General features: G+C 64.3%; 50 protein-coding genes (1 of these 50 cut by a window edge). 14 read left to right on the top strand and 36 right to left on the bottom strand.

The genetic code is table 11. The features are described from left to right. Positions 1-160 precede the first annotated feature (160 nt). Positions 161-1,414 (bottom strand): alpha-hydroxyketone-type quorum-sensing autoinducer synthase, encoded by a 1,254-nt coding sequence (gene cqsA / locus AC1D1Y_RS01680; protein ID WP_477680827.1) that lies wholly within the window; start codon positions 1,412-1,414, stop codon positions 161-163. Positions 1,415-1,639: 225 nt separating this feature from the next. Beyond that, positions 1,640-2,083, bottom strand: a complete 444-nt coding sequence (locus AC1D1Y_RS01675; RefSeq protein WP_477677921.1) for a rhodanese-like domain-containing protein — start codon at positions 2,081-2,083, stop codon at positions 1,640-1,642. A 221-nt stretch (positions 2,084-2,304) separates the two neighbouring features. On the opposite strand from AC1D1Y_RS01675, the gene AC1D1Y_RS01670 reads away from it, so the two are divergent. From AC1D1Y_RS01670 to icmF, 5 genes are all read left to right on the top strand, one after another. Beyond that, positions 2,305-3,225 (top strand): PPK2 family polyphosphate kinase, encoded by a 921-nt coding sequence (locus tag AC1D1Y_RS01670; protein WP_477680826.1) that lies wholly within the window; start codon positions 2,305-2,307, stop codon positions 3,223-3,225. A gap of 379 nt (positions 3,226-3,604) precedes the next feature. Beyond that, positions 3,605-4,714, top strand: coding sequence for a TRAP transporter substrate-binding protein (locus AC1D1Y_RS01665; protein WP_477680825.1), 1,110 nt, complete (start codon positions 3,605-3,607; stop codon positions 4,712-4,714). Between the two features lie 79 nt (positions 4,715-4,793). Further along, on the top strand, positions 4,794-5,420 hold the full coding sequence (locus AC1D1Y_RS01660; protein WP_477680824.1) for a TRAP transporter small permease subunit: 627 nt from the start codon (positions 4,794-4,796) through the stop codon (positions 5,418-5,420). A gap of 64 nt (positions 5,421-5,484) precedes the next feature. After that, on the top strand, positions 5,485-7,470 hold the full coding sequence (locus AC1D1Y_RS01655; RefSeq protein WP_477680823.1) for a TRAP transporter large permease: 1,986 nt from the start codon (positions 5,485-5,487) through the stop codon (positions 7,468-7,470). A gap of 173 nt (positions 7,471-7,643) precedes the next feature. Further along, entirely contained in the window at positions 7,644-10,967 is a 3,324-nt protein-coding gene (gene icmF / locus AC1D1Y_RS01650; protein ID WP_477680822.1) for a fused isobutyryl-CoA mutase/GTPase IcmF, read from the top strand. 47 nt (positions 10,968-11,014) lie between these two features. On the opposite strand, the gene AC1D1Y_RS01645 is transcribed toward icmF, so the two are convergent. From AC1D1Y_RS01645 to AC1D1Y_RS01635, 3 genes are all read right to left on the bottom strand, one after another. Further along, positions 11,015-12,121 carry an ABC transporter substrate-binding protein gene (locus tag AC1D1Y_RS01645; protein ID WP_477680821.1) on the bottom strand — a complete coding sequence of 369 codons (1,107 nt, stop codon included), beginning with the start codon at positions 12,119-12,121 and terminating at the stop codon, positions 11,015-11,017. 131 nt (positions 12,122-12,252) lie between these two features. Further along, on the bottom strand, positions 12,253-13,677 hold the full coding sequence (locus AC1D1Y_RS01640; protein ID WP_477680820.1) for an MmgE/PrpD family protein: 1,425 nt from the start codon (positions 13,675-13,677) through the stop codon (positions 12,253-12,255). A 110-nt stretch (positions 13,678-13,787) separates the two neighbouring features. Continuing rightward, the gene (locus AC1D1Y_RS01635; protein WP_477680819.1) at positions 13,788-14,762 is read right to left on the bottom strand and encodes a Bug family tripartite tricarboxylate transporter substrate binding protein; all 975 of its coding nucleotides are present in this window, start codon (positions 14,760-14,762) and stop codon (positions 13,788-13,790) included. A 177-nt stretch (positions 14,763-14,939) separates the two neighbouring features. Between AC1D1Y_RS01635 and AC1D1Y_RS01630 the strand changes: the two genes are divergently transcribed. Then, positions 14,940-15,845 (top strand): LysR substrate-binding domain-containing protein, encoded by a 906-nt coding sequence (locus AC1D1Y_RS01630; RefSeq protein ID WP_477680818.1) that lies wholly within the window; start codon positions 14,940-14,942, stop codon positions 15,843-15,845. Between the two features lie 198 nt (positions 15,846-16,043). Beyond that, the gene (locus tag AC1D1Y_RS01625) at positions 16,044-16,244 is read left to right on the top strand and encodes an acyl-CoA dehydrogenase family protein (protein WP_477680817.1); all 201 of its coding nucleotides are present in this window, start codon (positions 16,044-16,046) and stop codon (positions 16,242-16,244) included. A gap of 125 nt (positions 16,245-16,369) precedes the next feature. Here AC1D1Y_RS01625 and AC1D1Y_RS01620 read toward each other — a convergent pair whose 3' ends face one another. The 20 genes from AC1D1Y_RS01620 to AC1D1Y_RS01525 form a co-directional block, all read right to left on the bottom strand. Continuing rightward, positions 16,370-16,756: a hypothetical protein gene (locus AC1D1Y_RS01620; protein WP_477680816.1), complete on the bottom strand. Its 387-nt coding sequence runs from the start codon at positions 16,754-16,756 to the stop codon at positions 16,370-16,372. Positions 16,757-17,011: 255 nt separating this feature from the next. After that, positions 17,012-17,719, bottom strand: coding sequence for a DUF1266 domain-containing protein (locus tag AC1D1Y_RS01615; protein WP_477680815.1), 708 nt, complete (start codon positions 17,717-17,719; stop codon positions 17,012-17,014). A 264-nt stretch (positions 17,720-17,983) separates the two neighbouring features. Continuing rightward, complete coding sequence (locus AC1D1Y_RS01610) at positions 17,984-18,361, bottom strand: hypothetical protein (RefSeq protein ID WP_477680814.1); 378 nt, start codon at positions 18,359-18,361, stop codon at positions 17,984-17,986. A gap of 92 nt (positions 18,362-18,453) precedes the next feature. Next, on the bottom strand, positions 18,454-19,017 hold the full coding sequence (locus AC1D1Y_RS01605; RefSeq protein ID WP_477680813.1) for a hypothetical protein: 564 nt from the start codon (positions 19,015-19,017) through the stop codon (positions 18,454-18,456). Between the two features lie 600 nt (positions 19,018-19,617). Continuing rightward, on the bottom strand, positions 19,618-19,974 hold the full coding sequence (locus AC1D1Y_RS01600) for a hypothetical protein (RefSeq protein ID WP_477680812.1): 357 nt from the start codon (positions 19,972-19,974) through the stop codon (positions 19,618-19,620). A 114-nt stretch (positions 19,975-20,088) separates the two neighbouring features. Next, positions 20,089-21,573 (bottom strand): xylulokinase, encoded by a 1,485-nt coding sequence (xylB, locus tag AC1D1Y_RS01595; protein ID WP_477680811.1) that lies wholly within the window; start codon positions 21,571-21,573, stop codon positions 20,089-20,091. A 3-nt stretch (positions 21,574-21,576) separates the two neighbouring features. Continuing rightward, the gene (locus AC1D1Y_RS01590; protein WP_477680810.1) at positions 21,577-22,728 is read right to left on the bottom strand and encodes a Gfo/Idh/MocA family protein; all 1,152 of its coding nucleotides are present in this window, start codon (positions 22,726-22,728) and stop codon (positions 21,577-21,579) included. Further along, complete coding sequence (locus tag AC1D1Y_RS01585) at positions 22,725-23,750, bottom strand: sugar phosphate isomerase/epimerase family protein (RefSeq protein WP_477680809.1); 1,026 nt, start codon at positions 23,748-23,750, stop codon at positions 22,725-22,727. The genes AC1D1Y_RS01590 and AC1D1Y_RS01585 overlap by 4 nt, the downstream gene beginning before the upstream one ends. Before the next feature lie 7 nt (positions 23,751-23,757). Further along, positions 23,758-24,720 carry an ABC transporter substrate-binding protein gene (locus AC1D1Y_RS01580; RefSeq protein ID WP_477680808.1) on the bottom strand — a complete coding sequence of 321 codons (963 nt, stop codon included), beginning with the start codon at positions 24,718-24,720 and terminating at the stop codon, positions 23,758-23,760. Positions 24,721-24,775: 55 nt separating this feature from the next. Beyond that, entirely contained in the window at positions 24,776-25,789 is a 1,014-nt protein-coding gene (locus AC1D1Y_RS01575) for an ABC transporter permease (protein ID WP_477680807.1), read from the bottom strand. Then, positions 25,770-27,254 carry a sugar ABC transporter ATP-binding protein gene (locus AC1D1Y_RS01570; protein ID WP_477680806.1) on the bottom strand — a complete coding sequence of 495 codons (1,485 nt, stop codon included), beginning with the start codon at positions 27,252-27,254 and terminating at the stop codon, positions 25,770-25,772. Before AC1D1Y_RS01570 ends, AC1D1Y_RS01575 begins: the two co-directional genes overlap by 20 nt. 9 nt (positions 27,255-27,263) lie before the next feature. Then, positions 27,264-28,589 carry a xylose isomerase gene (gene xylA / locus AC1D1Y_RS01565; protein WP_477680805.1) on the bottom strand — a complete coding sequence of 442 codons (1,326 nt, stop codon included), beginning with the start codon at positions 28,587-28,589 and terminating at the stop codon, positions 27,264-27,266. 117 nt (positions 28,590-28,706) lie between these two features. Further along, positions 28,707-29,663 (bottom strand): SMP-30/gluconolactonase/LRE family protein, encoded by a 957-nt coding sequence (locus AC1D1Y_RS01560; RefSeq protein ID WP_477680804.1) that lies wholly within the window; start codon positions 29,661-29,663, stop codon positions 28,707-28,709. A gap of 21 nt (positions 29,664-29,684) precedes the next feature. Continuing rightward, on the bottom strand, positions 29,685-30,692 hold the full coding sequence (locus AC1D1Y_RS01555; RefSeq protein WP_477680803.1) for an ABC transporter permease: 1,008 nt from the start codon (positions 30,690-30,692) through the stop codon (positions 29,685-29,687). Further along, positions 30,692-31,678, bottom strand: coding sequence for an ABC transporter permease (locus AC1D1Y_RS01550; protein ID WP_477680802.1), 987 nt, complete (start codon positions 31,676-31,678; stop codon positions 30,692-30,694). Before AC1D1Y_RS01550 ends, AC1D1Y_RS01555 begins: the two co-directional genes overlap by 1 nt. Next, positions 31,675-33,225 (bottom strand): sugar ABC transporter ATP-binding protein, encoded by a 1,551-nt coding sequence (locus AC1D1Y_RS01545; RefSeq protein WP_477680801.1) that lies wholly within the window; start codon positions 33,223-33,225, stop codon positions 31,675-31,677. The genes AC1D1Y_RS01550 and AC1D1Y_RS01545 overlap by 4 nt, the downstream gene beginning before the upstream one ends. 11 nt (positions 33,226-33,236) lie before the next feature. Then, positions 33,237-34,340 carry a sugar ABC transporter substrate-binding protein gene (locus tag AC1D1Y_RS01540; protein WP_477680800.1) on the bottom strand — a complete coding sequence of 368 codons (1,104 nt, stop codon included), beginning with the start codon at positions 34,338-34,340 and terminating at the stop codon, positions 33,237-33,239. Between the two features lie 168 nt (positions 34,341-34,508). After that, positions 34,509-35,486 (bottom strand): ABC transporter substrate-binding protein, encoded by a 978-nt coding sequence (locus AC1D1Y_RS01535; protein ID WP_477680799.1) that lies wholly within the window; start codon positions 35,484-35,486, stop codon positions 34,509-34,511. A gap of 99 nt (positions 35,487-35,585) precedes the next feature. Beyond that, positions 35,586-36,587, bottom strand: coding sequence for an NAD-dependent epimerase/dehydratase family protein (locus tag AC1D1Y_RS01530; RefSeq protein WP_477680798.1), 1,002 nt, complete (start codon positions 36,585-36,587; stop codon positions 35,586-35,588). Next, positions 36,584-37,351, bottom strand: coding sequence for an SDR family NAD(P)-dependent oxidoreductase (locus AC1D1Y_RS01525; RefSeq protein ID WP_477680797.1), 768 nt, complete (start codon positions 37,349-37,351; stop codon positions 36,584-36,586). Before AC1D1Y_RS01525 ends, AC1D1Y_RS01530 begins: the two co-directional genes overlap by 4 nt. 214 nt (positions 37,352-37,565) lie before the next feature. Between AC1D1Y_RS01525 and AC1D1Y_RS01520 the strand changes: the two genes are divergently transcribed. Continuing rightward, complete coding sequence (locus tag AC1D1Y_RS01520; protein ID WP_477680796.1) at positions 37,566-38,786, top strand: XylR family transcriptional regulator; 1,221 nt, start codon at positions 37,566-37,568, stop codon at positions 38,784-38,786. Positions 38,787-38,866: 80 nt separating this feature from the next. Here the strand turns inward: AC1D1Y_RS01520 and AC1D1Y_RS01515 are convergent, their stop codons facing one another. From AC1D1Y_RS01515 to AC1D1Y_RS01495, 5 genes are read right to left on the bottom strand one after another with little or no spacing between them, the layout of a single operon-like run. Continuing rightward, positions 38,867-39,571: a hypothetical protein gene (locus AC1D1Y_RS01515; RefSeq protein WP_477680795.1), complete on the bottom strand. Its 705-nt coding sequence runs from the start codon at positions 39,569-39,571 to the stop codon at positions 38,867-38,869. Positions 39,572-39,579: 8 nt separating this feature from the next. Further along, complete coding sequence (locus AC1D1Y_RS01510) at positions 39,580-40,857, bottom strand: TRAP transporter large permease subunit (protein WP_477680794.1); 1,278 nt, start codon at positions 40,855-40,857, stop codon at positions 39,580-39,582. Beyond that, positions 40,854-41,426 (bottom strand): TRAP transporter small permease, encoded by a 573-nt coding sequence (locus AC1D1Y_RS01505; RefSeq protein WP_477680793.1) that lies wholly within the window; start codon positions 41,424-41,426, stop codon positions 40,854-40,856. Before AC1D1Y_RS01505 ends, AC1D1Y_RS01510 begins: the two co-directional genes overlap by 4 nt. A gap of 1 nt (position 41,427) precedes the next feature. Then, complete coding sequence (locus AC1D1Y_RS01500; protein ID WP_477680792.1) at positions 41,428-41,886, bottom strand: type II 3-dehydroquinate dehydratase; 459 nt, start codon at positions 41,884-41,886, stop codon at positions 41,428-41,430. A 5-nt stretch (positions 41,887-41,891) separates the two neighbouring features. Continuing rightward, the gene (locus AC1D1Y_RS01495; protein ID WP_477680791.1) at positions 41,892-42,923 is read right to left on the bottom strand and encodes a TRAP transporter substrate-binding protein; all 1,032 of its coding nucleotides are present in this window, start codon (positions 42,921-42,923) and stop codon (positions 41,892-41,894) included. Positions 42,924-43,129: 206 nt separating this feature from the next. Here AC1D1Y_RS01495 and AC1D1Y_RS01490 point away from each other — a divergent pair, with 206 nt between their 5' ends. The 4 genes from AC1D1Y_RS01490 to AC1D1Y_RS01475 are packed head-to-tail and all read left to right on the top strand — an operon-like array spanning position 43,130 to position 45,589. After that, positions 43,130-43,909: an IclR family transcriptional regulator gene (locus AC1D1Y_RS01490; protein ID WP_477680790.1), complete on the top strand. Its 780-nt coding sequence runs from the start codon at positions 43,130-43,132 to the stop codon at positions 43,907-43,909. A 27-nt stretch (positions 43,910-43,936) separates the two neighbouring features. Further along, on the top strand, positions 43,937-44,290 hold the full coding sequence (locus AC1D1Y_RS01485) for a hypothetical protein (protein ID WP_477680789.1): 354 nt from the start codon (positions 43,937-43,939) through the stop codon (positions 44,288-44,290). Positions 44,291-44,346: 56 nt separating this feature from the next. After that, complete coding sequence (locus AC1D1Y_RS01480; RefSeq protein WP_477680788.1) at positions 44,347-44,883, top strand: hypothetical protein; 537 nt, start codon at positions 44,347-44,349, stop codon at positions 44,881-44,883. Continuing rightward, entirely contained in the window at positions 44,870-45,589 is a 720-nt protein-coding gene (locus AC1D1Y_RS01475) for a nucleotidyl transferase AbiEii/AbiGii toxin family protein (protein ID WP_477680787.1), read from the top strand. The genes AC1D1Y_RS01480 and AC1D1Y_RS01475 overlap by 14 nt, the downstream gene beginning before the upstream one ends. Here AC1D1Y_RS01475 and AC1D1Y_RS01470 read toward each other — a convergent pair. The 5 genes from AC1D1Y_RS01470 to AC1D1Y_RS01450 form a co-directional block, all read right to left on the bottom strand. Then, the gene (locus AC1D1Y_RS01470; RefSeq protein WP_477680786.1) at positions 45,586-48,006 is read right to left on the bottom strand and encodes a glycoside hydrolase family 31 protein; all 2,421 of its coding nucleotides are present in this window, start codon (positions 48,004-48,006) and stop codon (positions 45,586-45,588) included. The genes AC1D1Y_RS01475 and AC1D1Y_RS01470 overlap by 4 nt on opposite strands. 43 nt (positions 48,007-48,049) lie before the next feature. Next, the gene (locus tag AC1D1Y_RS01465; protein WP_477680785.1) at positions 48,050-49,051 is read right to left on the bottom strand and encodes an ABC transporter ATP-binding protein; all 1,002 of its coding nucleotides are present in this window, start codon (positions 49,049-49,051) and stop codon (positions 48,050-48,052) included. Between the two features lie 15 nt (positions 49,052-49,066). After that, positions 49,067-50,122, bottom strand: coding sequence for a carbohydrate ABC transporter permease (locus tag AC1D1Y_RS01460; RefSeq protein ID WP_477680784.1), 1,056 nt, complete (start codon positions 50,120-50,122; stop codon positions 49,067-49,069). 10 nt (positions 50,123-50,132) lie between these two features. After that, the gene (locus tag AC1D1Y_RS01455) at positions 50,133-51,122 is read right to left on the bottom strand and encodes a carbohydrate ABC transporter permease (RefSeq protein ID WP_477680783.1); all 990 of its coding nucleotides are present in this window, start codon (positions 51,120-51,122) and stop codon (positions 50,133-50,135) included. Between the two features lie 141 nt (positions 51,123-51,263). Continuing rightward, entirely contained in the window at positions 51,264-52,553 is a 1,290-nt protein-coding gene (locus tag AC1D1Y_RS01450; RefSeq protein WP_477680782.1) for an ABC transporter substrate-binding protein, read from the bottom strand. A gap of 323 nt (positions 52,554-52,876) precedes the next feature. Between AC1D1Y_RS01450 and AC1D1Y_RS01445 the strand changes: the two genes are divergently transcribed. Both AC1D1Y_RS01445 and fusA read left to right on the top strand, forming a co-directional pair. Further along, positions 52,877-54,115: a LacI family DNA-binding transcriptional regulator gene (locus AC1D1Y_RS01445; RefSeq protein ID WP_477680781.1), complete on the top strand. Its 1,239-nt coding sequence runs from the start codon at positions 52,877-52,879 to the stop codon at positions 54,113-54,115. Positions 54,116-54,628: 513 nt separating this feature from the next. Beyond that, positions 54,629-56,659 carry an elongation factor G gene (fusA, locus tag AC1D1Y_RS01440; protein ID WP_477680780.1) on the top strand — a complete coding sequence of 677 codons (2,031 nt, stop codon included), beginning with the start codon at positions 54,629-54,631 and terminating at the stop codon, positions 56,657-56,659. Positions 56,660-56,727: 68 nt separating this feature from the next. On the opposite strand, the gene AC1D1Y_RS01435 is transcribed toward fusA, so the two are convergent. Then, on the bottom strand, positions 56,728-57,193 hold the end of the coding sequence (locus tag AC1D1Y_RS01435) for a LysR family transcriptional regulator (protein WP_477680779.1). The gene runs 815 nt beyond the window's last position; the window shows 466 of its 1,281 coding nt (coding positions 816-1,281); the start codon falls outside the window, past its right edge; its stop codon occupies positions 56,728-56,730.

The raw sequence follows: 57,193 nt of genomic DNA, 5'->3' as shown, positions 1-57,193 counted from the left end.
GATCAAAAAGGCCTTGCGCGGCGTTGCAAAGCCTTGACGGGGTTCACCCCGCCTGCGTTTTGCGCCTTGCTCAAGGCCTTTTTGACTCGCAACGCATCTTGCATAAATAGCGTTAACAGGCCCTAGCGCGGGGCGTGCCGGGCCTGCGCGGCCCATGGCGTCATGCCTCGGCCTGCCCGGCCCGGGCGCGCCGCGCGATCGGCCAATCCCAGGGCTTCACGATGGGCGCGATCTCGCGGGCCACCGCTTCCACGTGGTCCAGCTCAGAAGCCGTCAAGCCGGCGTTCAGCGTCATGCGCATCATGGCGCGCTTGGCGCTGGTCGCCGGCGCGCAGAACATCGACGAATACACGTTGCGTTCCTCCAGCCGGTCGCGCAGCACCATGGTGTCGCTTTCCGACCCGACTTCCAGCGCGATGATCTGCTGGGTGCCCTGGTGGATGGGGTAGCCCAGCTCGCTCAGCGAGCCGCGCAGCCGGCGGGTGTTCGCATGCAGGCGCACGCGCGCGTCGTCGCTCTTGCGGATCACGTCCAGCGTGGCCGCCAGGCCGGCGATCTCGTGCGGCAACAGGCTGGAGCTGAAGATGTTGGGGAAGCTCGAACACAGGATGTAGTAGCGCATATGCGCCGGCGCGGTGAAAAAACCGGCGCGGCCCGCGAAGGCCTTGGCCAGGCTGGCAGTGATGAAGTGCACCCGGTCGGTCAGGCCCAGTTCGGCGCACAGGCCCGCGCCCTGCGGCCCGTGCGTGCCCAGCGAGTGGGACTCGTCGACCAGGATCATGCAGCCGTTCTGCTCCGCCACGTCCACGATCTCCGCCAGCGGGGAAACGGCGCCGGTGGTGCTGTAGACCGAGTCCACCACCACGATGCCGGGGCCGTTGCGGGCGATCATGCGCGCCAGGTGGGCCGGGTCGTTGTGGCGGAAGGCGAAAGCCGGCGCGCGCGCCGCGTGGGCGCCTTCCCAGAGCGAGGCATGGGCCAGGGTGTCCAGGTAGACCGGCGTCTGCGCGTCGGCAATCGCCTGTAGCAGGCCGACGTTGGCCGCGTAGCCCGACTGGCAAATAAAACCGTCGTCCTTGCCGACCCAGCCGGCCAGCGCCATCTCCAGCGTGTGCGTCGGGTGCTGGTTCAGGTGGAAGACGCCGGACTGGACGACAAACTCCTGTTCCTTGCGCAAGGCCTCGACCTGGGCATGCACGATCTGCGGATGCCCCGTCACGCTCAGGTAATCGTTGCCGTCCAGGCGTATGGCATTGGAGTCGGGTGTCCGCCCGTGGAGCATGAATTTCCCGCCCCATTGCTGGTCCCAGCGCGGTTTGAAATCGCGCGCGATGCGTTCGCTCAGGCGGGAGCCGAGGGCGGGGTTGTTAGGCGCCTTGACGGCGGGTGACAGTTCGCGTTCGAGTACTTGCATGGGGGAGCTCCGTTGGAAAGAAGAACCCCATTGAAAGCGCTCAAACAAATTGATACGTGTTACCCCCTGTCAGAACTGACAGGGGGTACCTCCATACAACAAATCTCAGATGTCGTGGTGTGAACTATTCACTTCATTTTTATGAGCCCCGTACGCCATCCCCTTACAGGTTGAAGTTACGAAAGGTACAAATTTCCCCCGGTTTAGCGGGGTTTTTCTGGTGCTTCAGCCCTGCTTCCACGGCAGGCCCTGAAAACGCCAGCCGCCCTTGCGGCCGCGCTGCCCCTGTTCGTCGGCGTCGCCTTCAAAGCCTTCCAGGATGTTGTAGGCCTCAAGCCCCAGTTCCGCCGCGCGTTTGGCCGCCGCCACCGAACGCACGCCGCTGCGGCACAGCAGCACGGCTTTCTTGCCGGCAGGCACGGCCGCTTTCAGCCCCTCATCAAAACCCGCATTCACCGCCATGCCCGGCCACTGCTTCCATGCCAGGGGCACGGCGCCCGGCACATAACCCACCCATTCGCGTTCAGCGTCCGTGCGCACGTCCACCAGCACCGCCTCGCCTGACTGCATCCACTGCAGCGCCAGGCGTGCTGGTATGTCTCCGGCATAACCGGCGGCCGGCCGGACTTGAAGCGGGGAGGAAGTGTCCGCGGATGTGGGGCTTGTCATGGCGTTGCCTGTCCTGTCAATGTGAAGCGATGAAGTGGTGAAGTGAGCCGGCGGCGGATGAAACCGCCAAGCCAAGTTTATTCCCGGGCCGTCGCCCCCGGCAACAGCAGGGAGAAAAGCCAGGCGTCAGAGCCATCACTCCGCAAAAGCCAAGCGCCATGCACAATCACAACGGACGGCGACGAGCCGTCCCAGCCACTCAGCCGGACACAGGAGACCCCATGCCCTCTACCCGCACAGACATTCCCCTTTTTCCCGACGCCTCGGCCGGCAAGGCGGACCTGAAAGCCCTGGCCAGGCTGCTGGCCCGATGGCAGCCGCCGCAGACCGGTGCCGACGGCCTGCCGCCGTCCGGCAAAAAAGCGAAGGCCTGGGCGCTGGCCGGCCTGGACCCGGCCGCCAAGCCTTTTTCCAGCGGTGACAAGCAGCAGGACAAAACCTTGGTCGACACGCTGGCGGCCGAACTCGACGAACTGCAGAACCTGTTTTATGCCGACAAGCGCTTCAAGTTGCTGGTCATCCTTCAGGGCACCGACACCGCCGGCAAGGACGGCACGCTGCGCGGCGTGTTCGGCCGCATCAGCCCGCTGGGCGTGCACACTGTGAGCTGGCGGGCGCCCAACGAAGCGGAACGCGCGCACGACTACCTGTGGCGCATCCACCAGCAGGTGCCCGCGGCCGGCGAGATCACCCTCTTCAACCGCAGCCACTATGAGGACGTGCTGGTGCCGCCCGTCAAGGGCTGGATCACGCCGGCGCAGACAGCCGAGCGCTACCGGCACATCAATGACTTCGAACGCTTGCTCGCGCAGACCGGCACCGTGGTTCTCAAGTTCATGCTGCACATCAGCCGCGATGAGCAGCGCGAACGCCTGCAGGCGCGGCTCGAGGACCCGGCCAAGCAATGGAAATTCAATGTGGACGACCTGGAAGCGCGCAAGCAGTGGAAGCAGTACCAGCAGGCCTACGAAGACCTGCTGCGCGCCACCAGCACACCCTGGGCGCCATGGACAGTGGTGCCCGCCGACTCCAAAACCCACCGCAACCTGATGATCGCCACCGTGGTGCGCGCCACGCTGGTGCAGCTGGGCCTGCGCTTTCCGCCCGGCGACCCCGCGCTCAAAGGACTAAGAGTTGAATAACCCCCGCCGTTCTCACTTCGCTTCGCTGCGTGTAGTGCCTACCCCCCTTGCAGGGAGGATGCCGCACACCCCCGTCGTCCTCACTTCGCTGCGCTACGTGTAGTTCCTTCCCCCCTTGCAGGGGGCGACGCAAGGCGCCCGGCAAAGCCGGTTCGCCCGCGTCCGCTGGCCTGAGGGATTGCAGAGAGCCACGGCTGCGCGTCGGCACTCTGCTAGCGATTCCCGCCCGTGAGGCCAAAACAGTTTCACCCGGATCAGGGGTAATCGAAACGCCAATCCGCCGCCTGCGTTGGTGGAAACCCTCTTTGTAAGGGATGGGCAAGACGGAATGATGAGTGTTCTTAGCGTTCTTACTTTCCCAAACAACAGGAGACAAGTCATGACCGAGAGCAAAAGCCCCCGCAGGCGCGGCCTGCTGAAAGGCGCCGCGATTGCCGCGGGCGCCCTGTCCGCCCCCATGGTCGCCATGGCGCAGACAACATCCTTTCGCTTCCAGAGCACCTGGCCGGCCAAGGACATCTTCCATGAGTACGCCAATGACTTCGCGAAGAAAGTCAACGACATGGCCGGCGGCCGCCTGAAGATCGAGGTGCTGCCTTCGGGCGCGGTCGTGCCGGCCTTCCAGTTGCTGGAAGCCGTCAACAAGGGCACGCTGGACGGCGGCCACGGCGTGGTGGCCTACCACTACGGCAAGAACAATGCCCTGGCCCTCTGGGGTTCGGGCCCGGCCTTCGGCATGGACCCCAACATGGTCCTGTCCTGGCACAACTACGGCGGCGGCAAAGCCCTGCTGGAAGAAATCTACAAGGCCATCAACATGGACGTGGTGTCCTACCTGTACGGCCCCATGCCCACACAGCCGCTGGGCTGGTTCAAGAAGCCGATCGCCAAGGTGGCCGACATGAAGGGCCTGAAGTTCCGCACCGTCGGCCTGTCGGTCGACATTTTCACCGCCATGGGCACCTCGGTGAACCCGCTGCCCGGCGGCGAGATCGTGCCGGCGCTGGACCGCGGCCTGATAGACGCGGCCGAGTTCAACAACGCCAGTTCCGACCGCGTGCTGGGCTTTCCCGACGTGGTGAAGAACTGCATGCTGCAGAGCTTCCACCAGAGCGGCGAGCAGTTCGAGATCCTGTTCAACAAGGCCAAGTACAACGCCTTGCCGGCCGAGCTCAAGGCGATCATCGACTATGGCGTGCAGGCCGCCAGCGCCGACATGAGCTGGAAGGCCATAGACCGCAATTCCACCGACTACGCCGAGATGAAGAAGCAGGGCATCAAGTTCTACAAGACGCCCGACGCCGTGCTCAAGGCGCAGCTCGAGGCCTGGGACAAGATCATCGAGGACAAGGCCAAGGCCAACCCCTTGTTCAAGAAGGTGATCGACTCGCAAAAGGCCTACGCCGCGCGCACCATCCCCTGGCAAAACGACTACATGGTCGACTTCAAGATGGCCTACAACCATTCCTTCGGCAAGAAGAAGGCCTGACCCCGCCAGCCCCGGGGCCGAGCCGGCCAGCCGTCCACCCCTGGATGGCTGGCCTTTTTGATGGGCACACCGCTTCAAAATGAATACACAAAAAATCCTGCACACGGCCGACCACATCAGCACCTGGGTCGGCAAGGCGGCCGCCTGGCTCATCGTGGTCCTGATGCTGGTGGTCTGCGCGGAAGTTTTCAAGCGCTACGCGCTCAACGCGCCCACCGCCTGGATCTTCGACGTCAACAACATGCTGTACGGCACGCTGTTCATGCTCGGAGGCGCCTACACGCTGGCGCATGACGGCCATGTGCGCGGCGACTTCTTCTACGGCTCCATGAAACCCCGCACCCAGGCCTGGCTGGACCTGGTGCTGTACATCGTCTTCTTCCTGCCCGGCATCCTGGCGCTGACCTGGGCCGGATGGACTTACTTCAACGAATCTTTGGCCATGCGCGAACAGACCTTCAACGCCACCCCCATCCCGATCTACCCCTTCAAATTCGTGATCCCGGTCGCCGGCGCCATCGTGCTGATGCAGGGGCTATCCGAAATCCTGCGCTGCATCGTGTGCATACGCACCGGTATCTGGACACCGCGGCTCAAGGACGCCCAGGAATCCGATGTGGTCGCGCAGCAGCTGGCCGGCAGCGAGTTCGTCGATGAAGAAGCCAAGCGCCTGGCCATCGAAAAATCCGCCGGCTTGAAAGGTTGAACATGAATCGCCCGGCCGTTCCGAAGATTCATGGCACCGCAGCCCACAGGGCGGAGGTCTCCAAATGAGCAACGCTGTACTCGGCATGACGATGCTCGGCCTCATCGTGATCGTGATCATGATGGGCTTCCCGACGGCCTTCACGCTGATGGGCCTGGGCATGGTGTTCGGCTTCGTCGCCTTCTACGACCCTGCCGTCCATTTCTGGGACAACCGGATTTTCGACCTGATGGTCCAGCGGGCCTTCGGCGCGATGACCAACGAAACCCTGTTATCCATCCCGCTGTTTGTCCTGATGGGCTACGTGATGGAGCGCGGCGCGCTGGTGGACAAGATGTTCCACAGCGTGCAACTGGCCTTTCGCAGCGTGCCCGGCTCGCTGGCCGTCACCACGCTGATCATCTGCACCTTCTGGGGCATCGCCAGCGGCCTGGTGGGCGCGGTGGTGGTGTTGATGGGCGTGATCGCCATGCGGCCCATGCTCAACGCCGGCTACGACACGCGGCTGGCCGCAGGGGTCATCACCGCCGGAGGCACCCTGGGCATCCTGATCCCGCCCTCGGTGATGATCATTGTGTATGCGGCCGTCGCCGGCCAGTCCGTGGTCAAGCTCTACGCGGCGGCCATGTTCCCCGGCTTCTTCCTGGCCCTGCTCTACCTTATCTACATCATCGCCTGGGTCATGCTCAACCCGAAGATCGCGCCCAAGCTGCCGCCGGAGCAGAACCGCGCGCCCGTGCCGCCGTGGCTGCAGCAGGTGACCACCGTCTATTCGCGCAGGGCGCTGCCGGCGCTCGCGATGGCCGTCGCGGCTCCGGGCAAGGCGCTGCAGGCGGGCGCCCAGGTCAGCCGCGGCTTCCTGCTGCGCAGCCTGGGCACAGCCCTGGTGCCGGTGCTGTTCGCGCTGGTGACCCTGGGCGGCACCTGGTGGTATGTGGTCATTCATTCGCAGGCCGACAACATCGCCCAGGTGGCGGCGGCGCGCGCCGCCAAGGCCGCGGCGCCGGCGGGCGGGGGTCTACAGGCGCCTGCCGCAACCGGCGGGGTCCAGGAACCGGTGAATACCGGCGTGAAGGAGCCGCCTGCTGCGGAAGGGAGTCTCAAGGAACCGCCTGCGGAAGAAGGGCTGAAAGAACCACCCAGCGACGCGGCAACCACGGAACCGGCTGAAAGCGGTGGATTGCAGGCCCCGCCAGGGTCGGAAGATACGAAGCCGGCAGCAGCCGCCGCCGACGCACCGCTACAGGAGATCGGCGAACCCTCGGGCTCGGGGCCGCAGACCGCACCCGTGCCCGAATCGTTCTACACCGGCTTTGCCATCGCCTGCGTGCTGATGGCAGGGCTGCTGCTCTGGTACTACCGGCGCTTCGACGCCGAGCAGTTCGAAATCCTGCGGATGCTGGTGAGCTCGGTCATGCCGCTGGCCGTGCTGACCATCGTCGTGCTGGGCGTCATCCTGTTCGGCATCACCACGGCCACCGAATCCGCGGCCGTCGGCGCGGCCGGCGCCTTCCTGATGGCCTGGCATGCCGGCACGCTGGACTTCCAGAAGATCAAAGAGGCGGTGTTCCTGACCTGCAAGACCACCTCCATGGTCTGCTGGCTGTTCGTCGGCTCGGCCTTGTTCTCCGCGGTGTTCGCCCTGCTGGGCGGCCAGCGCGTGGTCGAGGAGTGGGTGCTCTCGATGAACCTCTCGCCGCTGCAGTTCCTGCTGCTGTCGCAGGCCATCATCTTCGTGCTGGGCTGGCCGCTCGAGTGGACCGAGATCATCGTGATCTTCGTGCCCATCTTCCTGCCGCTGCTGCAGCACTTCCAGATCGACCCCATCCTCTGGGGCGTGCTGGTTTTCGTCAACCTGCAGGCGGCTTTCCTGTCGCCGCCGGTCGCGATGTCGGCCTTCTACCTCAAGGGAGTGTCTCCGCCGCACGTGACCATCAACCAGATCTTCGCCGGCATGATGCCCTACATGCTGATCGTGATCCTGTGCATGGTCTTCATGTACGTCTGGCCGGGCTTGACGCTCTGGCTGCCGAAATACCTGTACGGGTAAACAGCCCCGGCTTGCACAAAAGGGCGCCCCAGGGCGCCCTTTTTACTGGGCACCGCCGCTCCCCAAGGCGCACACTTGATCGGCCCCCGCTTACCGGCTAAGATTGACGTTTACGTAAACGTCAATTCAACAGATCACAGATCAGCGGGCCCAGCCGCCCGCCGGAGACACGCATGACCGACATGTCCGCTGAATACAAAGCGCTCGCCAGCTACCGCCCCACCCACAAGGTGCGTTTCATCACTGCCGCCAGCCTGTTCGACGGCCATGACGCGGCCATCAACATCATGCGGCGCATCCTGCAGAGCATGGGCGCCGAGGTCATCCACTTGGGCCACAACCGCAGCGTCGACGAGGTCGTGACGGCCGCGCTGCAGGAAGACGCGCAGGGCATCGCCATCAGCTCCTACCAGGGCGGGCACGTCGAGTACTTCAAGTACATGGTCGACCTGCTCAAAAGCCGCGGCGGCGAGCACATCCAGGTGTTCGGCGGCGGCGGCGGCGTGATCGTGCCGCCCGAAATCCGCGAGCTGCATGCCTACGGCGTCACCCGCATCTACAGCCCCGAAGACGGCCAGAAGATGGGCCTGGCCGGGATGATCGGCGAGATGGTCATGCGCTGCGACAAGGACCTGACCGGCTTCGCGCCCAAAAACGTCAAGGCCATTGAAGGCCACGGCGAGATGAACTGGCGGGCCCTCGCCCAGTTGATCACGGCCCTCGAGAATGGCAAGGCCGATGCGGCGCTGGTCGACAAGGTGCGCGCCCAGGCCGCTACCCGCAAGATTCCCGTGCTCGGCATCACCGGCACCGGCGGCGCGGGCAAGTCTTCGCTCACCGACGAACTGATACGCCGCCTGCGCCTGGACCAGAACGACAAGCTGCGCGTGGCAATCATCAGCATCGACCCATCTCGCCGCAAGAGTGGTGGCGCGCTGCTGGGCGACCGCATCCGGATGAATGCTATTTCGCCTTGGACAGTTCCCGTTGCCGGCCAGAAGAACACCGACAGCGGCCAACGTGTGTTCATGCGCAGCCTGGCCACACGCGACTTCGGCTCCGAAATCAGCCAGGCCCTGCCCGACGTGATTGCCGCCTGCAAATGCGCGGGCTTTGACCTCATCGTCGTCGAGACCTCGGGCATAGGCCAGGGCGACGCCGCCATCGTGCCGCATGTCGACGTGCCCATGTATGTGATGACGCCCGAGTTCGGCGCGGCCAGCCAGCTCGAAAAAATTGACATGCTGGACTTCGCCGAGTTCATCGCCATCAACAAGTTCGACCGCAAGGGCKCGMTCGAYGCRCTGCGCGAYGTCTCCAAGCARGTGCAGCGCAACAAGGAAGCCTGGAGCACGCCSGCCGACMAAATGCCSGTSTTCGGCACCATGGCCGCGCGCTTCAACGACGACGGCGTCACCGCGCTCTACCAGGCGCTCAAGCCGCGCCTGGCCGCGCTGGGCCTGGCGCTCGAGGGCGGCGTGCTGCCCGCCGCCGATGTGCGCCACAGCASCAACCAGACSCCSGTGGTGCCSGCCGCRCGCACGCGCTAYCTGGCCGAGATCAGCGACACSGTGCGMGGCTACAAAAARCGSGCSCGCGMGCAGGCCMAGCTGGCGCGCGAARTSCAGCAGCTCAAGGCGGCAGCCGCCATGCTCAAGATCGACAAGCCCGACCGCGCACCCGCCGCCGAAGCCGCGCTGGACCTGGCCGGCCACCGCAAGGCCCGCATGGACGCCGACGCCCGCGCCCTGCTCGCCCAGTGGCCCGACATGCAGGCCGCCTATGCCGGCGACGAGTACGTGGTCAAAATCCGCGACAAGGAAATCCGCACCGCGCTGACCACCAAGTCCCTCTCCGGCACCACGATACGCAAAGTGGCCTTGCCGCAGTACGAAGACCACGGCGAAATCCTCAAATGGCTGATGCTGGACAACGTGCCCGGCAGCTACCCCTACACCGCCGGCACCTTCGCCTTCAAGCGCGAGGGCGARGACCCSACSCGCATGTTCGCMGGCGARGGCGATSCCTTCCGCACCAACACCCGCTTCAAGCTGCTMAGCRRSGGCATGGCCGCCAAGCGGCTGTCCACTGCCTTCGACTCGGTCACGCTCTATGGCAACGACCCGGCGCTGCGGCCCGACATCTACGGCAAGGTCGGCAACTCGGGCGTGTCCATCGCCACGCTGGACGACATGAAGGTGCTGTACGACGGCTTCGATCTGTGCAACCCGTCGACCTCGGTTTCCATGACCATCAATGGCCCGGCACCGACCATCCTCGCGATGTTCATGAATACGGCGATCGACCAGAACATCGCCAAATTCAAACAAGACAACGGCCGCGACCCGACAGCGACCGAGGCCGCCAAGATTCGCGAGTGGGTGCAGGAGAACGTGCGCGGCACGGTGCAGGCCGACATCCTGAAGGAAGACCAGGGCCAGAACACCTGCATCTTCTCGACCGAGTTCAGCCTGAAAGTCATGGGCGACATTGCCCAGTACTTTGTGCACAACCGGGTGCGCAATTTTTACAGTGTCTCCATCAGCGGTTACCACATCGCCGAAGCCGGCGCCAACCCCATCAGCCAGCTGGCCTTCACGCTGTCCAACGGTTTCACTTTTGTCGAAGCGTATCTGGCGCGCGGCATGCACATCGACGACTTCGCGCCCAACCTGAGTTTTTTCTTCAGCAACGGCATGGACCCCGAATACACCGTGATGGGCCGCGTGGCGCGCCGCATCTGGGCCGTGGCCATGAAAGAAAAATATGGCGCCAACGAACGCAGCCAGAAGCTGAAATACCACATCCAGACTTCAGGCCGCAGCCTGCACGCGCAGGAGATCCAGTTCAACGACATACGCACCACGCTGCAGGCGCTGATCGCCATCTACGACAACTGCAACTCGCTGCACACCAATGCGTTTGACGAAGCCATCACCACGCCCACCGAAGAATCGGTGCGCCGCGCCATGGCCATCCAGCTCATCATCAACCGCGAATGGGGCCTGGCCAAGAATGAGAACCCCTCACAGGGCGCGTTCATCATCGAGGAGCTCACCGAACTGCTCGAGGAAGCCGTGCTGCTGGAGTTCGAGCGCATCGCCGAGCGCGGCGGCGTGCTGGGCGCCATGGAAACCGGCTACCAGCGCGGCCGCATCCAGGACGAGTCCATGCACTACGAGATGCTCAAGCACACCGGCGAGCTGCCCATCATCGGCGTCAACACCTTCCGCAACCCGCACGGCGACGCGGTGCAGGACAAGCTCGAACTGGCCCGCTCCACCGAAGAAGAAAAACAAAGCCAGCTCAAGCGCCTGGACGACTTCCACCGCCGCCACGCGGCCGAATCACCGGCCATGCTCAAACGCCTGCAGCAGGCCGTGATCGAAAACCTCAACGTCTTCGAGGTGCTGATGGAAGCCGTGCGCGTCTGCTCGCTGGGGCAGATCACGAACGCGCTGTTCGAAGTGGGTGGGCAATACCGGCGGAATATGTAAATCGCCGGGCTGCTATTACCCCACTGATCAATGGCAAATTATTTGAGCTATTGGCGAATCCTGCCGGCACTGGTGACGATGGATAACTCGACGAAGCTGGAGCCGGAGTGCTGTCCAGGTTTAAAGCTGATCAAGTAACCACCAAGGTCAAAATTACTCATGCTGTCCAAGGCTAGAACGGTCCCTTCGCGGCTGGGCCTGCTGCCTTGGCGGCGTATCGCCTCAGAAATGACGCGAGCAGCGATGTAGCCCTCCATCATGGCGTAGCTCACGGGCACTTCCAGCTTATGTATCTTGGCTACAGTGTCAGTAAATTCCTTGACGAGCTGGTTGGAGACCTTGTACGGACTTGGCGTTACTTGGGCGATAGCCACACCTTGCATCTGCTCCGGGGACAACCGTTTAGAGAGCTGCTCGATGTCGGCGCCAGAATGCGCAAGCAATTGAGCAGCGCCGCCAGCGATGCGGTACTTCTCAATAAAGCCGGCCGCAGCAGACCCGCTGGAAACCATGATGATCGCCTGCGGCTGCATGTTCATGAAGGTGTCCACGGCGTCAGTGACGCTGGCCGTGTTAGCGACATAGGAGGCGCGTCCCTCGATAGTCGCTCCAGCTTTTCTGGCCGCATCCTCGGCCGCGGCGATTACCGAAGTCGAGCCCGTCCCAGCCTCATGAAAAAGCCCCAAGCGCTTAATCCCGATGGTGGCCATATGCTCAATAAGTTTGGAAATCTCGTCGCGCAGGCCTGCCCGCACGCTATACAGGTAGGGGGTGTCCGGCTGGATCTCCGGAGTACGGTAGCCCACCAGGGCGATCTTTTCTTTTGCCAAAATTCCCGCAGACACCAAGTCTGCAACATTCTTGCCGCCAAAGTAGCCGGCCAGGACCAGCGGCTTATCTTCGGCAATCATCTGCTTGGTCAACGTGACCGTGTCGTCGGGCCTCCCCCCATCATCCTTGCGCAAGAGTGTGAACTTATGACCGTTGATGCCGCCGGCCTTGTTCAGGGCGGTGAAATGCAATTGCATGCCGGCGGCGTAAGCGCGGCCTTGACCGGCCTCCGGCCCTGACATGGGGCCGACCTGGCCTACTACGATCTCTGCGGCGAGTGTCGGACCGGCTCCCATCAAAAAACCACCCACAGTCAGTGCCATCAGGATTTCGGCGAAAGCTGACGACAAGCAACGGTTGCACATGGTGAGACTTTCCTTTTTGTGCGGTGGCCACCACCAGTTCCATCGTCAGGTTCGGGCCTGCCTGAGCAGGGACTGAATTCAATTGGGGGTCAAGGAGAGATTCGCGACCCGTCTCGTAGACGGCCGAAACGCGTGCCGTCATCGACCCAGGCTTCGAACTGCAGCAGCGCCAGCAATTGGCGAACCTTGACGCCTTGCGGTCGAGCCAGGTTGTCGCGAAGCGTTGCCACGCGCTCTTCCGGAAGAATGCCCGTTGTGCATTGTTCGAATTTGATTTGCCGCTCCAACGGCGAAAACGGATTCAGGAATGACCCTTTGGCGTGGTGAACCACACGCTCCAGGTGCCGTCCGTCCTTCAAGGTTACGACTGTGGTGTGGGGAAGCAGCTGCGTTGCGGTTTCTACGCGTGTCGAGTCCAGGTGCATTGCGACGCGTGGCATGAGGCGCCGGGTCAGGTCGTCCTGCACCGCTTGCGGCGTGAAGTCAGCCAACGTGACCGTGCCGTAACGGAGCATCGTTGCCACCGCGTAGGGCATGGAGAACATGGCCTCGCGGGGATCCCGCGGCTCCGGGTATTTGAGGTTCACCAGGTTGACGCGCCCGACCAATGTTTCGACGCGCTCCACGTCCTCCATGCCGAATCGGTATTCCGTGGCCAGGGCTTGCAACGCGTCCAGACAGCGGTGTGTGGACGCACAGTTGGGATACAGCTTGAACGCCAGGCCGTGGCTGTCGATCGCCAGCGGGCCGTCGTTGACCGCGGCCACGGACTGCCAGTTGGCAGCCGAGTCCCCGGCGTAGAGTGCGCCAAACCCATGCGGGCCTTCCAGGGCTTTATCACTGCCGGTGACGCCCGATGCCGCAAGCGATGCGGCCAGCACACCGCCTTGGGCCGCCAATCCGGCATGCACGGGTTTCGTGTCGGTGCCGAACTGGACCTTGGGCCCAGCTGCCATGGAAACAGCCAGGCTGAGGGCGTGTGTCATACCGCCGACGCCCAGCCCGAGCAGCCTGGCGCAAGCGGCTGCGGCAGCAATGACACCAATGGTTTGGGTGCCATGCCAGCCTTTTTCGGCATGGGACCGGTCCATCGCCATCCCGACGCGGGCCATCACCTCGCTTCCGACTATCAGCGCGTCCAGCACGGCGTCCAGCGTGGCGTCGATCTCGTGGGCTTGCGCCAGAAGGGCCGGGATCACAGCGCAGCCAAAATGGCCGCCTGCGACCAAAAACATCTCATCAAGCTCCCGCGCATGGGCTGCCGTGCCGTTGGCCAGCGCGCTGAAGGCGGCACAAGTCCCGGTGCTGCTGCCCACTATCGGGACCGGACCCACGGCGCGCAATCCCGCCCGTACAGAGGCGCAAACCGGGTCCCCAGCACCTGCCACCATGGCAGCAATGGTGTCCTCCAGGGAGTGCTCTGCCGTGCGCAAGGTGGATTCACCCCATTGATTGGGGACCGTGGCAGCCCAGTGCGCGAGAACCTGGGTAGCGGGGACGGGGGAACTGAGCATGCTTGTCCTTGGGGCCTGTTTTGGTATGTGGTTGCGCCTGTCAGCGCAACCGGGTGTGGAGCGAATGGCAGACACGCAGCAGCAGGTCTACGCGAGAAGGCAAGGCAAGCTCAGTCAAGCTTCACTCCGGCATTACGGATTACGTCACCCCATTTTTTGGCCTCGCTGTCGATATGCGTCTTGAAAAACTCGGGGGTTCCCCCGAGTGCGACCTGCCCCACTTGCGCGAATTCGGCTTTGGTCGCAGGCGCCTGCAGCCAGTTGTTGATCTCACGGTTCAGGCGCAGGATCACGGGCCGAGGCGTGCCGGTCGGTGCCACAATGCCGCCCCAGGCCACCACCTCGAAGCCTGCAATGCCGGCCTCTTCCATGGTCGGCACGTCGGGCAGCAGCGCCGAGCGACGTTTGCTGGTAACCGCGAGCGGACGCACCTTGCCCGACTGGATCGCGCCCACCATGGACGGCAGGTTGTCGAACATGAAGTCGATCTGCCCGCCGATCAGGTCACTCTGCGCCTGCGGGGCGCCGCGGTAGGGAATGTGGTTGAAGCTGATACCGGCTTTTTCCTTGAGGATTTCCCCGCTGAGGTGGCTGGTGGTGCCGTTGCCACCCGAGCCCATGGCCAGGCGGCCCGGGTGGCTCTTGGCATAGATGACCAATTCGCGCACCGAGGCTGCGGGCAGGCCCTGGCGGACCACCAGCACGTTGGGCACCTGCGAGAGCACGGCCACCGGCGCCAGGTCTTTGTCGGGGTTGTAGGGCATCTTGGAAATCAGGCTGCGGTTGATGGCCATGGTCACGATATTGCCGAAGCCCAGCGTATAGCCGTCGGGTTTGGCGGTGGCCACCGCCTGCATGGCAATGGTGCCTGCCGCGCCGGGGCGGTTCTCGACGATCACCGCTTGTTTGAGCTTGTCCTGAAGGTAGTAGGCCAGTTTGCGGCTGGTCTGGTCGGGCGTGCCGCCGGCGGCCGAGGGCACGATCAGCTTGATGGGCTGGGCGGCGGGCCAGTCTGCCGCCAGGGCGGTGCCAGCCAGCGCGGCCGTCGCCAACAGGAGCACAAGGCGTGTTTGAAATTTCAGCATCGGTGACTCCAACGTTTTGTTCTTGATGGGCTGCCCACTGGGGCGCCCTGAATATCAGGCATGAGCGCCGGACTGTCCAACGGAATAAGCGCATACCCCCCTGCATTTATTTCATGCCCGCATAGCCTTTTTCATTGCGGGAGAACGGATGCCATGTCAATAATGGCCGTAACCGCCATGAAATATCCGACGCAGCGCCACCTGCCCTCCATCGTCAACCTCAACACCTTCGAGGTCATTGCACGGCGCCTGAGCATCACTGCCGCAGCCGATGAACTGGGCCTGACGCAAAGCGCGGTGAGCCGCCAGCTGTCGGACCTGGAGGGCTTTGTCGGCGTTGCACTGTGCCGGCGCACAACTAGCGGGATGGAGCTGACGGTTGACGGTGCCAGCTACCTGCGGCGGGTGCGAACCCTGCTGGACGAGCTGGAGTCGGCGACCATCGCCGCGTCCATGGGCTCCATGCCAGGCAAGATACTGCGGCTGTCTGTGCCCACCACCTTTGGCACGCTGTGGGCCATGCCTCGGCTGTGCGCCTTCGCCATCGCGCACCGGCAAATCCAGCTGGACGTGGCCACGCATACCGGGCCCATCAGCATGCGCGACTCGGGGCTGGACGCGGCCATCGTCTACTGCGAAGGGCCGGAGCCCGGCTGCGTGGCCGACCTGCTACACCCCCTGCACTCCTTTCCTCTTGCAGCTCCCACGCTAAGCCGGCTGGCAGCGCCGCTGACGGGCACACAAATGGCAGCGCTGCCCTTGCTGCACCAGAGCATGGTGCCCAACTCATGGCCGGCCTACCTGCGGCAGCTGGGCGCGTCTGTAGAAGTCCCGATGCCGGGTGCCCACTACGGTCTGCTGTCGCTTGCATTGATGGCAGCGGAGGCCGGTCTGGGCGTCGCATTGGCGCCGGACTATGTGAGCGCATCGGCGCTGCAGACCGGGCGCCTGGTCAAGCTGAATGACAAGCCCTTTATTTCGCCGCGCAGTTACTTTCTGGTGACGACGAACGAGCGCGCCAAGGCGCCCGTGATCCAATCGCTGCGCCAGTGGTTGACGGGCCAGTCGCCGCCTGGCCTTTGAGGCTTCGGCGGCGGCCTCCTGAATGAAGCAGAGGCGGCGTGTTCCAACACACGTGGATTGGGGAGGGTAGATACTGCTGCCGCCGTTTTTTTGACGCTTCATCTCAAAACAGTAACTGGCTCCCGATGACACTCTGGTAGAGATGCCGGCGGCTGCACAGATGCGGGCAGCCTGACGGGCTCGAACGCGCTGTTCGAAGTGGGTGGGCAGTACCGGCTCACCGACAGGGCGGTACAGGCATTCGGCGGCATGGGTTTCTGCAAAGCGCTGCCAATTGAGCGCTATTACCGCGATGCGCGGGTTTACAGGATTTTCGACGGCACCTCCGAAATTCATCGTACTGTGATTGCAAGCAGCCTCATGAAGCGCGGTGCGGCGTTGTTCGACACCGACACCTGATGAAAGCCTGTTGTCGCGAACCGCATCAGAGTTAACCCCTCGTTGTCATTGCGACCCGAGAACCGCTCTTTTGCAGCTTGTGACAATAGTTTTGCGAGTCCCCTAGAACGCTTAAGTGGCACCGCTCACTCGCCATTCACCAGAGACACCCCATCCACCGGCTTGAGCATCCATGTCGCAAGGTCCACCCCCAAGCCCTGGATCACCGCATCCATTGCACTGCACTCGGTGGTCTCCGCCTTGATGTCGGAATGCTGAATGTGCCTCTGGCGCATGCCTTTGAAGTGCACGGCCGGCAGTCCCGGCCGTTCGAGCGCAGCGTGGATGACCACAATCGTGGGGCCGCCGGCGCTGACGGTCACGACGTCCATGATCTCGATCTTCAGCAAAGGGGCAGCCACCCTACCGACACCCAACGCGGGAAGCACAACTTCATACCGCGCTTTCAACCGGTCTTGCACCGCCCGGCGCAATGGGTCCGGCACGCCACACGCATCATCGGACTCAGACATCTGGCGGCCTCGGTAATGCCCGTACACCACTGGTGGCAGTACCACCGTGTTGTAAGCAGCAGGCGCGGGTGGCGTTCGTTCCAACGGCTGGGGATCGTGCGAGCCGCAAGCGGCGAGAATTGAACTCACCGCTATCGCGATGCAGGTATTGCGCAGGGATTGCCTTGCTGTCATTGACTGACGGGGAATTGGACAAGAAGCGGGGTATGCACCGACGCTCCTTCAAAGTTCCGGCGCCAGGTCAGGCAAGCTGTTTTATTTGTACGAATACTTCAAATAAATATCGGTATTCTCATCGCCTCTTGTTTTCCCATTCAGGATGTATTTGGCCATTGAGCCGATGTCTTCCAGGTCAAACCCATGAATGGTTCGGCCTAACAGGAACGAAACCGTATAGTCTTCCCAGCTCTTGCCGAGTGTGCTGGCGATACCTGCGGCTTTGTGGATGAATTCCCAGGTTTCCTGCTCCGTGAGATACCCCGCCCAATAGCACCACCTGGCCAATGACACCGCCCTCATGGTGTCCCAGCCAAAAGTCGACCGCGTCGCTTCCACGGACGCCAGGGGAATTCCCAGTTCTTTTGAAATCTCTTTTTGAGCTGCCTTGACTTGCCCCGACGAGCCTTGAAGGAAGGCATCAATGTCTTTGCTTTTATTGAGGTTGAGCAGGTTTTCGAGCGCCTCTTTGGCGTCGTTGGAATTCTCGATTTCCCATTGATTCTTGAGCCCGGCAATGTATGTGTTCAAGTCATCTTCCGGAAGAATGGTCAGGATTTTTTCGAACCGGTTGCTGAACAGGATTCCGCCAAATGCCAGTGCTCTTTTTTGTTTTTCATCCAATGGATTGCCGGAGTGCTTTGATTTGAATTCGTCGAGCTGGCGGGCCTTTTTTTTCTTCATGTAGACAAAAAGCACGGCAAAGTACACGGCAAACACACATGCAACTGAAATAACGATGGACATCGTAGACATCATTCCCCCTGAATTTATTAATGATGAGAGGCCACGCATGAGCAGTCATGCGTGGCCTGCGTGAAAAAGCTGCCCATACTCCAGCGTGACGCTGACACGAGCCTTGCTAAAGCAATGAAGCAACGGAGTGGCGAGTAACTTTGTGTGTCCAAGGTCACGCATCATCGGCATGCACGACGGCGTCAAGAGCAAAGAAGCAACTCACGCTGCGCGCGCTCTGCTGCCCGCGCCAATTCGGCGCCGGTGCTGCGTCGATCACACCGAACCGAGATGAAGCGCCACCTCGAAAGGGGCCTGGCAGCCGACCCGCTCGAAAGCGGGGCAGGCATCAATGTAAGCCCGAAATGCAGGCAGGCCAGACGGCGTAGCGCACCATTCATTGCCGCTTCCCAAGGCTTGGAGTTCTGCCGTAGGTGGGAATCGAAAGGTCAGGGACAGCTGAAGGATGCCCTCATCATCATCTTCATCCTCGTCGCCACCACCGTCACCACCCGTCATAAGCTGGCGAGTGATGTTGAGCTCAAAGTGCGTTAAGTCGCCCCAGTTATAGGTGCCCCACTGAAAGAGCAGCATATCTCCGTCTTCCTCGAGGACGCATCCATCGCATCGTTCGGAGGCGTAGAAGGCAAGCATGGCCTCCACACCTTCGGAGGCTGTGAGTGCCGACGCGGGGCGACCGCCAAGCAAGAGGCGCTGCTCAAATGCAGCGAGTGAGTTAGCCGGTGTCATAAGGAGCCATCCGTGACCTTCGGGAACGGAACGCCTTTCATCTCGGCAAGAAAGCAATACTTCGGCTCAAAGTCACCCACGTAGGTCAGGGCAATCTTGCCTTCCCAGGTGATATCGAACAGGCCCGCACCCTCCACACGGGAAAAGGCGATTGCGTGATCCACCACGCAATCATGCCCGAGCAGATAGACATGAAATGCACGCGCTTCGTAGGCTTCCGTCAGGTCATAGGGAGGCGGGTCCAAATGGAGCCGAAGTCCATCAACAGACCCGGGCGCGAACTGTGCGAGGGAACAGCCTCGAAAGCCGCCCTGATGCCACTGGTCGGAGGAGATGGTGCAACTGCCGTAGTTGCACCAGACCCCCGGCGCCTCCCAAGCCGAGGGATGGTCCTCGTCCGCATCTTCTTCGATGTCTCTTTCGGCGTCGTAATCCTCGGTTTCCAGATGGAAGTGAAACCACACGTCGTCGCCCCTGCGCTCGGCGGACCACCGAAACTGCTTGAGGGCATGGCCTTCAGGCCACGGGTTGTCCGGGAACGTAATTCGACCTGACTTCATAGGGCGTAAACCTCTTTGTCGTTACAAATTATTCTCATCAACATGCAAATTGCACTGCGCTCCTTTCCCATTGACTTCAATGGAGATGAGCGGCGACCGCGCTCGTCATCACAAACACCCGGTCCTCCGGGCCTCACAAATGAAGCCAGCCTAGAACCTGACTGAAAGCCACCATGGGAACCCTGCAAGCAAGACTTTGATGAAGTCCAAGCCAATTGCACGCGAACCAGCCAAACGGCATGAGGAGTAGCAGCACGATGAAAGCGCTAGTCAAATAGCTCAGAGGCCTTCTCCTTCGGATCTGGATGATGAAGTCAACCAAAAACGCGCCTAGCATGACCAAGGTAATGAACCCAAGAAGAATGGCAATCCCCAGGCCAGCATCCCCGTGGCGCTCTTGTGTGCGTGCATACTCAAACGCGCTTTGTGCGTAAAGATGCAGAAGGAACAATGGCGTCATAAACGCCACGAGCCGAATGACTAGCGGTAATACGTGATTTCTCATTGAGGCCTGACACCTGAGTTAGCTGCGCCGCGAAGCGGTTCCGGCATGAACGAATCACCGGCCCGGCTACGGCGATCTGTTTTTAGGCTCATAGACTAATCAGTATTCTTCAAAGCTTGCTCCAGGCGCTCCACGTACCGTTCAGCCCAGCCTTGGAGCATCTCATCCTCGTCTTCACTGTTGAATATGCGGATGACCTCATTGAAGAGCTCATTGCGCAGGGAGCTGCTCTCATCGACGTAGAGCCCGACAACCTGGATGGCTTCAACGCGCGCCAGGTCAAACTCCAGGGGTTCCCGGAGCACATCAAGAAGCAGCTGGGAGACATCGTCCTGGTTCGCCTCCGAATCAAGCGCCCGGATGATTTCGCATTTGCGATGGTTCAAGCCGGAATCCGGCAAGTGATCCGTGGCCCAGGGCATGGCTCGATATTCGGCAACAAGGTCATTCATCGGTAAAGCCTAAACGCTGGGTGACGGTCGGGAGAACCCCGCGGACCGATTCTAGGCTGACAGTTTGACCTTCACCTACGCACGATGAACGAAGCGGGGTTCCCAAAAAAAAGCTCAACCAGGCGCCGCGCCCGGTCCGTACAAAGGCGCAACACTGTTGTACAGCGACGCAAAACGCGCCGCGCGCTCTTTCCATCGCGCTTGCTCGACGGGCCGGGGCGAAAAGCTGTCCAATGCCGCGGGCGCCTTGAAGACATCCTGCGCGTCGGCCTTGTCCACACAAAGCCAGGCCAGCCGGGCCGCGCCCAGGGSGGGGCCCACGGCGGAGTCCTCGCGCCGGATCACTTCCAGCCCTGTGGCGTCGGCCAGCATCTGCGCCCAGTAGGCGCTGCGCGAGCCGCCGCCGATCAGGCTGACCTTTTCGAGCCCGGCGCCGGTGGCCTGCAAGGCCGCGATGCCCTGGGCCAGCCCATGGCACACGCCTTCCAGGGTGGCATTGACCAGGTCGGCGCGTTCGGTGCCGGCATTCAGGCCGAAGAACACGGCCTGGGCATGCGGGTTGTTGTGGGGTGTGCGTTCTCCGTTCAGGTAGGGCAGGAACAGCGGCGTGGACGATCTCAAGCCGCGCGCCTCGGCCTCGGCCAGCAGCCGTTCCACGTCGGGCTCGCCGACCAACGAGGCGGTGAAATCCAGGCACGACGCCGCCGACAGCATGACCGACATCAGGTGCCAGGCCTGCGGCAAGGCATGGCAGAAACTGTGCACGGCCTGCCCGGGATTGGAGACAAATTCACGCGTGGCGACGAACACCACGCCCGAGGTGCCCAGCGACAGCATCGCGTCGCCGGCACGGAAAACGCCGGCACCAAGCGCGCCGGCGGCGTTGTCGCTCGCGCCGGCGGCCACCGGGATGGGGCGCAAGCCCCAGCGCTGCGCAATATCCGCACGCAGGCTGCCCGTCGGCTCCGGCCCCTCTTGCAGTGCCGGCATGTGCGCGCGCGACAAGTTGCAAGCAGCGAGCAGTTCGTCGCTCCAGTCACGCCTGGCAACGTCAAGCCACAGCGTGCCTGCCGCATCGGACATGTCGCTGGCGTATTCGCCGGTCATGCGCCAGCGCAGCCAGTCCTTGGGCAACAGCACGCGGCGCACGCGCTCGAATACCGCCGGCTCATGGCGCGCCACCCACAAGAGCTTGGGCGCCGTGAAGCCGGGCATCATCATGTTGCCGGTGATCTGCCGCGACCGGGGCACCTTGTTTTCCAGCAACTCGCATTCCGCGGCGGAACGCCCGTCGTTCCAGAGCATGCAGGGCCGCAGGACCTGGTCTTGCGCATCGATCAGGGTGGCGCCGTGCATCTGGCCGGTCAGGCCGATGCACTCCACGTCGCCGGGGCTGTGCCCCGCCGCCGCCAAACCGGCCAGCGCTTCCCGGACGGCGCCATCACAAGCTTGCCACCAGGCATCGGGATGCTGCTCGCGCCACAGCGGCTGCGGCTGGTCGACCGCCAGGGGCGCCGTGCCGACGGCCAGCACCTGGTGCCGGCGGTCCAGCACGACAGCCTTGACGCTGGAGGTCCCGAGATCGATGCCGAGGAACATGCGTCAGCGCATCGGCGTCCACTTGGCCTGGCTGCCGGCGGACTCCACCACTTTTTCGATGAAGCGCACGCCGCGCGCGCCATCGGCCAGACGTGGATAGTCGGCGTCCAGCGGATCCGGCGCCAGGCCGGCCTGCAGCGCGCGGATATGCGCGGCCACGCCGAGGTAGACGTTCGCGAAGGCTTCGAGGAAGGCCTCGGGATGGCCGGTCGGCAGACGCGTGGCGCGGCGCGCGGCCTCGCCCAGCCAGGGCGAGCCGCGGGTCAGCACGCGCGCGGGCCCGTCGATGGGCGAATGAACCAGCCGGTTCGGCTCTTCCTGGTGCCAGGTCAGCGTGCCTTGCGTGCCGAACACCCGCAGGCGCAGGTCGTTCTCGCAACCCACCTCGATCTGCGAGGCGATGAGCACACCCCTGGCGCCGTTGCTAAAGCGCAGCAGCGCATTGCCGTCGTCGTCCAGCCGGCGGCCGGGCACAAAGGCGGTCAGGTCGGCGCAGATGCTGTCCAGTTCCAGCCCGGTGACGGTCGCCACCAGGTTCTCGGCGTGCGAGCCGATGTCGCCGATGGCGCCCGCCAGGCCGCTGCGTGCGGGGTCGGTGCGCCAGCCGGCCTGCTTCTGGCCCGTCGCTTCGAGGTTGGTGGCAAGCCAGCCCTGGTTGTATTCAACGATGACCTTGCGTACTTCGCCGATCACGCCCTTGGCCACCAGCTCGCGGGCTTCGCGCACCATGGGATAGCCGGTGTAGTTATAGGTCACCCCGAAGACGCAGCCGCTGCGCTGCACGGCATGCTCCAGCGCCTGGGCCTCTTCGCTGCTGTGCACCAGCGGCTTGTCGCAGACCACGTGGATGCCCGCCTCGGCGAAGGCGAGCGCCACCGGGAAGTGCACGTGGTTGGGCGTGACGATGGACACGAAGTCGATGCGGTCCTGCGCCGGCCGTTTCAGCTCGTCGGCCAGCAGGTCTTGCCAGCGGCCGTGGTTGCGTTCCGGGCGCAGGCCGAGTTCCCGGCCTGACGTGCGTGCGCGCTCAGCGTCGGACGACAGCGCGCCGGCCACCAGTTCCATCTGCCCATCCAGCGCCATGGCCTTGCGGTGCACGGCACCGATGAAAGCGCCCTGCCCGCCGCCCACCATGGCATAACGCAGTTTTTTCATGACCCGGCCATCCCGCCTTGTTTGGCCTTGTCGAAAACCGCGTCGAAGGCGCCGGCCGCCGGCTTGAAGTCCAGGCGCTTGGAATAGGCGGCGCTTTCGGTGGCGCCGTGGACCCGGTCCATGCGGCTGTCCTCCCATTCCACGCTCAGCGGGCCAGCGTAGCCGATGTCATTCAGGGCCACGATGATGGACTCGAAGTCGATCATGCCGCGGCCCACGCTGCGAAAGTCCCAGTGGCGGCGCGCGTCGCCGAAGCTGGTGTGGCCGCCGAACACGCCCACGGTGCCGTCGCCTTTGCCCCACCACACGTCTTTCATGTGCACGTGGTAGATGCGGTCATGGAAGGTGCGCAGGAATTTCACGTAGTCCACCCCCTGGTAGCCCAGGTGGCTGGGGTCGAAATTGAAGCCGAAGCGCTTGTGCCCCGCCACGGCTTCGACGGCGCGCTGCGCCGAGGCGGTGTCGAAAGCGATCTCGGTGGGGTGGACCTCCAGGGCAAAGTTCACGCCCACGGACTCGAAGGTGTCCAGGATGGGCTTCCAGCGTTGCGCGAAGTCGCGAAAGCCTTGCTCCCAGTACTCTTGCGAGGTCGGCGGGAAGGCGTACAGCGAATGCCAGACCGACGAGCCCGTGAAGCCGGTGACGGCCTTCACGCCTAGCCTGGCCGCGGCAAGGGCGGTGTCCTGCATCTCTCGCGCGGCGCGCTGGCGCACGCCTTCCGGATCGCCGTCGCCCCAGACATGCGCGGGCAGGATGGCCTTGTGGCGTTCATCGATCAGGTCGCACACGGCCTGGCCCACCAGGTGGCTGCCGATGGCAAAACAGCGCAGGCCGTGTTTTTCGAGCAGCGCGCGCTTGTCCTTCGCATAGCTTTCGCTCGCCAGCGCTTCCTGCACGTTGAAATGATCGCCCCAGCAGGCCAGCTCGAGCCCGTCATAGCCCATGCCGCGCGCCAGGGGTGCGAGTTCGGCCAGTGGCAGGTCTGCCCACTGTCCGGTAAAAAGTGTGACGGGTCTGGCCATGGCTGCCTCAGAACGGAGAGTCGGGGAAATAGTATTGCTTGGCGTTGTCCTTGGTCACCAGCACCGAGGGGATGATGGTGGAGGCCGGCAGCTTCTCGCCCTTGACGCGCGCGGCCGCGGTGAGCTTCATCGCGTCGGCGATCATGCTGGGCGAATAGGTGACGTCGGCCGTCACGGTTTTGTCGCCGTCCATCACCTTCTTGATGTAGTCCTTGGAGCCTGCGCCTCCCAGCACCAGCTTGACGTCGGTTCGTTTGGCCTGCTCGATGGCCTTCTGCACGCCGACGGCCATGTCGTCATCGGAAGCCCAGACGGCGTCGATCTGCTTGAAGCGCGTCAGGAAGTCCTGCATCACCTTGAAAGCGTCGTCGCGGTTCCAGTTGCCGTGCTTGGCGTCCAGTACCTTGATGCCCGGCTGGCCCTTCATCACAGCCATGAACGCGTCCACGCGCTGGTTGTCGATGACCGTCGGGATGCCGCGCAGCACAACGACGTTGCCCTTGCCGCCCAGCGCCTTGGCCAGGTATTCGCCCGACACTTTGCCGAAGCCGGGGTTGTCGCCCGCGACGTAGGCGTCCTGGGCGCTGGGGTCGGTCAGGCCGCGGTCGACCACCGTCACGTACACGCCCCTGCCTTTGACCTGGGCCACGGGCTGCGTCAGCGGGGCCGACTCGAAGGGCAGGATGACCAGCGTGTCGATCTTGTTGGCCGTGTGCAGGTCCTGGACCTGGTTAGCCTGCTCCGCGGCGGAGCCGGCGGTCTTGACGGTGACCTTCAGGCCGGGGTATTGCTTTTCCAGCTCCGTCTTGGTGCGGTTGGCCCAGTACACCACGCCGCCCGTCCAGCCGTGGGTGGCGGCCGGGATGGACACGCCGATGTGCGGCTTGTTCTGCGCCAGCGCCGCCGGCGCGGTGCCGAACAAGGCCAGCACGGCGGCGCCTGCCGCGAGCAATTGGGTGATCGGTTTCATGGTTTGTCTCCTCTTTGGGTTGGCTGAAAAACGGCAGTGCCGGTGGTGAAATCCATCATTTGCGCCCGCGCTGGAAGAACGCCACCGCGATGATCACGAAGCCCTGTACCGCGGCGTTCAGGTACACGCTGATGATGCTGGTGAGGTTCAGGATGTTGCTGATCACCGAAAGCAGCACCGCGCCGATCACGGTGCCGGTGATGCTGCCGGCGCCGCCCTTGAGCGCCGTGCCGCCGACGATCACCGCCGCGATCGCCTCGAGCTCCCAGAGCAGGCCCGTGGCCGGCGAAGCCGAGCCCAGGCGCGGCACGTAGAGCACGGTGGCTACACCCACGCAGATGCCCAGCAGCATGTAGGTGAGCACCTTCACGCGGTCCACGTCGACGGCCGCGTAGCGGGCCACCTGCTCGTTGGAGCCTATGGCTTGCACATAGCGGCCGTAGGCGGTCCGGTTCAGGATCAGGCCGCCCAGCAGTGCGACCACGATGAAGACCCATACCGGCACCGGCACGCCCAGCCAGCTGCCGTAGTACACCGGGCCGTAGGCGCTGGCCAGCGCGCCGTCCAGCGTGATCGCGCCGCCGTTGGAAAAGTAGGTCAGGTAGGCGCGGAAGATGCCCAGCGTGCCCAGGGTCACGATGAAGGGTTCGATGCGCCCCTTGGTGATCAGCAGGCCATGGGCCAGGCCGAACAGCGCACCGAGCGCGATGGCGCAGGCCATGCCGGCCAGGATGGCGGCCAGCGGCGGCCAGCCGGCGCCCGCGGCGGCGTTCATCAGCAGGATCATGGTGCCCGCGATCAATGCCGCCATCGAGCCCACGGAAAGGTCGATGCCGCCGGAGATGATCACGAAGCACATGCCCACGGCGATGATGCCGATGAAGGCCGTGCGCGTGAGGACGTTCATGACGTTGTCCAGGCTGGCGAAGTTCTCGTTCAGCATGGCGCCGAGCAGGCACACCAGGACCAGGCCCGCCAGCGGGCCGCCGCCGCGCAGGCCGGGCCAACGGCGCGCGGCCATAGGCGCCGGCGCTGCGCCGGCCATGGGCTTAGTGGGTTCCAGTTGCATGGGCGATCAGCAATTCTTCGGTGAGCTGGTCCTGCGGCAGCTCGGCCGCCAGCCTGCCCTGGCGCATGACGATGACGCGGTGGCAAAGGCCGATGAGCTCCAGCAGCTCGGACGAGACGATGACCACGGCGCGGCCCTCGGCGGCCAGGCGCTGGATCAGGAAATAGATGTCGCGCTTGGCCCCCACGTCCACGCCGCGCGTTGGCTCGTCAAGCACCACGACTTCCGGCCGCGGCTGCAGCACGCGGGCCAGCGCCAGTTTCTGCTGGTTGCCGCCGGACAGCGCCGATGCCGGCACACCGGCCGACGCACGGATGCCGAAGGCCTCGCTGGCCTGCTTGAGGGCCGCGCGCTCCGCTGCGGGATCGAGCCAGGGCCGGGCGTACTGCTCCAGCGCCATCAGGGTGAGGTTCTCTGCCAGGCCCATGCGCAGGTGCAGGCCGCGGCCCTTGCGGTCTTCGCTCAGGTAAGTCAGCCCCCGGCCCGCGGCCGAGCGCGGGCTGCGCCGCGTCCATGGGCGGCCCGTGATCTCCACCGCCGCGCAGCTCGACGGGCGCAGGCCCAGCAAGCCCTCGAACAACTCGGTTCGCCCGGCGCCGACCAGCCCGGCGAAACCCAGGATCTCGCCGGAGCGCACCTGAAAGCTCACGTCCCGCGCCCAGCCGGGCACCTGCAGGCCCTCAACTTTCAGCAGCACCTGCGCGCCGTCCGGCACGGGTTGCCGCGGGGGAAACAGGTCGCTCAGTTCACGGCCCACCATGAGGTTGGCCATCTGGTGCCGGCTCACGCTGCCCGTGAGCCGCTGCGCCACCAGGCGGCCGTCGCGCATGACCAGCACCTCATCAGTGATGCGCTCGACTTCATCCAGTTTGTGCGAGATGTACAGCACCGTGGCGCCCTTGTCGCGCAATTGCGCGATCAGGCCGAACAGCCGGTCGATTTCCGACGGCGTGAGCGTGGCGGTGGGTTCGTCCATCACCAGCACGCGGGCATTGCGGCTCAGCGCCTTGGCGATCTCCACCAGCTGCTTCTCGGCCACGATCAGGTCGCGCACCCGCCGGCCGGGGCTGCAGGTAAGCCCCACCGAGCGCATGGCCGCCTCGGCGCGGCGCGCCATCTCTGCCTCGTCCAGAAAGCCGTGGCGTATCAACTCGTGCCCGAGGAAGATGTTCTGGGCGATGGTCAGGTCATCGGCGAGGTTGAACTCCTGGTGGATCATCACGATGCCTTCGGCTTCGGCGTCGCGCGGGCCGCGGAAACTCACGGCCTGGCCGGCGATCTCCACCGAACCCTCGCTGGCCTGTTCGTAGCCGGCCAGTATCTTCATCAGCGTGGACTTGCCGGCGCCGTTCTCGCCCAGCACACCGTACACGCGGCCGGGTGCGAAAGCGAAGCTCACGCCGTGCAGCACCTGGACCGGCCCGAAGCGCTTTGTCACCTGCTGGAAGCCGACGGCCGGGTTCATTCTGGGCTCTCAAGCGACGGGATCGAAGATCGCGGCGTTCACGCGGTTTTCCAGCCACTCCTGCCGGCCGCTCACCGGCCGCGGCCTGAGGTCCTGGACGAAAGCGTATTCCGCGACCTCGCTGAGCTTCATGTCCCCGCCCAGGATGCCGCGGCCCAGGTCGCCCTCCCAGCGGGCATAACGCTCGGCGCGAAAGCGCTCGAGCTCACCGGCCTCGATGAGCCGCGCGGCGCTCTTGAGCGCCAGGGCGAGCGCGTCGATGGCGCCGGCGTGGCCATGCAGCAGGTCCACCGGATCCATGCTCTGGCGGCGCACCTTGGCGTCGAAGTTGAAACCGCCGCTGCCGACGCCGCCGGCGCGCAGGATTTCATACATCGCCAGCGTGAGGTCTTCCACGCTGTTGGGGAACTGGTCGGTGTCCCAGCCGTTTTGCGGGTCGCCCCGGTTGGCGTCGATGCTGCCGAAGATGCCCAGCGAAGCGGCCGTGGCGATTTCATGCTGGAAGCTGTGGCCCGCCAGCGTGGCGTGGTTGGCCTCGATGTTCAGCTTGATCTCGTGCTCCAGGCCGAATTCCTTGAGGAAACCGTAGACCGTGGCGCTGTCGTAGTCGTACTGGTGCTTGGTCGGCTCCAGCGGCTTGGGCTCAATCAGCAGCTGGCCCTGGAAACCGATCTTGTGCTTGTGCTCCACCACCATCTGCATGAAGCGGCCGAGCTGGCGGCGCTCGCGCCGCAGGTCGGTATTGAGCAGCGTGTCGTAGCCTTCACGGCCGCCCCACATCACGTAGTTGGCGCCGCCCAACCGATGGGTGGCATTGAGCGCGCTGAAAACCTGGGTCGCGGCATAGGCGAAGACTTCGGGGTCGGGGTTGCTCGCGGCCCCGGCGGCGTAGCGCGGATGGCTGAACAGATTGGCCGTGCCCCAGAGCAATTGGATGCCCGTCTCCTGCTGCTTCTGCGCCAGCACGTCAACCATGGCCGAGAGGTTGCCGCGGTAGTCCGCCAGGCTCGCGCCCTCCGGCGCCACGTCGGTGTCATGAAAGGTGTAGAAGGGAACGCCCAGCCGCGAGATCAGGCCGAAGGCGGCGTCGGCCTTGCGGCGCGCCAGCGTCAGCTCGTCGCCGGGCACGTGCCAGGGCCGCGCGAAGGTCGCCTGCCCGAACACGTCGTTACCCGGCCACACAAAGGTATGCCAATAGCAGACGGCGAGCCGCAAGTGCTGCTCCATCGTCTTGCCCAGCACGCGCGCCTTGGCGTCGTAATGGCGGTAGGCCAGTGGATTCGTCGACTGCGGGCCCTCATAGCGGACCGGGGGTAGGGATTCGAAGGAGGTCATGTCTGCATCGGAACAATCAAAGAGGCGATGCTAGCCCTTGTGCCGCCGCGCAAGCTTGCGAATTTGGCGAGCGCGGCTTATGAAATTTCTTTCTGCATTGCAGCAATTGACGTGAACTCAGCCGGGCCGCGCTGCGTGGGTGCCGGCGCCGGACACTGCCAGGTAGCAGGCATACAGTGAAGTGGTCGCCGTGATGAACAATCTGTTACCCCGGGGACCGCCGAACTCGAGATTGGCCACAGGCTCCGGGATGAGGATCTTGCCGAGCAACTCGCCGCGCGGCGTGAAGCAGTGGACGCCGTCGCCGGCACTGGTCCACACATTGCCGAGGGCGTCCACGCGCAGCCCGTCCGGGATGCCGGCGTCCACCGTTGCGAACACTTCGCCTCCGCGCAGCTTGCCTTCTTCCACCTCGAACGCGCGGATATGGCGCGGCCCCCCGGGGTTGTGCGAGGCGCCCGAGTCCGCGATGTACAGCCGCTTTCCGTCAGGCGAGAATGCCAGCCCGTTCGGCTGGACAAAATCGGTCGCGGCCGCGTCCACCCGGCCGCTGGCGGGATCGACGCGGAACACGTAGCGGCCTCCGTATTCAGGCTCCGCCGTGTAACCCTCATAGTCGGAAAGGATGCCGTAGGTCGGGTCGGAGAACCACAAGGCCCCGTCGGGCCCGGCCACCAGGTCGTTCGGCGAGTTGAGTTTTTTTCCCTGGAAGGAGGAGGCGATCACCGTGCGGCGGCCGTCGTGTTCGGTGCGGCTCACGCAGCGCGTGCCATGCTCGCAACTGAGCAGGCGGCCCTTGCCGTCGCGCGTGTTGCCGTTGGTGAAATCGGAGGGCTTGCGGAACTCCACGACGCATCCGGGCCCGGCGCCATCGGGCACCCAGCGCAGGATACGGTTGTTGGGGATATCGCTGAACAGCAGGAAATCGCCCGCGGGGAAATACACCGGCCCTTCGGCCCAGCGCGCGCCGGTGTAGAGCTTCTCGACAAAGCCGTTGGGCGGCGCCACGCCGCGAAAGCGCGCGTCGTGCAGGCGGAAGTCGCCGCGGATACCGTAGTGTTCACCCATGCTCATTTCACCTTACCTTACCTCACCTTATCTCACTTTGGCTGATCTTCCATACAAGAGCAGCATGGCCAGGATCAGCGCCCCATAAATGATCTGCCGGCCCGCCTCGGGCATCTGCAGGACCGCCAGCATGCTTTGCAGCAGCACGATGAACACCACACCGGCGACCGTGCCCAGGTAGCTGCCGCGCCCGCCCAGGATGTTGGTGCCGCCCAGCACCACGGCCGCGATCGCCGGCAGCAGGTAGGGGTCGCCCATGGCCTGGTAGGCGTTGCCCGAATACCCGGCCAGCAGCACGCCCGCAAATGCGGCCAGCGTGCCGCAGGCGACGAAACAGGCGACCGTCATCCCGGCGGTGCGCACGCCGCTGAGGTAGGCGGCGCGTTCGCTGTTGCCGATCACGTAGACATAGCGGCCCGCCGCCGTGCGCGTCAGCAGCAGGTACACCAGCAGCGAGACGGCAGCCCAGGCCAGCACCGCGTTGGGCAGGCCCGCGGTCCTGCCCACGGCCAGGTCGCGCATCAGCGGGGTGGCCGCGTCCTGCGGTGCATGGCCGCCCGTGTACAGCACCATCAGGCCCTGCAACACGGCATTCGCGCCTAGCGTGAAAATCATCGAGGGAATCCGCAGGAAAGCCACGCCCAGGCCGTTCACCAGCCCGATCAGCGCGCCGCAAAACAGGCCGGCGGGAATGGCCCACCCGGGCCCGAAGGCCGCCCCCGCGGCGGCGGCCATCATGGCGCCGCTGGTGATGGTCCACGGCACGGACAGGTCGATGTGGCCCAGCAGGATGACGGCCATCAGCCCCGCCGCGGCAAGCCCGAGGAAAGCGGCGATCTGCAGCTGCTGCAGCAAGTAAGTGGGCATCAGGAAGTTGCGGTTCACGGCACTGCCGGCCAGCAGCAGCAGCAGGCAGCACAGCGCGACCACGGCGGGCGGGTTCAACAGCAGGCGCCGCAGAAGCCGTGCAGGCCGTCTCTCGGGTCCGAGCGAAGGCTGGGAAGGCTGCGCGGCGGTCAGTTCGCTGGCACTCATCAGAACAGCTCCAGGCGGTTTCTGACGCGCAGCACGCGCGCCGCGCCTATGCACACGGCACCCAGCAGGATCAGGCCCTCGAACAGCGGCTGCCACAGCGCCGGCGCGTTGAAGACGAACAGCAGGTCGCCGATGGTGCGCAGCACGAAGGCGCCGAGGATGGAGCCGACCATCCCGCCGGTGCCGCCATACAGCGAGGTGCCGCCTATCACGACCGCCGCGATGGAATTGAGGGTGTACAGCCCCGCCTGCGGGCCGCTGGCCTCGCCCGACAGCGCGATCAGCGACAGCAGCAGCCCGGCGACGCCCGACAGCAGACCGGCGAGGGTGTAGGCGAGGAATTTGGCGCCCTCGGACGGAACGCCGGAAAGGTAAGCGGCCTGCTCCGACGAGCCGACGGCATAACATGCGCGCCCTATGACCGTGCGCCTGAAAGGTATCCACCCAAGCACCACCAACGCGGCCAGCAGGACCAGGGTGGCCGGGACCACCCCGAACAGCCGGCCGGTCAGGGCGTCCGCCAGGCCCTCGCTGACCTCGCCGCCGGGCGCGGGCCGCAGCAGCAGCGCAAAGCCGAAGTACACCGCGCCGGTGGCGAGCGTGACGATGATGGGCTGAAGGCGCCCGAACACCACGATGGCACCATTGAGGGCGCCCGCCGCCGCGCCGCAGGCCAGCACCAGCACGACGCCCAGGGCCACCTGCCAGGGCGCCCCGTTCACCACCGTGGAGGCGAGGCAGCCGGTCATCACCATCACCATGCCGACGGAAAGGTCCAGTCCCCGCGTGATGACGGGCAAGGTCTGCGCCATCGCCACGATGGCCAGCAGCACCGCCTTGTTGGAGGCGGTGGTCACGATGGCCACGGAGATCGAGCGCGGGTGCTCCAGCAGGAACAGCGCGAACATCAGGGCGAACACCGCCAGAGCGGCCAGCGGCCCGCTGTTGCGCCGCAATGCCATGGCCCATTCGCCGCGGCGGGTCATGCCATGGCGGCCTCCCCGCCGCCGGAGGGAACATTGGGCAAGTCGTTGAGCGAAACATTGAGCGAAGAGGCCACGATCGCGTGTTCGCTGATCGCGTCGCCGGCCAGCGTGCGGGCGATCCGGCCTTCATACATGATGAGCACGCGGTCGGCCAGGCCGACCAGCTCCTCGTAATCGGTGGAATACAGCAGCACGGCCACGCCTTCGGCGGCGAGCCGGCGCAGCAGCGCATACAGCTCCTGCTTGGTGGCCACGTCGATGCCGCGGGTCGGGTCATTGAGCAACAGCACGCGCGGCCGGGTCATGAGCCATTTGGCGATCACCACCTTCTGCTGGTTCCCGCCCGACAAGGTCTGCACCGCATCTTGCGTGGAGCCGATCTTGATGCGCAGCTGCTCGACCATGCGCGCTACGGCGGAGTGCTCCGCCACCGCGCTGAGGATGCCCAGACGACCGAGCGCCGGCAGGCTGGCCAGGCTCATGTTCTCCCGGATGCTCATGGGCAGGATCAGCCCCTCGGTCTTGCGGTCCTCGGGGATCAACGCGATGCCCAGCTCCGGATCCCTGCACCGGTGCGGCGCCAGGTTGCGCGGCTCGCCGAACACCTCCACCTTGCCCTGGACGCCCTTGAGCACACCGAACAGGGCCAGCAACAGCTCCCGCTGGCCCTGGCCGTCCAGGCCTCCCAGGCCGACGATTTCGCCCGCCTTGATTTCCAGCGAGATGTCGTGCAGCTCGGGGGCCCAGCTCAGGCCCTGCACGCTGATGGCGGGCTGGGCCCAGGGCGCGGGACCGGTTTTCGGCGGATAGGACTTGGCGACATCGCGGCCTATCATCAGTTGCACCACCTCCTCATCGGAGCGGCTTCCGCTGGGGAAGGTGTCCACGCGTCGGCCGCTGCGAAACACCGAGCAGGTATCGGCCAGCGCCTTGACCTCATGCATGCGGTGTGAAATGAACAGGCAGCCCACACCGCCCGCCCGCAGCTGGAACAGGAGCTTGTAGAGCCGCTCCACGTCCTCGCCGCTCAAGGCGGAGGTCGCCTCATCCAGGATCAGCAGCCGCGGCTGCAGGCTCAGCGCCTTGGCGATCTCGATCAGCTGGCGCCTGGAAAGCGACAGGTCCCGCACGCGTTCCTTGGGATGGATGTCGCTGCAGCCCAGCATGTCCAGCAAGGCCACGGCTTGCTCTTGCTGGGCCTTGGCGTCGATCAGCCCGCGCCGGCGCGGCGGCCGCGCCAGGAAGATGTTCTCCGCCACCGAGAGGTCAGGCACCAGGGACAACTCCTGGAACACGCAGGCGATCCCGTGGTCGCGGGCCACGTTCGGCGAAACCAGGCGCAGCTCGGCCTCCTCCATGAGGATGCGGCCGGCATCGGGCTGCACCACGCCGGCGATGGCCTTGATCAGCGTGGACTTGCCCGCGCCGTTTTCACCGAGCACGGCATGGATTTCACCGGCGTGGCAGGTGAGGTCCGCGCCGTCCAGCGCGCGCACGCCCGCATAGCGCTTGGAGATTCCCTGGAGTTGCAGCAAGGCCTCGGGCATGGCGGCTTCCCTCAGGTGTTGCCTTCGCTCTGTTTCATGATGTCCGGCGCCGTGATGTTGATGTTGCACGGCGGGAACTCATTGGCCACATAAAAGGTGTCCGGCAGATCGGGATAGAAGTTCTTTCCCGGCTCCATCTGCTGGTATTCCACGTAGGGGATGGGCACCGAGATGTACTGGGGCAGCTTCTGTCCCTGCAGCGCGGCGATGGCCGCCTTCAGCGCCACGGCCACCAGGCCGGGCGACTGCGCGGCCGAGGCGCCCTTGAGCCCGTCCTTGTGGTGCGCGTGGACCATCTTGCGAAAGCCGTTCTCGCCCTCGGCGCCGATAGGCACGAAAGGATGTTTGGCCTCGATGAGCGCACGCACCGTGCCGTTGGAGCCGGCCTGGGTGTAGATGCCGTTGAAGCGGCCGTGCACGGCGATGGCGTCCGCCGCCACTTTCTGGGACGTGCCGTCGTCCCAGTTGCCGACCACCTCGACGATCTGGATGCCTTTGTGCTTTTCCATGATCTCGCGAAAACCCAGGTGCCGGTCGCGGTCGACCGAGTTTCCGGGCAGCCCGCGGATTTCGAGCACCTTGCCGCTGGTGACGCCGTTTTTCTCCAGCCATCGCCCCATGAGGCGGCCCATCTCGAGCTGGTCCTCGTTGACCTGGATGACCTCGTCGGTGTCCAGAACGTTGTCGAAGGGGATCAGCACCACGCCCGCGTCCTTGGCGCGCTTGATCACCGGCTTGAAGGACGTGGGCGACACCGCGATGGTGAGGATGGCGTCGAAGCCCGCGTTGATGAAGTTGTCGACGGCGCCCAGTTGCGCGGCGACGTCGGTGCCGGTGGAAACCACCTTCAGCTCCTTGATGTGGGGCTTCATCTCGGGCGTCGCCGCATAGGCCTTGAGCGACTTGATCATCTGGATGCGCCAGCTGTTTCCCGCGTAGCCGTTGGCAAGGGCGATGCGGTAGGGGCCTTTTTTGGCGGGGTACTGGATGGTCTTGGTGCTGGCGGCAAAAGGCTTGAAGCAGCCGGGCTCGTAGGTCTGCGCGCCCGCCGCTCCCGCGATACCCGCCAGTGCTGCGCCCGCGCTTGCGGCAAGGATGTCTCGTCTTGTATGCATTGCTGTCTCCTGCTCGTTTTTTGCCGGCCTGTCGGCATGCGCGCGATCGCGAAACCGCGCGGGTTGGTCGTAATGGGCCGCGGCTTCCAGGCCAGCCGCTTTCTCGTCACCCTACGAATACAAAACCGTTTCGCTGGTCCTTCACTGGTTCTTTCACTAGTACTTTCACTAGTACTTGCGGTTGGGAAACTCTTTGGCCGCGACTTCGGCCGGGAATACACCTTCGATCGTCTTGATCCAGCGTGGCAGCGGCTGGCCGGCGGCGGCCTTCGCCGACGCCTCCATCAGCTGCGGACCCAGAAGCGGATTGCACTCCACGCTCACGTTCATCTTGCCCGCCACCATGGCCTCGAACGCGCCCTTCACGGCGTCGACGCCGATGACGAGGATGTCCTTGCCGGGCTTGAGGCCCGCCTCCTCGATGGCCTGGATCGCGCCTATGGCCATGTCGTCGTTGTGCGCGTACAGCACATTGATCTTTTTGCCCTCGGCCTTCAGGAAGGCCTCCATCACTTCCTTGCCTTTGGCGCGCGTGAAGTCGCCGGTCTGGGAACGGATGACCTTGTAGCGCGAGTTCCCCTTGATGACTTCGTCGAATCCCTTCTTGCGGTCGATCGCGGGGTCGGAGCCGACCGTTCCCTGGAGCTCGACGATGTTGACGGGCCCCGTGGTGCTCTTCGTGTTGTCCAGAAGCCATTGCGCCGCCCGGCGGCCTTCCTCGACGAAGTCGGAACCGATGAAAGTGGTCCAGGTGGACGGGTCTTTCACCACCACGTTGCGGCTCTCCAGGATCACGGGAATCTTCGCGGCCTTGGCCTCCTTGAGCACGGTGTCCCAGCCTGTCGTGACGAGCGGCGCGAGAATGATGACGTCCACCTTCTGGGTGATGAAGGAGCGGATCGCCTTGATCTGGTTCTCCTGTTTCTGCTGCGCGTCGGAAAACTTCAATTCGTAGCCGGCCGCCTTGGCCGCGGCTTTGACCGAGTCGGTATTGGCGGTGCGCCATTCGCTCTCGGCGCCCGTCTGGGCAAAGCCGATCACCAGTTTCTTGCCAGCGGCCTGGGCCCGGGCAAACGGGCTCCACGCCAGCGCGAGGCCGGCGCCGGCCAGTGCTGCCGTGAAGGTGCGTCGCTTAAGAAGTCTCATGTTCTGTCTCCTGATGTTGGTTTAGTGATAGAGCGCCGGCACTCGTTTTTTCTGCTTTCCCTGCTCCTTCCGGTGCGGCAACGGGCGGAGCCGGTGTTCCTATCCCGGATACCAGACGACCCGCGGCTCCTCGGCCGAACGCTGGTAGGCCCATGCGGCCTCCACCAGCCGCGCCATGTCGTAGCGCGGGCGCCAGCCCAGGAGAAATTTCGCCTTGCTGTTGTCCAGCCAGGTCGAGTGATAGGGGGTAGGCACGGGAACCAGCGGCGTTCCGCGCGTGCGCGCCAGGTAGTCGCCCAGCGCCCCGTAATCGACGGGCTCGTCCATGCAGACGTTCATGCGCTGGTGCCTGGCCTGCGGCGCATCGAGCGCCAGCAAAAGCGCCTCCACCAGGTCGTCCACGTGCACGAAGTTGCGCTTCACCGGCTTGCCTTGCGGATCCAGCATCACCGGGACGGCCTCGGAGGCCACGTAGTCCCGCGCCCTCGCCGCCCCCACCAGCTCTTGCCAGCGGGGACCGCCGAACACGTCGTCGCCGAAGGACAAGGTATAGCGGAAATCGTCTTTTTCCATGATCCAGGGCGCGCGCAGGCAGCAGCCGTTGAGCCCATACTGGATGTGGTATTGCTCCAGCATCACTTCCTCAAGCACCTTGGACAGGGCATAACATCCCGGGTAGGCGCTGTGCGGCTGGCTCTCGGCGACGGGAACGGCATGCGGGTAATAGAAGTGGCCCACCGCGGCATCCCCACCCACCAGCAGGAACTGGCGGAATGTGCTGCTGGCGCGGCATTCTTCCAGCAGCCAGAACATGCCCTTGACAGCCACGTCCATCACATCGTCCGGCGTCTCCTTGCTGGTTGCCAGGTGCAGCACGTGCGTCGCGCCTTCCAGCGCGCGGCGAACGTCATCTTTATGCTGGATGGAGCCCTGCACCGATTCGACCCGGGGATGCGGAGGCAAGGTCCGCTTGTGGCACAGCGCGCGAAGCCGGAACCCGTCGTAGCGCGCATCGCCCAGCAGGCGGGCTATGAAGGCACGCCCGACTTTGCCGGTCGCGCCCGTCACCAGGATGAGATCGCGTGCGGCCGGAGCGTTCATGTCCAGCCACCGTCAACGACCAAATCCTGCGCGGTCATCATGCTGCTGTCATCGGAGGCGAGAAAGAGCACGGCGCGCGCGAGGTCGCCGGGCGCCAGTTCGCCGGGCAGGCACTGCGCTTTCGCCAGTTCGATCTTCGCTTGCGGCGTCACCCACAGCCGGATCTGCTTTTCGGTCATGACCCATCCCGGGACCACCGTGTTGACGCGGATGCGATGCGGACCGAAGTCGCGCGCAAGGCTTCGGGTGAGTCCCTGGGCCGCGGCCTTGCAGGTGGTGTACACAGGCATCCCGCCCGTCTTGACCATCCAGCTCACCGAGCCGAAATTGATGATGGAGCCCCCGCCCAGCGCTTTCATATCCTTGAAAACCTCCTGCGCGGCGAAAAAGTAGTGCTTGAGGTTTACCGCCACGCCGGCATCCCATGACTCGGGCGTGGTTTCTTCAATCAGGTGGCGCTGGTCATTCGCCGCGTTGTTCACCAGCACCTGGATGGGACCTATGCGCTGGCGCAGCGCGCCTATGGCGCCGCGCAGGCGGGGGATGTCCGTCACATCGCATTCCTCGAAATGCACGCCGCGCAGCCCTTCACCTTCGAGCCTGGCCAGCAAAGCCAGGGCGCCTTCCGTGTCGATGTCGACAAACCCCACCCGGGCGCCTTGCGCGGCGAAATGCTCCACGAGGGAAGCGCCTATCCCCGTGGCGCCTCCGGAGATGAGCACGCTCTTGCCGTTGAGACTCGGGTAGCGGGTTGGCTCAGTCATCGATTTCCTCGTTGGTTTCCTGGAAGCCGTTTTCCGTTTCGCGCACATGGAGGGCGCGCCTTTACGCGATGGGAGGAGTGCCCCCACCGCGACAAGCAGAGTGGCGATGCTAGCGGGTACGCCCGCGCGGCGGCTTGCGAAATTGCCGAGTGCGGCTTACGAAATTCCTTTCTGCATCGCAGCAATTGGCGCGATGTGCCAAGATCGGCCCTCCATGACAAAAAGCCCGACCCCGCGCCGGCCCGGCCGGACAAACGGCCCCGCGGTCCTGCGCGTGGCCCTGTTGTTCCACGCCAGCAAGGTCTACGACCGCGAGATTCTCATCGGCATCGGCGACTATGTGAAACAGACGCGGGTGGCCTGGGACCTGTTCCTGGAGGAGGACTTCCGCTTCCGCCTGGACGGCATCCACGAGTGGGAGGGCGACGGCATCATCGCGGACTACGACGACCCCGCCGTCGCGCGGGCGCTCACGGGCGCCCATGTCCCGGTCATCGCCATCGGCGGCTCGTACGAAGACCCCACCAGCTACCCGGGCCAGGTCCCCTACGTGGCCACGGACAACCGGTTGCTGATTGCGCGCGCGCTCGAGCACCTGGTGGAAGCCGGCATGACGCGGTTCGCCTGCTACAGCCTTCCGGAGTCCCCGCTCAACCGCTGGGCACAGGAGCGAGAGAGAGCCTTCTCGGCATGGCTGCAGCGCAACGGCGCTTCGGGCGAGATCCACCGCGGCCTGGCCACCAGCGCACCCACCTGGGGGAGCGCCACCAAGAAGCTGATCGCCTGGCTGGACAGCCTGCCCAAGCCGATCGGCATTGTCGCCGTCACCGACGCGCGCGCGCGCCAGCTGCTGCAGGCCTGCATCGTCGCCGACATCGCCGTGCCCGACGAAGTGGCGATCATCGGCATCGACAACGACACGCTGGGTCAGCACCTCACCCGCATTGAGCTCAGCTCCGTGAGCCAGGGTACGGCCGAAATGGGCCGCCGGGCGGCGCAGCTGCTGCACCAGGCGCTGAGCGGCTCGCCGGTTCGCGGCACCCGCGTGGTGGTGCCGCCGGCCGGTGTCCAGAGCCGGGCGTCGACCGCGCGCGACGTCAAGCACAGCCCGGCGGTGATGCGGGGGCTCTATTACATACGCCAGTACGCCTGCCAGGGCATCAAGACCGAGCAGGTGGCTGAGATGATGGGCATGTCGCGCTCGTCGCTGGAGATGTATTTCCGCCGCGACCTCAAGCGTTCCGTGCACGACGAGATCCTGCAGCGCAAGCTGGAGCACTGCTTCGAGCTGCTTGCCCATACCGACACCGGCATCGCGGAGATCGCGCAAGCCTCGGGCTTTCGCTCGGTGCAATACCTGAACGCCGTTTTCCGGCGCGAGGTGGGGGCTACGCCGGTGGCGTGGCGCGAGGCCAAACGTGTTGAGCCGCGCTGAAACCTCAATTCGCGCGCCGGCAGCCACATTCACCCGGTATACCCCGCCATGCGCGGCAGCCCCAGCACCTTGACGGGGACTTACGCTGCCCCGCCCTGCGCGGCAGGATGCAAGTCATGCTTCCCCAGTGAATAAGAAAGCGCGTAGATGTCATGTGCCATGGCCGCAATGGCGCCTGCAGCCCGGAGATACTGCGGCGACAGTTCGTTGGCCAGGGCGTGTTGCAGGGTCTCGGTCTCATACGACGACAGCAAGACAATCCAGTCGGCGGCGGCATCCCCGCCGCGGATTTTTTGTTCTTGCGTCATGGCTGCCTCCGGCGTTCGGGTTTGCAACAGGTGCGCCCCGACGATGGCCCCGCTTTCTGCCTCCCACGCCAACAGCTTTTCCAGCCAGGCCAGCAAAGGCCCTGCCTGGCCATCCGCAGGTGACAGGCGAATCGTCGCCATTGCCCGGCCCAGTCCGGCACCGAAACTGCTGAGCAGCTTGCACTGGCTGCGCACCATGTGCAGGTGGTGCGGCATCATCTTCGCCGACCATGGCGACGGATTATTCAGGCTCTGCAGGTATCCTGGAGAGGTGAGGGTTTCATACGATGCCAGCTCGTACATCACAAAAAAACCTGTTCCGCCGTCTATGTTGGACCAGCGTGAGCCGCGCAGAAAGCCTTCAATGCCCATACGCTCCGGAAAGTGTTCGCGGGAGTGCCACTCCTGAAACTCCTCGCGTTGCGCGGGCAGGATATCCCACCACATGGCTACCGCAGCCTTGCCTAAAAGTGCCATGTCGAACCTCAGTAGAACCAGCTTGCCGGAACCGTGACCAGTTTGGGGAACACCACCATCAGGAACATCACCGCAAACTCGGCGATCATGAACGGGATGACACCCTTGGTGACGTCGTCCATGCTGATCTTGCCGACACCCGCCACCACATTGAGCACCGTGCCCACCGGCGGCGTCACCAGCCCGATCGAGTTGTTGATGATGAACAGCACGCCGAAGTAGACCGGGTCGATGCCTGCGGCCTTGACCACGGGCATCAGCACCGGCGTCAGGATCAGGATGGTGGGCGTCATGTCCATTGCTGTGCCGACGGCCATGACCAGCACCATGATGGCGATCATCAGCAAAATCGGACTGCCCATGAAAGGCTTGAGCAGGTCCACCACCATGCCCGGCAGGTTGGCCACGGTGATCAGCCAGGCGCTGACCATGGCCGCGGCGATCAGGAACATCACGATGGCGCTGGTCTTGGCCGACGACACAAACACACCGTAGAGCTGCGCAGGCTTGAGTTCGCGATAGATAAAGATGGAAACAAAAAGGGCATAGACGGCGGCCACCACGGCTGCCTCGGTGGGCGTGAACACGCCCATGCGCAGGCCGACCAGGATGATGACCGGCAGCACCAGCGCCCAGGTGGCGTCGCGGAAGGCCGTCATGATCTCGGTGGCCGACTTGCGCGGCGGCGGCACGATTTTCTCGCTGCGCACCAGCCAGGCCCAGGTGACCCAGAGCGCGCCGCCGATCAGCAAGCCCGGCACAACGGCCGCGAAGAAGAGCTTGGAGATCGACACATTGGCTGCCACGCCGAAGATCACCAGCCCGATGCTGGGCGGGATCACCGGGCCGATCACCCCAACGGCGGCGATCAGGCCGCCGGCGCGCGCCTTCTCGTGCCCTGCCTTGACCATCATCGGCAGCAGCAAGGCGGTGAGCGCGGCGGCGTCGGCCACAGCCGAGCCCGACAGCGCCGACAGCAGGCAGCCGGCCATGATGGTCACGTAGCCCAACCCGCCCTTGACGTGGCCGACCAGCGCCAGCGCCAGGTTGACGATGCGGCGCGACAGGCCGCCGACGTTCATGATCTCGCCGGCCAGCATGAAGAAGGGCACGGCCAGTAGCGGGAAGCTGTCGGCGCCCCCCACCAGGTTTTGCGCCAGGATCTGCGCGTCGAACAGTTGCAGGTGCCACATCAGGGCGACACCGCTGGCCAGCAGCGCAAACGCGATGGGAATGCCCAGGGCCATGGCGGCCAGCAGCGAGCCGATGAAAATGAAGATGGTCATGGCCGTGCTCCCACGGAGTTGTCGGGCTGGCGCGCATCGTCCAGCACCTGCTTGAGCTGCACGGCCTCTTCCGACTCCTGCACCATGACCAGTTCATCCTCCGACAGCTGGCCGGTGATGACCTTCCACAAATCCAGCAGCAACAGGCCGCACGCCAGCACGCCGAACACGAGGCCCGAGAGGTAGACGATGGACATGGACCAGCCGGTCGTCGGCGCCGTGACGTCCCAGTTGATCTTGACCTGTTCCCAGCTGCCCATGGCCAGCAGCACCACGATGAAGATCATCAGCGCGTGGCCGATGATGAGGCAGATCTTTTTGCCGATGACCGGCAGCCGCCCCACCACCATGTCGATGCCGAGGTGGCCGTGTTCACGCAAGGCGACCAGCGCGCCGAGAAAGGTGCCCCAGATGAATAGCCAGCGCGAAAGCTCTTCGGACACCGTGATGCCCGAGTTGAAGCCGTAGCGCAGCACGAYGTTGCCGAACACCAGCACGACCATGATGGCCAGGCCGAAGGCGATGAGGAACTCGATGCCTTTGCAGGCCTTGTCGACGAACTTGTCCATGTCAGTTTTGCGCAGCAAGGGCCTGCGCTTCGCGCGCGATGTCGGTCACGACCCGAAGGCCCTGCAGGTAGGAGCGCGGGCCGAAGCCCTGGATCGTTCCTTTCACAGCCGGCGAGATGATCGAATGGTGGCGCCAGGGCTCACGTGTCGCGAGGTTCGACATGTGCACCTCGACCACCGGAAAGGGCATGGCCTTGATCGCGTCATGCAGCGGCACGCCATGCTGCGTTAAGCCAGCGGGGTTGACCAGCGCGCCCTGCGCCGTGTCGATGTGCTGATGCAGAAAATCAATCAGCGCTCCTTCGTGGTTCGACTGGAGGGTCTCAAGCGTCACGCCCAGTTCCCCGGCCAGTTGTGCCAGCATGGCGTCGATCTGCGCGAGCGTCGTGGTGCCGTAGATGTGGGGTTCGCGGCGGCCGAACAGGTTCAGGTTCGGCCCGTGGAGGACAAGTATTTTCATGGCAGTCAGAACTTCGACACCCGTTCCAGCTCGGACTTGAACAGGGCCACGACGGCCGGGTCATAAGCGGCGGAGAACTTTTCGTAGACGGGACGCACGTCGGCGCGCATCTTGGCCAGCTCGGCGGGCGGCACGTCGTTGTAGAGCATGCCCTTGGCCGTGAGTTCGCCCAGGGCCTTGGCCGAGACTTCACGGCTGACCACGCGCTGCCAGTTTTGGGCTTCGATGGCGGCGTCCTGCAGGATTTTGTGCTCGGTCGCCGAGAGCTTGTCCCAGAAGCGCTTGCTGATCTGGATCGGGTTGGTGGCATAGACGTGGTTGGTGCCGCTCACGTACTTCTGCACTTCATAGAACTTGCTCGAGGCAATCACCGCGAAGGGGTTTTCCTGGCCATCCACAGCCTTGCTTTCGAGCGCGCCGTACAGCTCGGCAAAGGGCATAGGCACCGGGTTGGCCTTGAAGGTCTTGAAGGTCTCCAGGAATACCGGGTTCGGGATCACGCGCAGCTTCAGGCCTTCCAGGTCGGCGCCCTTCATGATGGGGCGCTTGCTGTTGGTGACGTTGCGAAAGCCCAGGTCGAAAAAGCCCAGCACGATCACGCCCTTTTCAGGCAGTTTGGCGGTGAGCATCTTGCCCAGGGGGCCGTCGACCAGCGCGTCAGCCTGTTTCGCATTGGCGAAGAGGAAGGGAAAGTCGAGCAGGCCGAATTCCTTGACGATGCCGTTCAGCGACGTCGTCGAGGCCACCAGCATTTCCTGCACGCCGCCCTGCAATGCGGATTGCTGCTGCAACTCGTTGCCGAGTTGGGAAGCCGCGAATTCCTGCACCTTGATCTTGCCGCCGCTCTTGGCGGCGACGATCTCGGCGAACTTGCGCACGCCCAGGCTGGTCGGGTGGTCGGGGTTGTTCAGGTGGCCGAACTTGATGGTGCGTTCCTGGATGTCCTGGGCCATGGCGGCGGTCGAGAGGCCCAACAGGGCGGCTGCGGCCAGGGCGAGGGTGCGGCGTGTGAAACGGATAGAGGGCATCGACGTCATGGAAGCTTCCTTTTGTCTCGGATTTGAATAGGGGAAAGTGAGCAAGCGGGCAGCGCCGATACACGCGCCACCATCAGGGCAGGCTGGATCATCAATCAATGTGGAAAGTCTTTCCATAATGGAAAACCATTATCATTCCGTGATTGGCCCGGCCGCAAGGCGTGGCCAAATGGCGCCATGCCCTTGCCTCAAAACGTCATTTCTCCATGAGCACTCTTCTCGAACGAAGCTTCAAAACCCTGGAGCATCTGGCCGTGCACCCCGAGGGGCAAACCGTCTCCATGCTTGCCGCCACACTCGACATGCCGCTCAGCGCCACCCACCGGCTGCTGGCCGAGTTGTGCCGCTGCGGTTATGTGCGGCAGGTGCGCGAGCAGGGTGAATACGTGCTCACCATCAAGCTCGTCTCTCTGGGCCTGGGCTTTTTGAGCGCGTCGGGTGTGGTCGACGTGGCGCAGCCGCTGCTCGACGGCCTGGCCGAAGAATCGGGCGAGCTGGTGCGGCTTGCCGTGGTCGACGGTGACGACCTCACCTTTGTCGCCAAGGCTCAGGGCGCACGCCGCGGCCTGCGTTATGACCCCGACATGGGCCTGTCGGTGCGCCTCTCATGCAGCTCCGCCGGCCACGCCTGGCTGTCGACCATGAGCGACGAAGAAGCCATGCGCCTCGTTGCCAGGCAGGGCTTTGGCTTGCCGAAAGACTTCGGCCCCAAGGCCCCCACCACCGTCAAGGCGCTGCTGGCTTATGTGCAGGCAGCACGCAAGCGTGGCTTCAGCATGATCAACGAAGTGTTTGCACCGCAGATGACGGCGATGGCCGCACCGGTGATGTCACCCACGGGCGCGATAGGCGTGGTCACCATCGCCGGCCCGCTGGTGCGCCTGACTGAGGCGCGCATGGAGGAGTTGTCGGAAGCTTTGCTCGCCACGGCCGAAGAGATTCGCGCGGCGAGCGGTGCGTCAGCCATGTTCAAGAAGCGGGCCTGAGCAGGCGACCGCAAGCGGCTCAGCCTGATGCGCAAAACCCTGATTTCCACCATCGTCGCGTTCTTAGTCGGTTCGGCCCTGCTGGCTTTCTGGGTCAAGCTCGAACACAGGCCGGCGGAGGCCATCGCAGCGACCCACGCGTACATCGAAGGCGTGGACACTGACGCAGGCTGGAAAGACCGCTTGCGCCGCTGCGTCAAACCGACCGGGTTCACACCCTTCCAGACAAACGGCAATCGCCTTCGCCGCCTGGCCGGCAACCAAGACCCCGACCCGGCGGAAGTCAGTGTGGATTTTTTCGATTGCTCCGTTCGTTTTTACCTGCGCAAGCAGAAGTCGGGGTCCTGGCTGGTCTACAAAGTCCAGAGCCATGCGGGTTAGCGGTAGCTTCAGAAGGGAAATTGACTTTTAAGTCAATTTGTCCTACCCTCTCCCGGATGGACAAAGCCATTCACCAATCGCTATTGGAAGCCGTGCTGGCTGCCGCCAGAAAGGTTGGCATGGACCAGTCAAAACTGGCCGAGGTCGCGGGCCTGGCACCGGAGACCTTGTCCAGGTCAAAAAAAAGAAGGTCGATGGAGGTCCAGACGCTAGCGGCACTCGCGCAGGCAGCAGGCCTGGAATTGACCATCCAGCAGAAGAAACCACGGGCGCGCGTGCAGGGTCACGCAGCACATGCACTTCCGCCCCGAAAGGCGGAAGCACCCGCCAACCCGCCGCTCTCTGATCCGCGGTGGGGCTTGTCCTGGTCGAGCAAATCCCCGAAGCCGGAGGCGCTGGTGAGGAACGCACTGAAAAAAGGCAACTACGCGCCGGTCCTCCAGGCGGTGCTCGAATACGGAAGCCCTTTTGTCCAGGAGCAACTCCTGGCCCTCCGCGAGACAGGTGAACTCCAGGCATCCACCGATTCAGGCGAGGCGCTGGCAAGGATGCTGCGCAACATCGAAAAAGGCATCTCCCATGCTCAGGCCTGATACCGAACAACTCTGGGAGTACCTGAAGGAAAACCGTGCCTTGAGGGGATTTGTGCTGGTCGGAGGGACGGCACTCTCCATGCATCTCCATCACCGGATCAGCGAAGACCTGGATTTCATGATCCCGCAAACCCGGTTGCCTCGCCGGCAAATCGAGGGCTTGCGCCGGATGGCGGGCGAAGCCGGCTTTCCTTTTGTGCCGAATGACAGCATTGACGGCGTCAGGGAGTTTGAAGACACGGGCATGGACTATTGGGACTACATGCAGGACTACATCGTGGCGGGCACGGTCAAACTGACATTGGTCGCCCCCGACCCCGAGGTCTCGGCCCTCCTGTTGCCGGGCCTGGACGACAGGCCGAGGCTGGCAACGCTGCACGAGATTTTTAAACTCAAATGCATAGCGTGCGCCAACCGGACCAAGTCCCGTGACTGGCTGGACATGTACGTTCTGCTCACCGGAAATTACTTCACGCCTGCCGACTTCTACGCTGCTTTTGAAGAAGCCGGTGTTCCGATGAAGTTCGACATTGCCATGCAGAGAATGTGCAAGGATTCGATCCCTGAATCGGATGAGGGATACGACACCTTGTTGCCGGATCCGCCCACCATCGCCCAGATGCAGGAATATTTCGTTGCGCTCAGAGAGCGTATTGAAGAAGACGTCGCTTTACAAAAAGCTTCGGCACTGCGGCCGCAGGGCTAGAGCTTCACGGTCAGCCGCCTCCAGGCACCTGCCTCTTCCAGCCGGTCTTGCACCAACGTTGCGCCAGCAAGACTCAGCGTTCGCCGCTCGGCCGCCGGCACCAGCAGGATGAGACTGTCTTGCACAGGCGGCTGCGCGCCCTCGCGGGAAACCGCGATGTGCAGAGCCTGCGCGGTGGACTCGACGCGCAGGCGCCACTGCCCATAAGCGCCGTTGCGCCAGGCCTGGCTATGGCCGTCGTCTTCAAAACAGGTCGCCTCGAAACTGCCGTCGCCCTTGAAGGGAAACAGCTGGAAGCCGCGCACATCTTCGACCTTTGCGAAATGGATCTCACCGACGTTCAGCGGGATGGCGCAGCCTTCGCGTGCCAGCAGCGGAGGCGCGCCGTCCAGCGGCGCCTCCAGCGTCACCGATCGGCCGGCGTCGAAGTGCCGTGCCGTGTGCACTTCGTACCAGCCCCCGGTGCCGGGCAGCCACACGGGGCGCTGCGTCTGGCCGGGCTCGACCACCGAGGCCACCAGCAGGTTGGCGCCCAGCAGCATGTCGTCGTTTTCTTCCAGGCAGTGCGCGTCTTCGGGGAAGTCGTGCCAGGTCGGCCGGATGATGGGTTCGAACGCGCTGTGGTAACGCCACACCAGGTCGTAGAGGTAAGGCATGAGGCGGTAGCGCAGGCGGATCAAATCGCGCATCTGGGGCGTCACCTCGGGGTACATCCAGGGTTCGTTGACGGTTTTGTCGTCGTTCCATGAATGGATACTGAAACGCGGCAGGAAGATGCCGTGCTGCACCCAGCGCAGCAGCAGCTCAGGCCCCGGCGCGGGGCCTGAGAAACCGCCGATGTCGTGCCCGGTGTTGGATACGCCGGACATCGCCAGGCCCAGGCCCATGCGGATGTTGTAGCGCAGTGTTTCCCAGGCCGTGTAGTTGTCGCCCGACCAGGTCTGCACATAACGCTGCATGCCGGCGGCGCCTGAGCGCGACACCAGGTAGGGCCGCTCCGCGGGCGCGAACTCGGACTGCGCGGCGTGCGAGGCCTGCATCATCAGCAGGGTCTGCAAGGGGCGCACCTCGCGCGCGGGACGCGGCGCGCCGAAGCCGTGGGCCAGCGCCTTGTCGCTCCAGATCTCGTATTCGTTGTTGTCGTTCCAGGTGGCGGGGATGCCGTATTCGAGCAACTGCTCCGTGACCTGCTTTTTCCACCACGCGATGGTGGCGGGGTTGGTGAAGTCGAGGTAGGCGCCGGTGCCGTCCCAGAACTGGATGGCGGTGGGCCGGCCGTCCGGGTCCTGCACCAGCAGGCCGGCCTGCCTGGCCTCTTCAAAGCGCGGGTGGTTGCCGAGCAGCGCGGGTTTGATGTTGGGCACCAGACGCACGCTGCGGTCCAGGTAGCTTTTCACAAAGGCCGCGGGGTCGGGAAATTTCTCGCGGTTCCAGTTGAAGACGTAGCGGCCGGGGCCGATGGAGGTATAGCCCGAGGACAGGTGGAAGGAATCGCAGGGAATGTCGTGTTCCTCGCAGCGCTCAAGGAACTCGCCCATGCATTCCTGCGCATTCGGCGCGTCGGTGTAGCTCATGGTCGAGCCCGAATAGCCCAGCGCGTAGCGCGGCGGGAAGATGGGCCGGCCGGTAAGCCAGGTGTAGCGGCGCGTGATGGCGGCCGGGCTGTCACCGGCGATGTAGTACAGGTCGAGGTCGCCGTGGTCGGCCACGAAGTAGCGGTAGTGGCCGTGGTAGTTGTCCATCTCGCGGCCCATGTCGAAGCTGCAGTCGGACAGGGTGTCGTAGAACAGGCCAWAGCACARGCCAGCATCTGTTTCGCCACCCTTGCGCGTGATGTAGAACGGGATGTGTTTGTACAGCGGGTCGGTGCTGCGCGCGCTGTAGCCCATGGGGTCGAGGTTGCACATGCGGTAGCGCTGGCCGGCGCGGTTGGCGTCGCCGGCACGCTCACCCAGGCCGAAGTAAGCCTCGCCGCGATCGCGCTGCAGGTAGTGGTAGACCTTTTCGTCCCACCAGCCGAAGTTGTAGCTTTGGGTAGCCCGGTCGGCGGCGCTGGCCTGCCAGCGGCCCTGGTGCCGGCTTTCCCAGCGGCAGAAAAAACCTTTGAGCGCGACGGTCAGCCGCACGGCGCCGGTGCTGACCTGCAGTTGTGTGCCCTCTTCCTTGAGCTCGAACGCAGGCAGCGAAAAGCCGCTCACGTCAAAACGGTCGCGGCCTTCGACAGGCAGGTTTTCCAGGCCGGGCGCCACCGTCCAGCTGCGCGGCATCTGCAGCCGGCCCTGCGGCAGCACCAGCACGCGGACGATGTCTTCTTCGAGCACCCAGATGTGGGCCACGGCGCCGCCGTCACTGGCCAGCACAAGGTGGTTGTCGTTGCGGGATTGCAGGGCGAATACGGGGGGATGGTCCAGGCGCATGGGTGAGGAGTCGAAAAGGAATGGGGTCAGCCGGGCACGGCGCTCAAAGGCGCAGGCCGTTGGCGTCGAAATAATGCAGCTGCTCCGCGGGAGCGCTCACGCTGACGGTGTCGCCGCGCTTGATCGTGGTCTGGCCGTTCAGGATCAGTTCAAAAGGCGCGTCGGGCACCACCCTGCCGTGCAGGATGCTGGTACTGCCGAGCTGCTCGACCTGGGTTACCGCCAGTTGCAGCGGGCCGTCGCCCGACAGCTGCGCGTGCTCGGGCCGTAGGCCCACGGTCTGGGCGCCGGGTTTGGCGCCGGGCATCTGTGCCGCCGGCACGAAGTTCATGCGCGGGCTGCCGATGAAGCCGGCCACRAACTGGTTGCAGGGCYKGTTGTACAGCTCCAGCGGCGAGCCGACCTGCTCGATRCGGCCRGCGCGCAGCACCACGATCTTGTCGGCCATGGTCATGGCYTCKACCTGGTCGTGGGTGACGTARATCATGGTCGCGCCCAGGCGGGCGTGCAGGTCGCGGATCTCGGCGCGCATGGAGACGCGCAGCTCGGCGTCGAGGTTGGACAGCGGCTCGTCGAACAGGAAGAGCTTGGGTTCGCGCACGATGGAGCGGCCTATGGCCACGCGCTGGCGCTGGCCGCCGGAGAGCTGGGTCGGCTTGCGCTGCAACAGCGGCGTGAGCTGCAGCAGGGCCGCGGCGGCGTTGACCTTGCTTTCGATGACCGGCCTGGCCACGCCCAGGTTCTCCAGGCCGAAAGCCATGTTGTCGTAGACGCTCATGTGTGGGTACAGCGCATAGGACTGGAACACCATGGAGCAGCCGCGGTGCGCGGCGCTGACCTCATTGACGCGCTGGCCGTCTATGCGGATGTCGCCGCTGCTGGCGGGCTCCAGCCCCGAGATGATGCGCAGCAGCGTGGATTTTCCGCAGCCCGAGGGGCCGACGAAGACGACGAATTCACCGTCGGAAACGGTCAGGTCCACACCATGGATGATGGTGGCTTTGTCGAAAGTTTTGACGACGCTGGCGAGTTCAAGAGTGGCCACGGGAGAGTCCTTGGTTTATTTGACGCCGGCGCTGGCAATACCGGTCGCGATGTATTTCTGCAGGAAGGCGAAGACCAGGGTGATCGGAATCAGGGTGATCACGGTCATCGCCAGCAGGTAGTGCCATTGCGTGTTGAGTTCTCCCTGGAAGGCATTGAGCGCCAGCTGCAGGGTGAAGTGCTCCGACTTGGACAGCACGATCAGCGGCCAGAGGAAATCGTTCCAGCGCCACATGAACGAGAAGATGGCCAGCACCGCCATGGCCGGCGCGGCCAGCGGCAGGATGATCTTCCAGTAGATGCGCCACTCGCTGGCGTTGTCCATGCGCGCGGCCTCCAGCAGTTCGTCGGGAATGGTCAGCATGTACTGGCGCAGCAGGAACACGCCCGTCGGCGTGGCCACCGCGGGCAGGATCACGCCCCAGAGGTTGTTCAAGAGATTCAGTTCAGAGATCACCAGGAAGGCCGGCACCAGGATGATGGTGGGCGGGATCATCAGCGTGGCGATGATCAGCACGAACACCGTCTTTTGCCCGGTGAACTGGTACTTGGACAGCGCGAAGGCCGCCATCGAGTTGAACAGCAACGTGAGGATGGTGGCCACCACGGTGATGAACACGCTGTTCCACAGGTAGGTGCCGAAGGCGAACTTGCCGAACAGCTCGGTGTAGTTGCCGCCGGCGAACTTGAGTTCATTCACCGGCTTGCGGTCGTTGATGTTGACGCGTATCTCGGTCTGCGGCGCGGCGGGGTCGACCATGGTGGCGACCAGGCCGATGCGGCGCACCTGGGCCAGTTCGCGGATGTTGCCCTGCTCGTCCTTGGCACGGAACAGCGGCAGGGGCTTGTCGTAGCCGGCCACCACCGCTTCCTTCTGGCTGTAGGGCAGGAAGGTCGGCGGGAACTGGCTGAGCGCGCTTTCCGTCTTGAAGGACGACATCACGAGCCACAGCACCGGCCCGAACATCACGATGAGGCCGGCCAGCAGGTAGGCGTAAGAGACCCAGTCGGTCCAATGCAGGCGGGTGCCGCCGTGCTTGTGACCCTGGGTACGGGTAAAGAAATTGGCCATCGCTTTTTCCTTACTTTTTGATTTTTTCGGCCTCGCCGGCTTTGGACAGCCGCAGTTGCGCGAGCGTCAGGGCCATCAGCCCGGCGGCCAGGATCAGCGAGGCCGCGGCGGCCAGGCCGTAGAGGTGGATCTGCTCGGCGAAACCGGTCTGGTAGATGTACTGCACGATGAAGGTGGTGGCCGAGCCCGGCCCGCCGCCGGTGAGCACAAACACCTCGTCAAAGCTCTGCACCGCGCGGATCATCACCAGCACCAGCACCACGATCAGGTTGGGCATGAGCAGCGGCAGCGTGATGCGCCTGAGCACGCGCCACGGCGGCGCGGCATCCATCTCGGCGGCTTCGTAGACGTCCTTGGGAATGGCCTGCAGGCCGGCCAGCAGGATCAGCGTGTAAAAGCCCATGTGAGCCCAGATCGACACCACCACCACCCAGAAAAAAGCCCAATGCCGGTCCAGCAGCCAGTCCATCGGCGAGGCGCCCATGGACACCAGCGCGGCATTGAACACCCCCTGGCTTTGCAGCAGCCATTTCCAGATCAGCGCCACCACCACCGGCGACAGCAGCACCGGGTAGAAGAACACGCCGCGCCAGAAACCGCGGCCGATGATCTTGCGGTTCAGCACCAGGGCCGTGACCAGCGAGAAGAACACCATCAAGGCCACCTGGATCAGGCTGAACTTCACCGTGTTGGCGATAGAGCGCCAGAAGATGTCGGTGCGGCAGGTCTGCAGGTCGGTGTAGTCGCGGCATTCAAGCAGGATGGMGAAGTTCTCCAGCCCCGTGAACGGCCGCTGCGTGGGCAGCAGGTTCACCCCGCCGGTCACCGCATACACCAGGTTCACCACGATGGGCAAAAAGGTGAAGAGGCTGATCACCACCAGGTTGGGCCCGACAAAGAGCCAGCCTATGCGCGAGGCGCCCAGCCATTTCTGGCCCAGCCGGAAGACCGGCTCGAACAGGTTGAACAAAAAGCCCAGGAAGGCCGAAAAAACCGACATACCGACTCCGATCTACTGTCAAAACACCGCCTGCGCCCCAGTCTTACACCAGGGACAGCGCGGAACTGGCTTTGCCAGGCCGCAGATGTCGCCCCCTGCAAGGGGGGAGGCGCGCACGCAGTGCGCGCCACGGGGGTGTGCCTACTTCTCGGCTTGTTTTACTGCCTCGGCCATGTCGGTGCCGATCTTGGTCACGGCCTCGTCCACGCTGATTTCCCCCACGATGGCCTGGGTGACCCGGGTCACGGTCGGCAGCATCAGGGCGCGGTTGTACTTGTAGCCTTGCAACGCGTAGGCCGGCGGCGCGATAGTGGAGGTGCCGCTGGTGAACACGCCCAGCGCGGCGCGCGCCGCCGGGCCGGCGCTCGGGTAGTCCACGCCTTTTTTGGCCACGCCGGCATGGGCCGGGATGTTGTTGGTGCGGGACGCGAATTCGGCGACGTTGGCCTCCTGCGCCATGAAGTCCAGGAAGCGGCCCACTTCCTTCGGGGACTTGGTGGTTTTCAGCGCCACCCAGGCCGCGCCGCCGGGCATGCCCGAGCAGGCGGCAGGGCCGCAAGGATTCGGCACGGCGACCCAGTCGAAGGCGTTGCCGATCTCTTTTTGCATGCGGTTGATCTGCCAGGAGCCCGACAGGATCATCACCACACGGCCGTTCTTGAACTCGCCCACCGCATCGGCATAGCTGGAGCCGCCCGAGCCGCCCCAGACGTCTTTCAGCATGGTGCCGTCCTTGTGCCAGGCGACGAACTTGCCCACGGCGGCCTTGTAGCCGGCGTCAACCGTGAGATTTCCCTTGGCGTCGAAAATCTTCGCGCCGTAGCTGACGGCAGGACCCGCGAAGCGGTGGCCCGAACGGTCCCAGGCCATGGCTGCCGGGGTCTGCGTGGCCTTGGCCACCTTGCGCGCCGCGTCGGCCCACTCTTCCCAGGTGGCCTTGGGGCCTGGCATGGGCACCTTGGCCTGCTCGAACAAGGTCTTGTTGACGAAGGGGCCGGTCATGGTCATCTGCGACAGGAAACCGTAAATGCCCTTGTCGCCCGCCTTGTTGCGCATCCAGGGCAAGGTGCTGCCGAAGTTGTCTTCCCAGTACTTGCGGTCCTTCACATGGGCGCTGATGTCGATGTAGTTCTTCGACAGGCCGCCGATTTCGGCGACACGCGCGATGTCGGGGCCCTGGCCGGCCGCGAGCTGGACCGGCAGCTGCTCGACCACCGTCTTGTAGGGCACCACGTCCAGGATCACCTTGGCGCCGGCGTTCTGGGCTTCGTAACGCTTGATGAGGTCGGCCGTGACATCGCACTCATTGCCGTCCTGGTAACACATGACCCGGATGTCGGCGAAGGCGCTGGTGGCCAGCGTGGCGACGGCGGCGCCCAGGAGGCCGGCGCGCGTGGCGTGCCTGGCGAGGGAACGAAGCTGGAAGTTCATGGTTGTCTCTTTCTGGAAAAAAGGAAGGTGGGGCCGATCGGTCGTCGGCTTCATGAATGCGCGTCGGCGGCCGGCGCAAGGGAAGCCCAGCCCCATGGCCGGGACGGGTGGCCGCGGCGCTGTAGATCGCCGCGATCAACTCGAGCGAGCGGCAAACGTCCCGCAGTGTCCCGCGGAGACGGATCGAGCAGGAGCATCGGCAGGGGCTTGCCGTCGCTGTGCGTGCTGCTGGAGGTGAAAACCATGTCGTCCTGTGCCGTTGTGTTGCGATCGTTGGCGGTTTTGGCTATTATGGCAAACGTTTGCCAATGCTTGGCAATCGTTTGCCATACTTGTCAGTCGCGGCTTTCTCGGTTATATGTTGTTTTGGCACGCACCGATCCGCCGTCGCCCCTTGTTTTCCCAAAATACGACCCATCGATGCTTCGCTTTCCACTCGCCGGACTCCCGCCTGGCCCTCCGCACTACCGGCCTTCGCGCCAACCCGACATTCGCTGCGGCGTCCAGACCCGGCAGGCCTGCCGCCAGCACCGATGACCGACGACACCCCGCGCAGGCGCAAGGGCGTCGGCCCGGTTTCGCTGAGCGAAGTCGCCGTGCAGGCCGGCGTCTCAATCTCCACCGTCTCGCGCATCGTGAACGGCGAGACCCGGCGGGCTTCGCCGGAAACGCTGGCGCGCGTGCGCGAGGCGATCAAGACCGTGGGCTACCACCCGAACCAGCTGGGGCGCGCGCTACGCAACCGCGAGAGCCGCCTGGTCGCGATGCTGGCCGCCAACCTCGACAACCCGGTGATGGCCACGCTGGCCGCCTCCACCGAGGCCGCGCTGCGCGAGGCCGGCTACACGATGATCCTGTGCGACACGCATGACCGGCCGGAGCTGCAGGACGACTACCTCAACGCCATGCGTTCGCAGGTCGTGCAGGGCTACGTGATGGTCGCGGCTCAGCCCAGTGCCGGCCTGCGCGACTTCGTGGAGCGCGGTGCGCCTATGGTCTTCGTGAGCCGGCGCAGCCCGTTCGGCACATGTTCCTTCGTAGGGCCGGACAACCTGGCGGCCGGCGCCGCCGCCGCAGACTACCTGCTCGACCGCGGCATCGACGCGCCGGCCGTGGTATTTCCGTCGCGCGGATCGTCCACGACCCGGGAACGCGTGCAGGGCTTCTGCGAGCGGGCCGGTGCCAGAGGCTTGTCAGCCGACCGGATCCGCCGGGTGGAGGCCCCGGGCATCTCGCACCTGGAAATCGGCTACGCCGCTGGGGCCCAGTTCGCGGCGCCCGGTGCCTGGCCGCGTGGCGCGATGTGCATCAGCGACCAGGTCGCCTATGGGCTGCACCGCGTGGCCCGCGAGAGCGGGATCCGGGTGCCCGGCGATTGTGAACTGGTCGGCATCGACGGCAACCCGATCAATGCCTGGCTCGCCCCGTGGCTCACCTCGGTCGAAATTCCGCATCAGGATTTCGGGCCGGTCATCGTGGACCTGATGCTGAGCCTGTGGGGCGGCGAAGCGCCACGCGAACGCCTCATGCCGCACCGCATGGCGGCGGCACTCGAGACCTGAAACCGGCCAGGCCTGCGCGCCTTCAGGAAAGCTTGCTTTCTATCCCACGGCTTGAACCGGTTCTGGGGTGCAGGCACGGCATCGCCGGAAGCTTGCTCCTTCTTCGCCGGGTGTTGCGGAGTTGCCCATGCACTCTTTTTTCGTCTTGCCATTCCCATTAATGACAGTAATAATCCGACCTCTTATGAATCTCACCAACGTGATCAAGGCAACTTTCGCCACCTGACTTCGCCTTTCGATCGCGTTTCGGAAGGCTTGTGCCTTCCGGACAACTAAACCCCGGCAGGCTTTTCCCTCCGGGGTTTTGTTTTTTTTGGGCTTTAACCATGCGTACCTACGACAAGCTGATTGCCACGATTCCCGACCGCCGGAGCGCAAGCACCGTGCGCCTGGGCTCCGGCCGCAATTTCAACCTTCAACGCTAGCATCCAGGCGAATCCCGCCTGGGCTGGCCTTTGCCAACCAGGCGGCAGCCGCTCGCAAAGCCGAGTGCGGCCGCAAGAAAGATTCACCATGACTGCAAAAACCCACAAGCTCCGCAACATCGGCATCATCGCCCACGTCGACGCGGGCAAGACCACGACCACCGAACGCATCCTGTTCTACACAGGTGAAAGCCATCGCATCGGCGACGTGGATCACGGCACCACGCGCATGGACTTCGACCTCCAGGAACGCAAGCGCGGCATCACCATCAACAGTGCGGCCATCACGGTTCACTGGAAAGGCGCGCAAATCAATGTCATAGACACGCCCGGACACATCGACTTCAACATCGAGGTGAACAGGTCCTTGCGCGTTCTCGACGGAGCCGTCGTCGTCTTCGACGGCGTCGCCGGCGTAGAGCCGCAAACCGAGACCAACTGGCGCCTTGCGGACAAATACCGCGTGCCCCGGATCGCCTTCATCAACAAGCTTGACCGCGTCGGTTCGGATTTCCAGCGCGTCGTGGCCATGATGAAAGATCGCCTGGGTGTGACGGTCGTTCCGCTGCAACTGCCGATCGGCGCGGAAGGCGACTTCCGCGGCGTGGTCGATCTGCTGGCGATGCGCGCACTGTTCTGGGACAAGGACGATGCGAGCGAGTCCTTCCGCGAAGCGGAGATTCCCGCCGACCTGCTGGATCTCGCGGTTCGTGCACGCGCCCGCCTGGTTGAACTCGCGGCGGAGCAGGAGGAAGCCGCGCTGCAGACCTACGTCAACGGCGAGGAGATCGAACTCGCCGTGCTGCGCCGCTGCATACGCAAAGGTGTGCTGGCCGGAGCGTTTGTGCCTGCGCTCGCCGGCTCGGCATTCAAGAACCGTGGTGTGGAGCCTCTGCTGGACGCGGTTGTGGACTACCTGCCCGCGCCGGACGACATGGTTCGCGAAGACGGGAAACCGGCTTCCGCCGGCGATCCGCTCACCGCGCTGGCGTTCAAGGTCACCACGGACGACCATGGGGCCAAGGTCTTCGTGCGCGTGTACAGCGGCAGGCTCGGCCGTGGCGACGTCGTGCTCAACGCGACGACCGGCAAGACCGAACGCGTGACGCGGCTCTATGAGGTGCATGCGGACGACCTCATTGAACGCGAGGAACTGGTAGCGGGAGATATTGCCGCGGTTGTGGGTCTCAAGGACACGCTGACGGGCCACACCCTGTGTGATCCGTCTCATCCGGTTCATCTGGAAGACATCAGCGTTCCGGAGCCGGTGATCCACGTGGCAATAGAGCCCAGGACCAGCGGCGACCAGCAAGGCCTCTCCAAGGCACTGCAGGCGATGTTGAGGGAGGACCCGAGCCTGAAGCTCCGGCATGACGCGGAGTCCGGGCAAACAGTCCTCTCCGGCATGGGAGAGCTGCAGCTCGAGGTTTCTATCGAGAAGCTGCGGGCCAAATATGGTGTCGAAGTGTCGGTTGGCCAGCCACAGGTTGCCTACCGGGAAACAATTTCACGAGATGTGGAGGTGAACCATGTTCACAAGAAGCAAAGCGGAGGGCCCGGCCAGTTCGCCGAGGTCAAACTCCTGCTGACGCCTCAGAACCGAGGCGAAGGCATACGTTTCGAAAGCCGCGTTGTAGGCGGCGCTGTGCCGCGGGAATTCATTCCCGCGGTGGAGGCCGGTATCCGGCGTGCCGCGCTTACGGGTGTGGTGGCGGGCTATCCCTGTGTCGACTTTTCAGTCGCGCTGCTGGATGGCAGCTTCCATGAAAGAGACTCGTCGACGGTTGCTTTCGAGTTGGCCGCGATGGCGGCTTTCCGGGAGGGCTTTGCGAAAGCGGGGCCACAGGTCCTGGAGCCGGTCATGGCCGTTGAGGTCATCACGCCGGTGGACTACCTGGGCGACTGCATTGGCGACCTGAATCGCCGGCGCGGTGTGGTCCGCGGGCAAGGTCCCCGGGGCAATGCGGCCGTGATTGAGGCGCATGTGCCACTGAAGGAGATGTTTGGCTACATCGGAGGCCTGCGTGCGTTGTCTTCGGGCCGTGCGCAATATTCGATGCAGCTGGCTCACTATGACCTGCTCCCCGCGGCACAGCTTGCCGCGTTGTTGCAGAACTAAGCGTCTTGGGGCGTGGACTTTGTGTTCACGCCCTTTTTTTTGCTCTCACTTCGGTTGGGACTCGATCCTCAGCCAGCTCCCGGCAGCTCTCGCGCCACCACCTTGCGAATCTCCGCAATCAGCGCCCGCGCCCCTGGCGAGGCCAGCGCGCCGGCGCGCTGCGTCACGCCGATCTGGCGCTGGGTCTTGGCCAGCGGGAAGTCGAGCACGACCAGCGAGCCGGCCTCGATCTCGTAATGCAGCTGGTGCGCCGAGATCGCCGTGACCATGTCGCTTTGCAGCAGCAGGCCGCGCAGGATGGCGAGGTCGCCGGTTTCAACCGCCGGCACGGGGGATGGCTGGGCCGATTCTCGGAAGGAACGCTCGAACAATTCACGCGACGGCGAGCCTGGGCGCGACAGCACCCACTGCGTGCGCCGCAGGGCCTCGAAGCCGATGCGCCGCGCGCGCGCCAGCGGGTGGCCGGCGCGCACGATCAATGAGATGCGGTCGTCGAACAAGGCCTCCTGCACGAATTCCGGCGTGTCCTGTGCG

The sequence above is a fragment of the Polaromonas sp. P1_G1 genome (assembly GCF_056405595.1).
This window is presented reverse-complemented; position numbering and strand designations above follow the sequence as displayed.

Coding starts and splice junctions, on each gene's coding strand:
- AC1D1Y_RS01550 (WP_477680802.1), bottom strand. CDS start 31,678: ATGACCCGCCGCGGCGAATGGGCCATGGCATTGCGGCGCAACAGCGGG.
- AC1D1Y_RS01660 (WP_477680824.1), top strand. CDS start 4,794: ATGAATACACAAAAAATCCTGCACACGGCCGACCACATCAGCACCTGG.
- AC1D1Y_RS01480 (WP_477680788.1), top strand. CDS start 44,347: ATGGACAAAGCCATTCACCAATCGCTATTGGAAGCCGTGCTGGCTGCC.
- AC1D1Y_RS01670 (WP_477680826.1), top strand. CDS start 2,305: ATGCCCTCTACCCGCACAGACATTCCCCTTTTTCCCGACGCCTCGGCC.
- fusA (WP_477680780.1), top strand. CDS start 54,629: ATGACTGCAAAAACCCACAAGCTCCGCAACATCGGCATCATCGCCCAC.
- AC1D1Y_RS01450 (WP_477680782.1), bottom strand. CDS start 52,553: ATGAACTTCCAGCTTCGTTCCCTCGCCAGGCACGCCACGCGCGCCGGC.
- AC1D1Y_RS01490 (WP_477680790.1), top strand. CDS start 43,130: ATGAGCACTCTTCTCGAACGAAGCTTCAAAACCCTGGAGCATCTGGCC.
- AC1D1Y_RS01640 (WP_477680820.1), bottom strand. CDS start 13,677: ATGCTCAGTTCCCCCGTCCCCGCTACCCAGGTTCTCGCGCACTGGGCT.
- AC1D1Y_RS01460 (WP_477680784.1), bottom strand. CDS start 50,122: ATGGCCAATTTCTTTACCCGTACCCAGGGTCACAAGCACGGCGGCACC.
- AC1D1Y_RS01615 (WP_477680815.1), bottom strand. CDS start 17,719: ATGTCCATCGTTATTTCAGTTGCATGTGTGTTTGCCGTGTACTTTGCC.
- AC1D1Y_RS01675 (WP_477677921.1), bottom strand. CDS start 2,083: ATGACAAGCCCCACATCCGCGGACACTTCCTCCCCGCTTCAAGTCCGG.
- AC1D1Y_RS01530 (WP_477680798.1), bottom strand. CDS start 36,587: ATGAACGCTCCGGCCGCACGCGATCTCATCCTGGTGACGGGCGCGACC.
- AC1D1Y_RS01500 (WP_477680792.1), bottom strand. CDS start 41,886: ATGAAAATACTTGTCCTCCACGGGCCGAACCTGAACCTGTTCGGCCGC.
- AC1D1Y_RS01485 (WP_477680789.1), top strand. CDS start 43,937: ATGCGCAAAACCCTGATTTCCACCATCGTCGCGTTCTTAGTCGGTTCG.
- AC1D1Y_RS01655 (WP_477680823.1), top strand. CDS start 5,485: ATGAGCAACGCTGTACTCGGCATGACGATGCTCGGCCTCATCGTGATC.
- AC1D1Y_RS01545 (WP_477680801.1), bottom strand. CDS start 33,225: ATGCCCGAGGCCTTGCTGCAACTCCAGGGAATCTCCAAGCGCTATGCG.
- AC1D1Y_RS01475 (WP_477680787.1), top strand. CDS start 44,870: ATGCTCAGGCCTGATACCGAACAACTCTGGGAGTACCTGAAGGAAAAC.
- AC1D1Y_RS01495 (WP_477680791.1), bottom strand. CDS start 42,923: ATGACGTCGATGCCCTCTATCCGTTTCACACGCCGCACCCTCGCCCTG.
- AC1D1Y_RS01560 (WP_477680804.1), bottom strand. CDS start 29,663: ATGAGCATGGGTGAACACTACGGTATCCGCGGCGACTTCCGCCTGCAC.
- AC1D1Y_RS01620 (WP_477680816.1), bottom strand. CDS start 16,756: ATGTCTGAGTCCGATGATGCGTGTGGCGTGCCGGACCCATTGCGCCGG.
- AC1D1Y_RS01525 (WP_477680797.1), bottom strand. CDS start 37,351: ATGACTGAGCCAACCCGCTACCCGAGTCTCAACGGCAAGAGCGTGCTC.
- AC1D1Y_RS01570 (WP_477680806.1), bottom strand. CDS start 27,254: ATGAACCCGGCCGTCGGCTTCCAGCAGGTGACAAAGCGCTTCGGGCCG.
- AC1D1Y_RS01575 (WP_477680807.1), bottom strand. CDS start 25,789: ATGCAACTGGAACCCACTAAGCCCATGGCCGGCGCAGCGCCGGCGCCT.
- AC1D1Y_RS01580 (WP_477680808.1), bottom strand. CDS start 24,720: ATGAAACCGATCACCCAATTGCTCGCGGCAGGCGCCGCCGTGCTGGCC.
- AC1D1Y_RS01600 (WP_477680812.1), bottom strand. CDS start 19,974: ATGAATGACCTTGTTGCCGAATATCGAGCCATGCCCTGGGCCACGGAT.
- AC1D1Y_RS01535 (WP_477680799.1), bottom strand. CDS start 35,486: ATGAGACTTCTTAAGCGACGCACCTTCACGGCAGCACTGGCCGGCGCC.
- AC1D1Y_RS01635 (WP_477680819.1), bottom strand. CDS start 14,762: ATGCTGAAATTTCAAACACGCCTTGTGCTCCTGTTGGCGACGGCCGCG.
- AC1D1Y_RS01610 (WP_477680814.1), bottom strand. CDS start 18,361: ATGCTTGCCTTCTACGCCTCCGAACGATGCGATGGATGCGTCCTCGAG.
- AC1D1Y_RS01520 (WP_477680796.1), top strand. CDS start 37,566: ATGACAAAAAGCCCGACCCCGCGCCGGCCCGGCCGGACAAACGGCCCC.
- AC1D1Y_RS01540 (WP_477680800.1), bottom strand. CDS start 34,340: ATGCATACAAGACGAGACATCCTTGCCGCAAGCGCGGGCGCAGCACTG.
- AC1D1Y_RS01630 (WP_477680818.1), top strand. CDS start 14,940: ATGAAATATCCGACGCAGCGCCACCTGCCCTCCATCGTCAACCTCAAC.
- AC1D1Y_RS01510 (WP_477680794.1), bottom strand. CDS start 40,857: ATGACCATCTTCATTTTCATCGGCTCGCTGCTGGCCGCCATGGCCCTG.
- AC1D1Y_RS01555 (WP_477680803.1), bottom strand. CDS start 30,692: ATGAGTGCCAGCGAACTGACCGCCGCGCAGCCTTCCCAGCCTTCGCTC.
- AC1D1Y_RS01515 (WP_477680795.1), bottom strand. CDS start 39,571: ATGGCACTTTTAGGCAAGGCTGCGGTAGCCATGTGGTGGGATATCCTG.
- AC1D1Y_RS01605 (WP_477680813.1), bottom strand. CDS start 19,017: ATGAAGTCAGGTCGAATTACGTTCCCGGACAACCCGTGGCCTGAAGGC.
- AC1D1Y_RS01585 (WP_477680809.1), bottom strand. CDS start 23,750: ATGGCCAGACCCGTCACACTTTTTACCGGACAGTGGGCAGACCTGCCA.
- xylA (WP_477680805.1), bottom strand. CDS start 28,589: ATGACCTCCTTCGAATCCCTACCCCCGGTCCGCTATGAGGGCCCGCAG.
- AC1D1Y_RS01590 (WP_477680810.1), bottom strand. CDS start 22,728: ATGAAAAAACTGCGTTATGCCATGGTGGGCGGCGGGCAGGGCGCTTTC.
- AC1D1Y_RS01645 (WP_477680821.1), bottom strand. CDS start 12,121: ATGGCACTGACTGTGGGTGGTTTTTTGATGGGAGCCGGTCCGACACTC.
- cqsA (WP_477680827.1), bottom strand. CDS start 1,414: ATGCAAGTACTCGAACGCGAACTGTCACCCGCCGTCAAGGCGCCTAAC.
- AC1D1Y_RS01665 (WP_477680825.1), top strand. CDS start 3,605: ATGACCGAGAGCAAAAGCCCCCGCAGGCGCGGCCTGCTGAAAGGCGCC.